Below are 55,075 nucleotides of genomic sequence, written 5' to 3' on the forward strand. Positions count from 1 at the left end.
TCGCCGTTTTGCGGCCGGATGGGGCGTTGATGAGGGCCACGCCGGCAATCGCGGCCAGGAGCCCGGTTGCGACCGGCAGCGTCAGGGTCTCGCCCAGAAACGCAATCCCGAGAACAACGCCAATTCCCGCGCGCAGGTAGCTCTGGCTCGCCACGCCAAGCGAGCCGAGCGTATGCACCAGCCGGAAATAGACAAGCAACGCCGCTCCCGTGCAGAGGATCGACAAAGCGGCCGTCGCGGCCAGGGCAGCAGCGCCGGGGCGCAGCGTCAGCGGCTCTTCGACGATGAATGCCAAAGGCACCAGAACGACGCTGGCCCAGATCATGGTTCCGAGCGCGGTCTCCAGCGCGCCGACCTTGGAAAACCTCTTGCCGTAGATTGCTGCGCCCGCATAGAGCATCGCACCGGCCAGGCAGGCCAATTGGCCCGCCACCGCGCTGCCCAGGCCCGAGAGCGCATCCACGCCGACGATCAGTACGACGCCGGCAAGGCCGATGATGGCGCCGGCGAGCTTCCGCCCGCCAAGCGTTTCGTGGCGGGTGATCAGGGCGGTGAACAGGAAGACGAAGATCGGGGAGGTCGAGTTCAGGACGCTGGCAAGCCCGGCGCCGACGAACTGCTGTCCCCAGGCAAGCACCGTCCAGGCCCCGATGCTGTTGAAGGTCGCCTGAACCCCCAACATCACCCATGTCCTCGCATCGCGCGGCATCCGGCCGCCACGCCCCAGCAAAACCAGGTAAAGAAACAGAGCCGCGCCGCTGACCCGCAACGCGATCAGGGTGATCGGTGGAATGTCGGTCACCGCGACCTTGATGAAGAGGTAGGACGATCCCCAGAGAAGCGCCAGAAGGCCGAGCAGCAGGTACTCAACAGTCATCGATCCCCGCGAGGTCATCTTGCGCGGACCTTCCGCTGTCTAGAGCTGCCGCGAATAAGCCACACCATCATCTGTCGTATCTCCTTGTGTTCCGGAGCACGACTAGCCGATTGATCGCGTCAAATGCTTCGACGACGACCGAACCATCAAAGGAAGTCCGGATATCGCGCACATCATCGCGACGACCGGCGATCCCGCCCGTGCCGACATCCCGACGGCGCGGATGGCGGGAAAGACTCTGACCGCGACCGAGAGCCAGCTTGCAAGCAAAGACTTCAGGGGCAGCGGGTTACAGAAAGTCGAGCACCATCCGGTTGAACTTGTCGGCATGTTCCCATTGAACCCAGTGGCCGCATCGATTGAAGACGTGCAGTTCGGAATTCTCTATGCCCGCCACCAGCCTGATGCCGGTGTCCATTGGCACGAAGCGGTCGTTGCGACCCCACACGATCAGCGTTTCGGCGGTGATTTCGTGCAGCCGGTGGTCGACATTGGGGAACTGGCGCGGATTGATCGCCAGGCTCTTGACGAAATTTTCCAGATGGTCGCGGCGCGCCAGGATGTTCTTCAACCGCGTCTCGAACAGCTCTTCGATGAGATCGCTCGGATCGAAGACGAAAACCTCCATCATCTTCTTCAGGTTCTCGATCGTGGGATTGCGGTAGAGCGCGCCGATCAGCTTGATGCCTTCGGCGGGCTGCGGCGTGAACAGGCTGGTGCCGCCGGTGCCCCCACCCATCAGGATCAGCTTGCCGACCTTTTCGGGATGAGCGAGCGCAAAGGCAACCGCGCTGTGGCCGCCCATGGAATTTCCGATGATGTGGATCTTTTCGAGCGCCAGTTCTTCGACAAGGCCGTTCAGCATCCGCGCGTTCAGGTCGGAGCGGGAGCCGGTGGAGATCACCGTATCGCTTTCGCCCCAGCCGGGGCAATCCATCAGCACGACGCGATAGCCTGCGTCGGTCAGGGGTTGGATATTGCGATTGAAATTCGCCCAGCCCGTTGCCCCGGGACCGGAACCGTGCAGCATCACCACGGTCTCGCCGCCTTTCCCGGGATCGCAGTCGTTGTAATGAATTTTCAACGTGCCGTCGCCATCGGCGATCTGCGCAAAACGGCTGGTCTCTTCCGCCGTAAATATATGAGCCATGAACACTCCTCCGAATTCCGTGATGGCGGTTCCTTCGCGGCGAACTTAACGACCTCGTCGCGGCGCACGCAAACGGCCCGCCGATGCTGTGCACATTGTGCACGTCGCCGATTTGAAGATTGTCCCGCTCGTTTCGTCTCTGTTAGCCAGTGAAAAGCGAACGGCGCGGTCCCAATGCCGCGAGGAGCGGCGCTCGCCAGACGTTTTCATATCAAAGGCCAGTGCCGCGCATGTCGCGGCCGGGACGCAATGTCCGGGAAGCCGCAGGCGGTTTCCCGGCCGGAAGAGTGTTGCCATTTTCAGGGAGGCTTTCCATGGCATTTTCAGACCAGTTTGACCCCGGGCCGCAGATCGCCCAATGCGGTACCGTCAATCTCGGCACCAGGGATATCGAAAAGTCGCTGTTCTTCTTCCGCGATACGCTGGGCATGGAGGAGGTCGAGCGCAAGGGCAATGTGTCCTATTTGCGCTGCTATCAGGAACTCGGTCATCATTCCCTGGTTCTGACCGAACAGGAAGAGGCCGTCGTCAATGCCTTTTCATTCCGCGTCAAGCGCCCGCAGGATGTCGCGCTGTTCCATGAGGAACTGACCCGGCAGGGCATCGAGGTCCTTGAAGTGCCCGCCGGCGCCGAAGCCGGACGCGGCGAAGCGATCCGCTTCCTTCTGCCCGGCGGCGGACATCCGTTCGAGCTCTATTACGACATGGAAAAGCCGCTGGCGCCGGAAAGCATGCGCTCGCGCCTGCCGTCCAACAGCTCGAAACGGCGTGGTCTTGGCGTGCGCCGGATCGATCATTTCAACATCCAGACCTCGCCGGACACCATCAATCAGGCCGAAAGCTGGGTGCGCGATACGCTCGGCTTCAAGCGCCGCGAATTCGCCCATCTGCCGAACCGGCCGGGAACCGTGCTCGCCTCCTGGATGTCGGTGACGCCGCAGGTGCACGATCTGGCGATTGTCGCCAACGGTCTGAACAAGACGGCCCAGCTTCATCACATCGCCTTCAACCTGCAGGATTTTTCCGACGTCTTGACCGCGGCCGACACGCTGCGCGATCTCGACGTTTCCTATGGCGTCGGACCGGGCAAGCACGGCATCGGGCAGGCGATGTATCTCTATATCCACGATCCGGGGTCCGACCACCGCGTCGAGCTTTACGCCGGCGGCTATCTGATTTTCGATCCAGACTGGAAGGCGATCGAATGGGAGCAGCAAGCGTTTCCCGACGGCATGACCTGGTACGGTGATCCCATCGACACATCGACGGGCAGCCGCGGCCGCGACACCACCGGCTGCGCCGGGCTTTATCGCAATGAGCTCGTCCCCGCCCCGGCCAAATAATCTTCGACCTTGCGCGCCGCTTCCCGAAGCGGCGCGAGATATTTCTCGCATGCCTGCGACAGGCTCATGGCCGATCGCAGCATCACGACATTGATGCAGCCGGCCACCTTGTCGCCATGCATGACCGGAACCGCGAGCGCCATGATCTTCTGCTCGCGAGTCCAGTCGCCATTGGCAAATGCGTAGCCGTTTTTCCGGTGGTCATCGAGCTGCGCCTCGAAGGCGCTCCGCGCCGATGGCTCCGCCAGAAGCGATCCAGGCTGCTGCGCAAGTTCGGCAAGCAGCGTTTCGCGTTCCTCATCCGGACAGAAGGCAAGATAGGCGCGCCCGAGCGCCGTTGTGGTCAGTGGCAGGCGGCGGCGCACCGTGACCTTGTGAAACGAAAGCGGGCTGAAACGGTGCGTGGTCTCGCGCACCTGCATGGAAAGCCCGTCCAGCGTTGCCAGATCCGAGGGCCAGACCACCTTTACCAGCAGTTCGCCGAGCACGGCGGAGGCTGCCTCCGAAATCCACTCGTCTTCATTGTAGCCGTCGCTCAGGCCGTAGACGCCGGGTGTCAGCCTGTAGCTGTCGTCGGAGGACGACCGGCGCACCAACCCTTCGTTCTGGAGGGTTTCCAGAAGCCGGCGCACCGTCGTGCGGTGCAGCCCTGTCGCCGTGCTCAGTTCCCCCACGGTGGCCCACCCGCCCTCGGCCTGATTGAGAGACCGCAACAAAGCGAGGCCGCGCGAAAGCCCCTGGACAGGCTTGTATGGCGTGTGGCTTGCGTCTCCCATTTGAGCTCCCGTCATGTGCACTATGTGCACGAATCTTTCATGATCGTTGTTAACTTTGCAAGCCTGCTGATAGCTGATCCCGGTTGCCGGGGTGCGGAGGAGAACGTCTCCCGGACGACAATGCCGAGGAGCCAGATCATGACATTTCCCGTCAGTTCACATCAAGATGCCGCTGCGGCGGCCGAGACCGGGCGCGCGACCCCGATGAAGGCGCGGGTTCTGATAGCGGGCGCGGGCCCCGTCGGCCTGACGCTCGCCAATTATCTTGGCGGCTATGGTGTCGAGACGATCGTGATCGAGGCGCTGCCGGAGCTGATCGACTATCCGCGCGCCATCGGCATTGACGATGAGGCGATGCGCACGATGCAGGGCATCGGGCTTGCCGACAGGATCGAGCCGCACACCACGCCCTTGCACTGGATGCGGTTCCTGACCGCGAAGGGGCGTTGCTGGGCCTCTCTCGAGCCGAAAACCGACGAGTTCGGCTGGTCGCGTCGCAACGCCTTCATCCAGCCGCAGGCCGACCGGATTCTCTATGAGGGCCTTTCCCGCTACAGCCACGTGAAGGTCTTGTTTGCCACCGCATTCAAAAGCCTGAAGCAGGACGCCGAAGGCGTGGTCGCGACGGTGGAAGGCCCGGATGGTCCCTTCACCATTAGCGCGGACTATATGGTCGGCGCTGATGGCGGCCGCAGCCCGGTCCGCGAGGCATTGGGCCTTGCCTTCGAAGGTAAAACCGCCGCCAATCAATGGATGGTCGTCGATGTCGAGAACGATCCCGTCGGTACGCCCAATGTCTACCTGGTTTGCGATCCGAAGCGGCCTTACGTCTCCGCCGCATTGCCGCACGGCGTGCGCCGTTTCGAATTCATGGTGATGAAGGATGAGGACGAAGCCCATTTCGAGCGTCCCGACGTCATGCGCGCCCTGCTTGCCAAGGTTCTGGAAAAGCCGGAAGAGGCAAAGCTGATCCGCCGCCGCATCTACAATCACAATGCCAGGCTTGCCAATCGCTTCCGCGTGGGGCGGGTCATGCTCGCCGGCGACGCCGCCCATATCATGCCGGTCTGGCAGGGGCAGGGCTATAACAGCGGCATTCGCGACGCCGCCAATCTCGGCTGGAAGCTGGCCATGGTGGTGAATGGTCGTCTGGGCCCGGACATTCTCGATACCTATGAGAGCGAGCGGCGCAGCCACGCCAAGGCGATGATCGACCTCTCGGTCATGGTCGGCAAGGTGTTCAATCCGCCGTATGCGTTTCTCGGCACGGTGCGCGATGGCGTCACCCGGTTCCTGAACCTGTTTCCTGCCGTCAAGCGCTACATCGTCGAGATGCGCTTCAAGCCGATGCCGCGTTTTACCGAAGGCGCGCTGGTTCCAAGTCGCGTCAAAAGCAAGGAAAGCCCGGTCGGTCGCCTGTTCATCCAGCCGCGCGTGCGCACCATTGCGGGTGAGGTCAGGCGAATGGACGACCTGATCGGTCCTAATTTCGCAATCCTTTCCTGGGGCAACAATCCGCTGCAATATATGGATGCCGACCAGATCGCGATGTGGCAGGCGCTCGGCGCGGTCTTCATCTGCGTCAAGCCCGACGTGCAGCTCGGGGTCAGGCCTGATGAGGCGCTCGGCTTCGGCACCGACGCGATGAACGGCGTCGTCGAGATCGGCGATCGGCAGGGCCGGCTGAAGGAATGGTTCGGCAATTGGCCGGAATCGGTCGTTTTCCTGCGACCGGACCGGGTGGTGGCGGCAACCGCCACGCCTCTGACCGTGACTGAAGTGTCGCGCTCGCTGGCGCGCGCCATGTCCTATCCTGGCAGACCGCAGCCGATGACCCTGGCGAGGGAGGTGTGATCATGGTCGATCCCGCACTGGTCAGCCAGCTTGCAGAGGCGCTTGTTGCCGCCGAGGAAACGGCAAAGCCCATTGCCCCTATTCGCGATACCATGCCCGACGATGGCGGTGAAACCGCCTATGCGGTCCAGCGCGCCAATGTCGAGCATTGGGTGTCGTCCGGTCGCCGGATCGTCGGTCGCAAGATCGGGCTGACGGCCAAGGCCGTGCAGGCGCAGCTCGGCGTCGATCAGCCGGACTTCGGCACGCTTTTCGCCGACATGATCTATGGCGATGACGAGGAGATACCGTTTGCGCGGGTAATGCAGCCGAAGGCCGAGGCGGAAATCGCGCTGGTGCTGAAGGCCGACCTACCGGCGGCCGATACGACGCTGGTCGAGTTGATCCGCGCCGTCGATTTCGCCCTTCCCGCGATCGAGGTCGTCGGCAGCCGGATTGCGGACTGGAACATCCGCTTCAACGACACGGTTGCCGACAATGCATCGTCCGGGCTCGTGGTTCTGGGCGGGGTTCCGGTGCCGCTTGCCGGCCTTGATCTCAAAACCCTGTCAATGGCCATGACCCGGAACGGCGAAATGGTTTCGACCGGTTCCGGCGCGGCCTGCCTCGGCCATCCGCTCAACGCGGCGCTGTGGCTGGCGCGCAAAATGGCTGCCTTTGGAACACCGCTTCTGGCCGGCGATCTCATCATGACCGGCGCGCTCGGGCCCATGGCCCCGGTTTCCCCCGGAGACCAGTTCGAGGCCGACATTGAAGGCCTTGGGTCGGTTCGCGCCGCTTTCGGCAACAATCTGGACTGAACAGCAAGCCGGACCGGGTTTTCATGGAGGAGGCCCGGCTGCCGCCATCATTTTTTGAGGAGGAAGACCAAAATGATCAAACGCAGATATTTTCTCGGTGCGGCCCTGGCTGCAACCGCGCTGACGGCAGGGTTTCCAGCCTTGGCAGCGGACGATACCGTCAAGGTTGGCGTGGTTTTGTCGCTGTCCGGGCCGTTCAGCATTTACGGCACCCAGATGCAAAACGGCATCGACCTGTTCATGAAGCAGTATGGCGATGAGGTTGCGGGCAAGAAGATAGAACTGATCATCAAGGATGACGGCGGTATCGCCCCCGATCGCGCCCGCCGCGCCGTTCAGGATCTTCTCGTGCGCGATCGCGTCGACGTTCTGGCAGGCTTCACCTTTACGGCGTCAGCCATGGCCTCCGCGCCGCTTGCTGAGAAAACCAAAACGGCAATGATCGTGATGAACGCATCATCGTCGCATATCACCGATGCCAACCCCTATATGATCCGCGTCGGCCAGACCCTGCCGCAGATCACCGAGCCGGCCGGCCGCTTTGCCGCCGAACAGGGCTATGAAAACGTCTATACGCTGGTGGCCGACATCACCGCCGGTCACGATGCGGAAACGGCCTTCATTCGCGGGTTGACGACCAATGGCGGCACTGTTGCGGGAAGCCTGCGGGTTCCGGCGCAGAACCCCGATTTCGCGCCGTTCATCCAGCGCATCAAGGACGCCAAGCCGGATGCGGTGTTCGTCTGGCTGCCGCCGGGCGAGGCGACGATCAACTTCATCAAGGAGTTTGACCAGCGCGGCCTCAAGGAAGCGGGCATTACCATGCTGGGCACGGGCGATCTCACCGACGAACTGACCATCCGCCAGACCGGCGATGCCGGGCTCGGCGTGGTGACCACCGGCCATTATGCGATGGCGCATGAATCCGACCTCAATCGGGAATTCGTGGAAGCCTATCTTGCCGCCTATCCCGATGATCCGTGGCCGAATTTCCTCTCGGTTTCCGCCTATGACGGCATGGCCGCGCTTTACTATGCGCTGGAAAAGACCGGCGGCGATGCCTCGGGTCCGGCCATTGCCGAGGCGCTGAAGGGCGCGACCCTAGAAAGCCCGCGCGGGCCGATCGCCATCGACCCGGAAAACCGCGACATCGTTCAGACCATCTATGTCCGCAAGGTCGAGGCGGTCGACGGAAATCTCGCCAATGTCGAGTTTTTCGAATTTCCCGAAAGCCGGGACATGACGCCCTGAGGCCAGGGACGGGGCGGCCCTGCCGCCCGCCCCCCTTTTCCGGAGCTTTGAATGGCAGGTAATATTGTCGGCATTCTCTTCGACGGACTGGCCTATGGCAGCTTGCTGTTTCTGGTCGGCGTCGGGCTTTCCATCACCATGGGACTGATGAATTTCATCAATCTGGCCCATGGGTCGTTCGCCATGATCGGCGGTTACGCAAGCGTCTATCTGGCCAACAGGGCGGGTATTCCCTTTCTCGCCACCCTGCCGCTCGCCTTTGTGGCTGCGGGGCTCTGCGGTATCATCGCCGAGCGGCTTCTGTTTCAACGGCTCTACAAGGCGCCGCATCTCGACCAGATGCTGTTTACCGTCGGTTTCGTGTTCTCCTCGATTGCAGCCGCGCATTATTTCTTCGGCGCGTCGCAGCAGTTCGTTGCAATGCCGGACATGCTGCAGGGGCAGGTCCGGTTCATGGGCGTGGATTTCGGTAAGTACCGGCTGCTTCTGATCGCCTTTGTTGCCGCCGTCACGCTGGCGCTCCACCTGATGCTGTCGAAGACCCGCTTCGGCGCGGAAATCCGCGCCGCCGTCGACAATCAGGATGCGGCGGCGGGCCTCGGCATCAATGTCAATCTGGTGTTCGCGCTGTGCTTCGCGCTGGGTACCGGCCTTGCCGGTCTCGGCGGCGCGCTGGGCGTGGAAGTGCTTGGGCTCGATCCGACCTTCCCGCTGAAATACATGGTCTATTTCCTGCTGGTCGTGGTTGTCGGCGGCGCAGGCTCGATCAAGGGGCCGTTGACCGCCGCATTGCTGCTTGGTGTTTTCGATGTCGCGGGCAAGTATTTCGTGCCGGAAATCGGCGCCTTCATCATCTATGTCATGATGATCGTGCTGCTGATCGCGTTTCCCTCCGGTCTTGGGGGTAAGCGCGCATGACAATCCGTTTTCAGGCCGTCCAAAAGCTGGCATCGCCGCGTCCGCGCCTTGCCGAAATTGTCTTCTGGCTGCTGCCGGCCGCCCTCTATTTCCTGCTGCCTTTCGACCGGGCGCTCGTTCTGTCACTGATGACCTATGCCATCGCGGTCCTGGGCCTCGATCTGGTGCTCGGCTATGCCGGCATCGTGTCGCTCGGCCATGCCGCCTTTTTCGGCATCGGGGCCTATACGGCTGGGCTCCTGTCCGTTCATGGCTGGCGCGAGCCCTTGAGCGGGCTTCTGATCGCTGGTGCCCTGACGCTCGCGATCGGTTATCTGACGAGCTTTCTCGTCGTGCGCGGCAAGGATCTGACCCGGTTGATGGTGACGCTCGGCATTTGTCTCGTCGCCTATGAAATCGCCAATCGCATGAGCGGGGTGACCGGCGGCGTGGACGGGCTTTCCGGCATCGAGATGGCGCCGCTTCTCGGTGTCTTCGAGTTCGATTTCTTCGGCAACACCGCCTATTGGTATGCCTATGCGGTTCTCGTGATCGTTTTCGTCGCGCTGAAGTTTTTCGCTTCCTCGCCGCTCGGCCTGTCGCTGCGCGCCATCCGCGAGGGCGTTAACCGGATGCCCGCCCTTGGCGCGTCGGTCAACAACCGGTTGCAGGTCGCCTTCACCCTTTCGGCAGGCATTGCCGGCATTGCCGGCGGCCTCATGGCGCAGACGACGCAATTCGTCGGCGTCGATTCCCTTTCGGTGACCCGTTCGGCCGAATTTCTGGTGATGCTTGTCCTTGGCGGCACGGGCAGGCTTTACGGCGCGGTGATCGGCACGGCCGTGTTCGTGGTCGCCCATGATTTCCTCAATGATGTCGATCCCGTCTACTGGGAGTTCTGGATGGGCGTTCTGCTGATGGCGGTGGTCTTTTTCCTGCGCGGCGGGCTGACCGGCGGCGCCAGCGATCTGGCGCGCTTCATCGCATTGAAAGGCCTTCCGATCTCGCGCAAGAGGGAGCCGGCGGAATGAAACACGATACCAGTTTCCTTTCGAAAAGCGCGGGCTTTGCGCTGGCAACCGAAGGCCTGTCGAAAAGCTGGGGCGGTTTTCAGGCCAACAGCGATATCAGCTTCGCTCTGCCCACCGGCGCGCGTCATGCGCTGATCGGGCCGAATGGCGCGGGAAAGACTACCTTCATCAACATGCTGACCGGCGTGTTGGAGCCAACCGCCGGCAAGGTGTTCATCGGCGGCGAGGATGTGACGCATACCTCGCAGGAGGAGCGCGTGCGCAAGGGCATGGCCCGCACGTTTCAGATCAACACGCTGTTTCCCAAGCTCACGGTTCTCGAAAGCGTGCTGCTGGCTATCCTTGAGCGCAAGGGGCTTGCGCGGCATTGGTTCCGCCCGCTGCAAAGCCATACGGTTGAAATCGAGGAGGCGCTCGATCTGATCCAGGATCTCGGGCTTGAAAACCAGGCCGGCAGCACGGTTGAGACGCTGGCCTATGGCAAGCAGCGCCTGGTCGAGATTGCGCTGGCGCTGGCGTCGCGTCCGCATATTCTTCTGCTCGATGAGCCGGCGGCCGGCATTCCGGCGGGCGAAAGCACCGAGGTTTTCAACGTCATTGCCAGACTGCCCGCCGATGTCAGCATTCTGTTCATCGAGCACGACATGGAACTGGTACGCCGCTTTGCCGAGCGCATCACTGTTCTGGTGTCGGGCAGGGTGCTGACCGAAGGAACCCCGGACGAGATCATGAGCGACCGGCGCGTGCGCGAAGTCTATCTCGGGGAGGGCGGCCATGACTGAACTTCTGACCCTTGAGGGCGTTTGCGCCGGCTATGGCGAGGCCAGCGTGCTCGACAATGTCTCGTTTTCCATGGCAGGCGGCGACAGTATCGCGCTTTTAGGACGTAACGGCGTCGGCAAGTCGACGCTGATGCGCACGCTGATGGGGCTGACGCGCCATCAGGCGGGTGTGATCCGTTTCAACGGCGACGATATCACCGCGCTTGCCACGCATAAACGCGCCCATGCCGGTCTCGGCTGGGTGCCGCAGGAGCGGGCGATGTTTCCCTCGCTCACCGTCGAGGAACACCTGACGACGGTGGCGCGACCGGGGCCGTGGGATCTCGGCGCGGTCTATGAGGTGTTTCCGCGCCTCAAGGAACGCCGCGCCAATATGGGCAACCAGCTTTCCGGCGGCGAACAGCAGATGCTGGCGATCGCCCGCGCGCTGATGACCAATCCGCGCCTGCTGCTGCTGGATGAGCCGATGGAAGGCCTTGCGCCGATCATCATTCAAGAACTGGCCGATGTCGTGCGGGGGTTGATCCGCGAGCGGGGGCTCTCGGTGATCGTCGTCGAACAGCATGCGCGTCTGGCGCTGTCGATGACGGCGCGCGCCATCGTGCTCGATCGCGGGCGGATCGTCCATCAGTCGACAAGCGCGGAACTCCTCGATGATGACGAAAAGCTGAGCCGCCTCGTGGCGGTCGCCGCCTGAGCGACGGGTGAAGGATTGACGGAAAAGGACAGGTCATGACGGAAAAGATCAAATGCGCGATTATCGGGTCCGGGAATATCGGCTCGGATCTGATGATCAAGGTGATGCGAACCTCCGATGTGATTGAAATGGGCGCCATGGTCGGCATCGATCCGCAGTCCGACGGTCTGGCACGGGCAAAGCGGCTTGGTGTGGCGACCACCCATGAAGGCATTGAAGGTCTTCTGAAAATGCCGGAATACAGGGATATTCAGGTCGTTTTCGACGCGACCTCGGCGCGCGCCCACGTTTCCAACAACGCGATCCTGCAAAAGGATGGCAAGAAGGTCATCGACCTGACGCCGGCCGCGATCGGCCCGTTCACCATTCCGGCGATCAATGGCGATGCCAATATCGACGAGCCCAACGTCAATATGGTCACCTGCGGCGGTCAGGCGACGATCCCGATGGTTCATGCCGTGTCGCGGGTTTCGGCCCGCACCGTCTATGGCGAGATCGTTGCCTCGATCGCCTCGAAATCCGCCGGTCCGGGCACCCGTGCGAATATCGACGAGTTCACCGAAACCACGTCGAAAGCGATCGAGCTTCTGGGCGGGGCCGAACGCGGCAAGGCAATCATCATTCTCAATCCCGCCGAACCGCCGCTGATCATGCGCGATACCGTTTTCGTGCTGTCGCAGGGGGCGTCGCGGGACGATATCGAGCGTTCGGTTGCCGAGATGGCCGAGACGGTCCGTGGTTATGTGCCCGGATACCGGCTGAAGCAGCGCGTCCAGTTCGAGGAAATCGGCGACACCCAGCCGGTGCGGATACCGGGTATCGGCCTCGCCACGGGTTTGAAGACAACGATCTTTCTGGAGGTGGAAGGGGCGGCCCACTATCTGCCCGCCTATGCCGGAAACCTCGACATCATGACGTCCGCGGCGCTCAGAACCGCCAATCACTGGGCCGCGAAAAACATCAGGGAAAGGGCTGCGTGATGAGCCGAGCCAACAAGGACAAACTCTATATTCAGGATGTGACGCTGCGTGACGGCATGCATGCGATGCGCCATCAATACAGCCTCGATGATGTCCGCGACATCGCCCGCGCGCTGGACCGGGCCGGGGTTGATGCGATCGAGATCACCCATGGCGATGGTCTCGCGGGCTCGACCTTCAATTACGGCTTTGGCCGTCATGATGATGTCGATTGGATCGCGGCGGTTGCCGAGGTATGCGAGAATGCCGCCGTCACCGTCCTGCTGCTGCCCGGCATCGGAACCGTGCATGAGCTCGAACAGGCCCATCAGGCGGGCGCGCGCTCGGTGCGGATCGCGACCCATTGCACCGAGGCGGATGTCTCGCGCCAGCATATCGAGGCGGCGCGCGCGCTCGGCATGGATACGGTGGGTTTTCTGATGATGGCGCATATGGCGGAGCCTGCAAAGCTTGCTGAGCAGGCAAGGCTGATGGAAAGCTATGGCGCGGAATGTGTCTACGTGACCGATTCCGCCGGTGCGCTGCTGCCGGACCAGTATCGCGACCGCGTTACGGCGCTGCGTGACGCGCTGAAGCCTGAAACCGAGGTCGGCGTCCACACCCATCACAATCTGGCGCTGGGCATCGCCAACGCCGTTGCCGGCATCGAGGCGGGCGCCGTTCGCGTCGATGCCTCGCTTGCGGGTATGGGCGCGGGAGCGGGCAATGCACCGCTTGAAGTGCTGATTGCCGTCCTCAACCGGATGGAGATCGACACGGGCTGCGACCTGTTCGCGCTGATGGATGCCGCCGACGATCTGGTGCGCCCGTTGCAGGAACGGCCGGTGCGCGTCGACCGCGAAAGCCTGTCACTCGGCTATGCCGGTGTCTATTCCAGCTTCCTGCGGCACGCCGAAAACGCCTCAAAGACCTACGGCGTCGATGCACGCGACATCCTGATCGAACTCGGAGAGCGCCGGATGATTGGCGGCCAGGAAGACATGATCGTCGATGTCGCGCTCGACATGCTTGAAACGCGCCGGATACGCTCGGCCTGACGACCATTGCAAGAAATACGCCCGCTTTATCCTCCTTCGTCCATCTCGACGGAAGGCATGAATGCGTTTGTCTTCAAGCGATTAAGGCTGGTGCCGAGATGTTCACGGTTGCGGGTATTTCGCGCAACCGGTTCGCGCTCCGCGCGGGGAGGGAGCGCATAAACCTCACGCGCATATATGCTTGGGACAATCGAGAGCCCGGCGGCTTCAGGTCTTTTCCGTTTCCCGGAATCCGTGCGCTTGGACATAACGCCTCGATATAAACGACCCGAAACCTCAAAGCCGAAAAATTGGGCGATCAATTTTCGGAGCTGGGACGCCTGACCCTGCTGTTCGCCTCTGTTTTCGTTTATTTTCGACAGTCGAATTGACAATACTGAGGCCTGCACGCAATATTGGTCAGCCAATTTTCATTTTTGGGTGGCCAATATGAAGCAACGCAGGTACCAGGAAGTCGCAGAAGACATTGAGGCGATCGTGCGGGACATGGGCCTGCGCGCTGGAAGCAGAATTCCCACAGAGCGAAAACTGGCCGACCAGCTTTCCGTAACCCGCGCCGTTGTGCGCGAGGCGCTCATCAAGCTGGAGATCGAGCGAAAGGTGGAGGTGCGCCAGGGTGCCGGGGTGTTCCTGCTCGAGCCGGCCCACTATCAATCAACTGCGGAGGAGGGGCTCGATGTCGGGCCTTTCGAACTGCTCCAGGCCCGTCAGGTGATTGAAAGCGAGGTTGCTCGGTTCGCGGCAACGCGGGTAAGCAAGAAAGATATTCAAGGTCTGCGCGAGGCCATCGAAATGGATCGCCGCAGCATGGATGAGGGCGGGCTGGATTATCCCGGCGACGAACTGTTTCATCACCGGATTGCCGAGGCCACGCAGAACAGCGCGCTGATCGATGCCGTCTACCGCTTGTGGGAGAAGCGCAAGATCAGCCCGATGTGGCACACGCTGCACAAGCGGGTGCGCGACAGCGATCATCGCCTGCAATGGATCCAGGATCACGAAGCCATCGTGGCGGCCATGGTTCGCCGAAATCCAGATGAGGCCCACGCCGCCATGTCGCGGCATCTGGCCAATGTCTACAATCGGCTGCTCGGCCTTTCTGACCACGACGATCCGCTTTTCGACGGCTACATGTTTCCGCCCTCGGAGGACGGGACGACACCGGTCGCCGCCAGGCAGGACGACGACTGACGTCCCCAAAGCCTGAAAACCAGTTTATTCCCCACGGATCGAGCATTTATCCATGATCAATACGAGATATGAAAGCCGGCTGGCGATGTTGCGTGACGCCATGGCCCGCTCGGAGCTGGACCTCGTCGCTCTCGGCCCCTCAAGCCATATGCGCTGGTTGACCGGAGTGGACCCGCACGGCGACGAGCGCCCGGTGCTTGTGCTGGTCAGCGCCGAGGGCGCGGCGTTCCTGATGCCGGAAATGAATGCAGAGGCCGCGCGAAAAGGCACCGACCTGCCTTTCTTCGTCTGGTCGGATGGCGATGGCCCGTCCGATGCCCTCGATGCCGCCCTTTCAAGCCTCGTCAAACGCCGTTCGGATGTTTCCATCGCGGTTGACGAGACCATGCGCACTGATTTTTCCTATTTGCTTACGGGCCTGTTCGACAATCCCCGCATCACCTTCACCGAAAGCACGGTCGGCGCGCTTCGCCAGCGTAAGGATCCGGAAGAACGCGCCGCGCTCAGCAAGAGCGCGAAGATCAACGACGCCGCCATTATGGCCGGGTTTGATGCGCTGCGGGAAGGCGTAACCGAAGCGGAGATCGTTGACACGATCTACGATGAAATGAAGAAGCAGGGTGCGCGTCCCGGCTTCTGTCAGGTTGCGTTCGGCGCCAATGCCGCCATGCCGCATCACCACAGCGGCAACACCCCGCTTGAGGTCAACACGCCCGTGCTGATCGATGCCGGCTGCTGGTGGGAAAACTATCCTTCCGACATGACACGAACCGGCGTTTTCGGCCAGCCCTCGGCGGAGTTTCTCGCGGCCTTCGATGCGGTCGAGGCCGCTGTCCAGGCGGCCATCACAACCTTCCGCCCCGGGATCACTGGGCGCGAAATGGACCATGCCGCGCGCGTTTCGCTAACCGAAGCGGGCCATGGCAACGCCTTTCTCCATCGTCTTGGACACGGGCTTGGGCTCGACATTCATGAACCGCCCTATCTGGCCTCGTCGTCATCGGACACGCTGCAGGAAGGCAGCGTGTTCTCAATCGAACCGGGGGTCTACTACCCGGGTCGGTTCGGTATTCGCCTCGAGGACATCGTGCATGTCCACAACGGCGAACTCGAAATTCTTTCCTCGCTGAGCCGCTCGCTGATCAGGCGGGGCTAGGCGCAAAAAAAGACAAGCAGATTAGAAGCTTGCCCATGACTGGAAGACAAAACTCACAGAGACTGGAAGGTTATAAAGGGACCAAAATGATCAAAAAGAAAACACTCGCCGTGCTGTTCGCCGCGGCTATGGCCACGGCTGCCGCGCCCGCGTTCGCCAAGGAGTTGACGTGGTCGTATTCCGCTGATGTGACGACGCTCGACCCTCACGCACTCGACCAGACATTCAACCTGGGTTTCCTGGGGAATATTTACGAGGGTCTCGTGCAACGTGGCCCGGATATGCAGCTCGAACCTGCGCTCGCGACCTCGTGGGAGCTTGTCGAGCCCACCCGCTGGCGTTTCAAACTGCGCGATGACGTCTATTTCCACGAAGGTCAGCATTTCACCGCCGACGACGTCGTGTTCTCACTGGAGCGTTCGCTGGCCGAAGGCTCGCGCATCAAGAGCTCCAAAATGGCAGTGGTCGTCGGCGCCGAAAAGGTCGATGATTATACCGTCGACGTTTTGATGAGCCGGCCTGATCCGATCCTGATCAACAACTGGAGCAACTGGCTGATCATTTCCCACGAATGGGCCGAGGAACATGGCATCAAGGCCGAAGCCACCGCCGAGGAAATGGCAAAAGCCTATTCCAATACGCATGCCAATGGCACTGGTCCTTTCCGCATCGTCGAGCGTCAGCCCGACAACCGCACTGTGGCGGAACCATTCGACAAATGGTGGGGCAAGGCCGATCACAATCTGACACGCGTGACCTTCCGCCCGATCGAATCGGACGCAACGCGCACGGCCGCATTGCTTTCGGGCGAGCTCGATCTTGCCATTCCGGTGCCGGTGCAGGACCAAAAGCGCATCGAACAGGCGCCCGGCGTTGAACTGCTGACCGGCCCGGAGCTGCGCGTCGTGTTTCTCGGCATGGACGTCAGCCCCGAGCCGCTGCCGGGCAGCAAGCTCGACACCAATCCGCTCTCCAACCGCGACGTCCGCGAAGCGGTCTACCGTGCCATCAATGAGGACGCGATCGCGCGGGTCGTGATGCGCGGTCAGGCGACGCCGACAGCCTCCATGATCCCGCAGGAATTCCACGGTTTCATGAAGGATCTCGAGCGCTATCCCTATGATCCGGAAGCAGCCGAGGCGCTGCTCGACGAGGCGGGCTATGCCGATGGCTTTTCCACAACGATGGAATGCCCGAACAACCGTTATGTCAACGATGAGGCGATCTGCACCGCCATTGTCGGCATGCTTGAGAAGGTCGGCATCGAGGTGGATCTCGCTTCCATGCCGATCGGTCCGCTTCTGACCAGCCTGTCGGATACCGGCAAGCGTCGCGGAATGTGGTTTCTCGGGCTGTCGCCGGGCAATATCGACGCCAACGGCCTGATGCAGGAACTTGTTCACACGCGAACGGGCGCGTGGGGCACCTGGAACGCGGGCAACCTGTCAGATCCGGAACTCGATGCAATGATCGAGGCCGCGATCACCGAGACCGATCCGGAAGCCCGCGACCAGCTACTCTATGATGCGCAGCGCCGCCTGAATGACAAGGTCTACTTCGTGCCGCTGCACCAGCAGAACCTGTCCTGGGGCGTGGCCGACGACGTGACGGTCGTCCAGCGTCCGGATGACGTGTTCGTCTGGAAGTGGGCGCACGTCGACTGATATCCCGGCCCGGAGCGGAGAGGCTTCGCTCCGGGCATTTTCCGCCGCAAAAAGGTAGTCCCCCAATGATGCAATATCTGCTCAAGCGCGTGCTTCAGGCGGTCTTCGTCGTTCTGTGCGTTGCCTTTATTGCTTTCCTGATGTTCAATTTCATTGGTGACCCCGTTGCCAATATGGCTGGTCCCGAAACCTCGCTCGCCGAGCGCGCGCAGATGCGCGCAAGCCTTGGCCTCGACCGGCCCTTGCCGGTTCGCTACATCGATTTTCTCGCCAAGTTTTTCCAGGGCGATTTCGGGGTGTCATACCGCCTGAACATGCCCGTTTCCACAATGCTGGCCGAGCGCCTGCCGGCGACCGTCGAGCTAGCGGCCTGCGGTATCCTACTCGCCATATTTGTCGGCATCCCGCTTGGCATCTACACCGCGATCCGCGGAAAGAGCTGGATCGCCCAGGGTCTGCTGATGGGCTCGCTCGTCGGCGTTTCGCTTCCCACCTTCCTCATCGGCATGTTCCTGATCCTGATTTTCTCGGTCGAACTCGGCTGGCTGCCCTCCTTCGGGCGCGGAGAGACCGTGGCGATCGGCTGGTGGCACACGGGCTTCCTGACCCGTAGCGGGCTGGCTTCCTTCATACTGCCCTCGATCACACTCGCTTTCTTCCAGGCAACACTCATTGTCCGCCTTGTGCGCGCCGAAATGCAGGAAGTGCTTGAGACTGATTATATTCGTTTTGCCCGCGCGCGGGGCTTGCGCCAGAAAACCATCTGGTTCCGCGAGGCGCTCAAGAATACGTTGATCCCGGTTATGACCATTATCGGTCTGCAGATGGGCGCTGTCGTCGCTTTCTCGATCATCACCGAGACCGTTTTCCAGTGGCCCGGTATCGGCCTGATGTTCATTCAGGCGGTCAACTACGCCGATGTGCCCGTTCTGGCGACCTATCTCGTGCTCGTCTCTATCTTCTTTGTCACGCTGAATCTCTGTGTCGACCTTCTCTATTACCGCGTCGATCCGAGGCTTCGCGCTCCCGGAGCCGCCAAATGACCGTACAAAACCAGGACATCGACCATCGTAGCGCCCTGTCACGTTTTCTCGACAGCGATCTCGTCCATGCCTTCGCACATTCTCCGCGCGCCGTGGTGTCGGCCCTTGTCTTCGCGATCATCCTGATCGCGGCAGTGGGCGCACCTCTTCTGGCGCCTCACAATCCCTTTCTGCCGCCTGATCTGATGAACGGGCTGATGCCGCCGGCCTGGACGCCCGGGGGGAGTTGGGAGTTTCCCCTCGGCACCGACGATCAGGGGCGCGACGTGCTTTCGCTGATCATGTACGGAACCCGGATGTCCCTCCTTGTCGGCTTCGCCGCCGTGATTCTCGCCATCGCGATCGGCCTGTTCCTGGGGCTGTTGGCCGGCTATGTCAGCGGCTGGATCGAATCTGTCGTCATGCGCTTCGCCGACATTCAGTTGAGCTTCCCCGCCATTCTGGTCGCTCTCTTGATCAGCGGCGTCGTCTCAGCCACTTTCGAACGCGATACGCAGAACCTTCTGGCCCTGCCTGTGCTGGTTTTCTCGATCGGGCTGTCCGACTGGGTGCAATACGCCCGCACCGCGCGCGGTTCGACTCTGGTCGAAAGGAACCGGGAATATGTGAAGGCGGCGCGCATCATGCATGTGGCCGCGCCCACCATTCTGTTCCGCCACATCCTTCCCAATATTCTCGGTCCGATCATCGTGATCGCGACGCTCGGCCTGGCCAGCGCGATTATCGCCGAGGCCACCCTGTCTTTCCTCGGCGTCGGCATGCCGCCCACCCAACCCTCACTCGGCACGCTGATCAGGACAGGCAATGATTACCTGTTCTCCGGCGAGTGGTGGATGACGGTGTTCCCGGCGTTGGCGCTGGTGCTACTGGCGTTGTCGGTCAATGTTTTCGGCGACTGGCTTCGCGAGGCCCTCAACCCAAGGATCGCCAAATGACCGTCAGCAATCTCCTCGAGATCGATCACCTGAACGCGGCCTTCGACACGCGCCGCGGGGAGTTGCAGGTTCTTTCGGATATTCATCTCGACATCGGCCAAGGCGAGATCGTCGCGCTCGTGGGTGAATCCGGCGCCGGGAAATCCTTGACCGGTTCGGCGATCAACGGATTATTGCCCGCCCGCTGCCGCGTTACCGGCGGAGAAATCCGCTTTGAAGGCAAGCGCATCGATACGCTTTCCGAGCGTGAGATGCAGCGTCTCAGAGGCGCCGAGATCGGTACGATCTTTCAGGATCCGCTGACCAGCCTCAATCCGCTCTACACCGTCGCGCAGCAACTCATACGGACCATTCGGACGCATGAGGCGATTTCCAGAGAGGCTGCGGAGGCGCGCGCCCTGACGCTGCTTGAGGAGGTCGGTATTCCCGCGCCGGCGGACCGTTTGCACCAGTACCCGCACGAGTTCTCCGGCGGCATGCGGCAGCGCGTGGTGATCGCGCTGGCGATCGCGCTGCGTCCCAAGCTGATCATCGCAGACGAGCCGACCACGGCGCTCGACGTGTCAATCCAGGCGCAGATCCTCGAACTGCTGCGCGGCCTCAGCCGGGATCACGGCACCTCCATTATTCTCGTAACGCACGATATGGGCGTGGTCGCGGAGACGGCGGATCGTGTCGCGGTTCTCTATGCGGGGCGTATTGTCGAGGTCGGAAAGGTTGAAGATGTGTTGATGGAGCCGCGCCATCCCTATACGCGCGGCCTTCTCGCTTCCATCCCCTCCATCGTAAAAAAGGAACCCAGGCTGCCGCAGATCGCCGGAAGCATGCCTTCGCTGACCGCAATCCCATCGGGCTGTGCCTACCGAACGCGCTGCAATCACGCCACCGAACGCTGTGCGCTCGAACGGCCTGCCTTGAGGCGACTGGACGGGCGCGACGTGGCCTGCCACTACGCCGAGGAGTTGATCTGATGGCCGACCCCACCAACGCGCCGAACGACGCTCTGGAAGCACACGCGCTCTCCAAGACCTATCATTTGCCGCCGCCGCCAGGCCGCTCAGGGTCACTGACCGTGAAGGCGGTTCGCGACGTCAGCCTGACGCTGAAACCCGGTCGAACAATGGCGCTGGTGGGCGAAAGCGGTTGCGGAAAATCGACCATCGCGAAAATGCTGTCCGGGCTGGAGCCTCCCACCGAGGGCGAGATCACGCTTGACGGCAAGGACCTGGCCAAACCTTCGGCGCGGCTTTCCGCCTGGCGCAAGGGCCGCCGCATCCAGATGATCTTCCAGGACCCCTATGCCAGCCTCAATCCGCGCTGGACGGTGGCCAAGATTCTCCAGGAGGCGCTTAAGGCATCGGGAACCGTGTCGCGGCGGGACATGCGTGAGGCCACGCTCGCGGCGCTTTCGGCGGTCGGCTTGCCCGGCAATGCCGCGGCCAAGTTCCCGCACGAGTTCTCCGGCGGGCAGCGGCAGCGCATCTCGATCGCCCGCGCGCTCGCGTGCGAGCCGCAGTTTCTCATATGCGACGAGCCGACTTCGGCTCTGGACGTGTCCGTCCAGGCGCAGATTCTCAACGTGCTCAAGGATGTGCAGGCTGAGCGTGGCCTTGCTTTCCTTCTTATCACGCATGACCTTTCGGTCGTGCATCACATGGCCGACCATGTTGGCGTGATGTATCTCGGGCAGTTGGTGGAAGACCGCGAAGCCGGCGACCTCTTCGCTGCTCCCGCCCATCCTTACACGCGAATGCTGCTCGACACGATTCCACGTGCCGACAGACCCGGACGCCGGCCCGCCGTGATGAGCGGCGAAGTGCCGAACCCGATTTCACCACCGACCGGGTGCCCGTTTAATCCCCGATGTTCGTTTGCGAACGACCGCTGTCGCGCCGAACGACCGGTTCCAACACCGGTCTCCGGCGGCCATGTCGCATGTCACGCCATCGAAGAAGGACGTCTTGCATGACCAAAGTTCCCGATCGTTTCACTTTCGCCGAACAGCGCCCGGAAAAATTCGCCTCGCAAGCACTGCATCAACGGCTGATCGCCGCGGCGCCGCGAAAGCTCGCCTTCACGGGCGAGGCAACCTATCAGGACTGGTCGCGACAGTTGCGCGCAAAGCTGATCGAACTCCTTCGCATGCCCGAGCGGCCGGTGGGCGCGCCGCGTGTCGAGATGCTGGGCGAGCGCAACGACATGGGCGATCACTTCACGCAGGACCTTGTATTCGAGAGCGAGCCCGGCGTCGAAGTCCCCTGCCGTCTGCTGTTGCCGAAAAACACGCGCGGTCCCTTGCCGGTCATGATCTGCCTGCAGGGGCATACCACCGGCATGCACATCTCGATTGGAGAAGTGGTGCACGATCGCGACGTTGAAGATCTCGGTGGCGATCGTGATTTTGCGCTTCAGGCAGTGCGGCGAGGCTATGCGGCCATTGCCATGGAGCAGCGCGCCTTCGGCTTGCGCTCCGACGGACGCGCCGATTGCTGCCGCAGGACCCTGGAACTGGAGGTCAACGACGACAATCACACCTGTAAGCACACGGCGATGACCGCGCTGCTGCTTGGTCGCACGATCCTCGGCGAGCGGGTGTTCGACATCATCCGCGCCTGCGATGCCATCGCGGAAATCGACGGGGTCGATGCCGATGCCATCAACGTGATGGGAAATTCCGGCGGCGGTACCGTCGCGTGGTATGCCGCCGCCGTCGAGTCGCGGATCAAGGGCGCGATTGTGGCCTCGTGCTTCTGCACGGTCGGAAAGAGCATCGGCGCAATCGATCACTGCACCGACAACTACCTGCCGGGCATGCTCGAATGGTTCGACTTCGCCGATATAGCCGGCGCCATCGAGACGGCGCGGATCGCGGTCGTGATGGGACGGCACGATCCGCTGTTCCCGCATCAGGGCGTCGACGAGGCTTTCGCGCAAGCGCGGTCAATCTTCGCGGCGCAGGGACGGCCTGACGATATTGTGTTTGCGCAGGGCGAAGAAGGTCACCGCTTTTACGAGGACATCGGCTGGTCGGCATTCGAGAGGGTGATGTCGCAACCCGCCGCCTAGAGCAATTCCAGGTGAAGTGGATGCCGGTTCACCGTCCGGAGTTGCGTAAAAATAGAGAGCCAGAGCTGTTCCGCGTTTCCGTTAAACACGCAGTCGCTCCGGTCCCGACAATCCAAAATATCTGAACTTTATACGCGCAGCGACGGCTCCCAGGTCGCGGCGCTCAGGAGAAAATTGTGTCCCACGTAGAATCCCACTTCGCTCGCCTTCACGGCATTCATGACATCAGGGTCGAAACCGGTGTTGCGGCCCAGCCCGGCGACGGCGAGGTTCGTCTTCGTATGGCCAGGGGCGGGATATGCGGATCGGATCTTCACTACTACGACCATGGCGGGGTGGGTACGATCCGCGTCCGCGAACCGATCATCCTTGGTCACGAAGCCTCGGGCTATGTCGAAGCAGCGGGCCGGGGCGCGGATCTTGCCGTCGGTACGCTGGTTGCGATCAATCCCAGTCAGCCCTGCGGCCGCTGCGACCGTTGCGCTGCCGGATTGCCGCGGCACTGCCGGAACATGCGCTTTCGCGGCAGCGCCATGTATATGCCCCATGAGCAGGGCCTCTATCGCAGCCGGTTGACCGTGCCGGCATCGCAATGCGTTGCCTTCCCGGAGGGCGCGGACCCTGGCGCGGCCGCGTGCACGGAACCGCTTGCCGTTTGCCTTCACGCCCTATCGCGGGTTCCGGGCAATCTTGGCGGAAAGCGGGTCTTGGTGACCGGAGCAGGTCCTATTGGCCTTTTGACGGCGGCAGCAGCCAAAGCAAAGGGGGCCGGCTTCGTTGCGATCACGGATGTGCAGGACAAGCCGCTTGCGATTGCCACAAAAATGGGTGTCGACCAGACATTTTGCGTCGGAACGGACGCGAACTGGAGGGCGTCGCTGGGCGAAATGGATGTGGCGTTCGAATGCTCGGCTGCCGCAAGTGCAATCGAGGATGCGGTCGAGGCGCTCAAACCATGCGGCACTCTCGTAGAGGTCGGGGTTGCCGGCAACACCTCGCTTCCGCTTGGGCGGTTGGTCGCCAAGGAGATCACAATGATCGGGACCCATCGCTTCGACCAGGAATTTCAGGAAGCTGTCAGGATGATCGCCGATCAGACGATCGACGTCGCGCCGATGATCACCGGCGTCTGGCCGCTGTCCCAGGTTCGGGAAGCGCTTGATGCGGCGCTTGATCGGGCACAAAACTCGAAGGTTCAGATCAACCTTCAGGAGGTCAATTGATGGTCAGGCCCGCAGGCGCATCGCCTTCGGAATCGTAGTTGCATAGTGTCACCCCCCGCGGTCCATAAGCGCGACCGCCAGCTCGAGACGTTGTCGACCGCGGCAACCGCCGGCCAGGCGTTACTTTTGGCGCTGGATCGATGGCGGTTTCCGGCCTATCTTGGTCCCATGAGCTACCCCGCCGATGAGAGTGGTCCGCGTGTTCATCGCTGGACCTATACCGCCGAGGCAGACGAAGTGGCGCTCGTTCTGCCTGATGGATGCATCGATATACTTGTCTCCTGGAGCGACAGGATCGGACATGCGCTGATTGGCGTCACCGATTTGGACTTCGCGCCAAGGCAAGTGAAGCTTCCGGCCGGAACGTCTTTGATCGGCTATCGGTTGCGGCCCGGGGCCACCATCCGTCTCGACGACGTCCAGTTCGGACGCGACGACCTCTGCGGTCTGGAAGCAGAGATCGACGACAGGGTCAGCTACGACCAGGAAGCTTCCGAGATCATTGATATTCTCGGCCTTCCCGACAGCAGCGTGGAGTGGGCGGCCAGGCAGCAGGGGGTGTCGGAGCGAAGCCTGCAACGTCATTTCAGGAAACTCTCCCTGCCGTCTCCGGCCTTCTGGCGACAGCTGGGACGAGCCAGGCGGGCGGTGCAGGCCTTGCCATGTCGCGCTCCGATCGCAGAGATTGCGCTCGAATATGGCTACAGCGATCAGGCGCATATGACGCGGGAGTTCGTCCGGTGGTTTGGATGGACTCCCGCGCAGCTTCGCCAACAATCAGGCGCGATGAACGATCTGGCGCAGCCCGGCCTGGGCAACTGGTGAAAGCGTGTCGCCCTGAAGCCTGAACGCCTGACTTAGAAAGGCGTCGCACCGTTTTTCCGCAATGTCCGACAATCGGTTGATTTTTATGTGACGGCGATGTTTGCCGCTGCCTTCCAGAATTCGGTCCGGATCGTTCAATCGCGCGCCATGGGTGAATTCCAGCGAAACGTGGTTTGTATGGGTAAAGATGCCGCAGAACTGCGATTTGGTCTGCCCAGGGACGCTCTCGAAGACGAGGCCGCCATATTTTTCGACGCCTGCAGCACCGGGCTCGACCTTCAGGATCGCGGCTTTCAGCCGCTCGATGATTTCGTCCATCATCCTGTCACCCCGGCAGTTGCACTGCGGAGCAAATCTCGATCAGGTAGCCGTTCGGATCAGCCACATATGAGGTCGTCTGCCCCCATGGCTCGTCCCGCACGTCCTGAACGAGCGTGGCGCCGGCATCGACTGCCCTTTTCAAGGCGCTCGCGACGTCATCCGTTTCGAAGGCGATCTCGAATGTGGGGGCATCCGGCCTTGGTGAAGCCGGGTTCTTGTCGAGCTGGCGCATCAGCGCTTTCGAGGAAAAGGCGAGCTTGGTCTCGCCGGTCGCCAGTTCGCCGTAGTCGCCGCTTTCGTGGAGAAAGGCGCGTTCAAAGCCGAACGCCTTCTCGAAGAAGTCCACGGATGCCGGGACGTCATCCACGTACAAGATTGTGTAGCGAAATATCATTTCAGGAGCCTCAGACTGGGTTGGTTCACATTCGCTGTAATCCCATCGGCATGACACGTCTTGAAGAAATCCGACACTACGCAATCATGCGAACGCCGTCATCGACGAACTCTTTTGCCGTCCAAATGCCAACGCGCTCCCTGCAGGCCAACCGGACCACAGCATTCGGAGTCGCCGTGACCGATGCCAGGCAACCGGTGGTTTCGTTTGAGGAAGGTCTGCGCGAATTGCGGGCGCTTCGGTGACCGCCCGTGATCGGAAGTCGACGGGCGCTTTCGTTATTGCGGGGACCGTTCCGGCATGAGTTGATCGAGGGTCACCTCGGCAAACTGCGCCAGAAACAGCGATTCCGCCTGTTCCATCGTGTCTGAAAGCGCCGCGTTGACGCGTTCCTGAACCTTGCAATCGGGATGCGCGTTGCGGTTTCCGATGGCAAACAAAGTGGGCCGGCCAAGGGCCTCGTAAACGGCGAGCAGCGTGATCTGGTGGAGCGGCCGCGCAAGTTGCCAGCCGCCGCCGTGGCCCTTTCCGGATTTGACATGGCCGGCCTCGCGCAGGCCCGCCATCGTCCGGCGAAACACGGCCGGGTTGGTGCCCATGCTTTTTGCCAGCGCCGCCGAGGTCAACGGCTTGTCGACCTGGCCCATATGCAGCAGCACGTGCAGCACATCCGACAGGCGGGTATCCTTGTTCATCCTGCATTTGCTCCACGGTTCTTATGTATCAGTTGTTGATGCATGAAATCGGACCTGATATGTAGCTCCAACTGATACATATCATGAGGCCGCGATGTCCAGCACAGACAGTTCCTTTTCAGCCGGTTCGCCTGCGGCCAGAGAGCCAACGGCAGCCGCAAAGGCCTTCTCCGACCCGGGCGCGGTATCATCCTATGTCAGCGATACGCCCAGAAAGGTGCCCGGTCTCGCCGATCTGCACCGCATGACCACACTTCTGCTCGACGAGCACGCGCCGGAGGCCGCCCATATTCTCGTGGTTGGCGCTGGCGGCGGCCTGGAACTGAAGGCGATGGCGGAAGCGCGGCCCGGCTGGCGGTTTGACGGCGTCGATCCCTCGGCAGCGATGCTGGATATCGCCCGGCAAGTGACCGCGCCCCATGCCGGGCGGATCGCGCTTCTCGAAGGGACCGTCGATCAAACCGGGGCCGGCCCTTACGATGGCGCGACATGCCTGCTCACCCTGCATTTCCTCGACAGGGACGCGCGCCTGCACACGCTGCAGGAAATCCGTCGCCGCCTAAAGCCGGGCGGCGTGATCGTGGTCGCGCACCACGCCGCACCTGACGGGAATGCCGGTCTCTGGCTGGAGCGTTCCGCCGCCTTCGCCAATCGCGCCGATGCCGATCGCGTTGGCGCGGCCGCATCGGCAAAGGCGATGCGCGCGCAGTTGCCGCTCCTTGCGCCAGACGAGGAAGAAGCGCTGTTGCGGGAAGCCGGGTTTTCGGCGCCGGCCTTGTTCTATGCCGCCTTCTCGTTTCGCGGCTGGGTCGCAATCGCCGGCTGACGGTCGCCGCGATCCCACGAAAGCCGGTGCGGCGTCGATCAAACGCTGCGATTTCGCCGCTACGCCGCCGTCTCCGGAATGCGGGCAATCACCTTGATTTCCACGTCGAAACCGGCAAGCCAGTTGACGCCGACAGCGGTCCAGTTCGGGTAGGGCGCTTCGGGAAACACCTCGTTCTTCACCTCCATGAAGTCCGCGAACTGGCGTTCGGGGTCGGTGTGAAAGCTGGTCACGTCGACGATGTCCTCAAGCCCGCACCCGGCAGACGCCAGGACCGCCTTCAGGTTGGTGAAAGCCTGCCGCGCCTGTTGCCGGTAATCCGGCTCCGGGCTGCCATCGGCTCGGCTGCCGACCTGGCCGGATACGAAAAGCAGGTCGCCCGACCGGATGGCCGCGGAATAGCCGTGCGCCTCGTAAAGGGCGTGCCGGTTTGCGGGGAAGACGGGTTCTGGCTTGGTCATTGTCTGGCTCCATTGGCTGGCGTGTTTCGGCCTTCTCAGTCTGCGCGTGAAATGATATACGCAGCGTATGTCAAATAATACACATACGCTGCGTATGTCAATGGGTATGCGCCAGCGTTGGAAGACGGAGCACGATATGGCCTCGATGACCCGATCTGAGATGATGGAAAAAACCCGCGCCAAGCTGATTGCCGCGGCGCGGCGGGCCTTTGCGGAAAAAGGCTTCGCCGCCGCGTCCATGGACGATCTGACGGCGGCCGCAGGACTGACCCGCGGTGCACTCTACCATAATTTCGGCGACAAGAAGGGTTTGCTGGCGGCCGTGGTCGCCCAGGTCGACGGCGAGATCGCGGCGAGGGCCCGGGAGGCGAGCCGGCATGTGGAGGGCGTGTGGGAGGCGCTTCTGGCCGAGGGCGTGACCTATATCGAACTGTCGCTCGAACCCGAGGTGCAGCGCATTGTCCTGCTGGACGGGCCCGCCTTTCTCGGCGACCCGTCGCACTGGCCAAGCCAGAGTGCCTGCCTTGAGGAGACCAAACTGGCGCTTGCCGAGCTGATTGACGCCGGCATCGTCAAAAATGTGGATGTCGAGGCGGCCGCGCGATTGCTGAACGGAGCGGCGCTCAATGCTGCGCTCTGGGTGTCGGCCAGCGACAGGCCGGAGGAAACCCTTGTCGGGGCCATCGAGGCTTTCACCGCACTGGCGTCGGGACTTCTTGCCGACTGAGCTCGGCTCTTTTCGGGCCGGAACAGGGCCGTCCGCGCGGGCCGCATTGCCGCGACCCCGCGCTTTGCTTGCCTATCACTCAGCTATGGCGGATTTCCGTGCCGAGGACCTTGAGGCATTCCCGCATGAAGGCGGCCAGCCCGGTCCAGCCCTTGGCCGATACCATCGTGCCATCGACATAGGCCTCTTTCGGCTCGACGTCGATATAGGTGCCGCCGACCGCCGCGACCTCCGGGGCGCAGGCGCCGAGACCGGCGACCTTGCGGCCCTTGAGCACGCCGGGCACGGCCATCAGGATCTGCACGCCGTGGCAGATCGTGAAGATCGGCTTGCCGGCATCGTGGAAATGCCGGACCATCGCCTGGATGCGCGGATCGGTCCGGATATATTCCGGTCCGCGGCCGCCCGCGGCATAGACCGCGTCATAGCTGTCGAGCTCGGCCTCGGCCTCGGAGAAGGTCTTGTTGATCTCGGCGAAATGGCCGGGCTTTTCGGTATAGGTCTGGTCGCCCTCGAAATCGTGGAGCGATGTCTTGATCAGGTCGCCTTCGCTCTTGTCCGGGCAGACGACGTGAACCGTGTGGCCGACGGCCTCCATGCCCTGTTGATAGACGTAGATTTCATATTCTTCCGTGAATTCGCCGGTGAGCATGAGGATTTTCTTGCCGCTCATCTCGATCTCCTGATTATGGGATTGATCCGTCCGGCCGCCGCAAGACGGCCGGACAGGGTGTTTCGGTTCAGAACGGGGAGTCGGGGAAGTAGAACTGGTCCGCGTTCTCGGGCGTGATCAGCGGGGCGTCCAGCTTGAACGATCCGCGCATCGGCGCCTGGCCCGCGAACTGCGCCGCGGTCATGTACATGGCCGAGGCGATCATCGACGGCGGGTAGGGCGTGGAGATGGGGGTGCGCTCGTCGCCCGCCTGCACCATCTCGATCACCTGTTTCATGCCGTTGCCGCCAAGCGCGTACTGGACGTCTTCCCGTCCGGCCTGATCGACGGCCTCGATCACGCCGAGCAGCATGTCATCATCATTGGCCCAGACCGCATCGATATTCGGATAGCGCGCCAGATAGTCCTGCATCAGGGTGAACGCTTCGTCCTGGTTCCAGTTGGCATACTGCATATCGAGGATTTCGATGTCGGTCTGGTCGATGACATCCTTGAAGCCCTTGATGCGTTCGTCATCGATCACGGTGGGGATGCCGCGCAGCACGACAATCTCGCCTTCGCCGCCGAGTTTGTCGACCAGCCACTTTGCCGTGTTCGCGCCAACGGCGATGTTGTCGCCGGCGACATAAAGGTCCTGGATCGACGGGTCGGAAAGACCCCGGTCGACCACGGTGATGAAGGTGCCATTCGAGGCGACCTGCTCCACCGGCCCGGTCAGTTCCTCCGACGTGAAGGGCAGGATGACAAGCGCGTCGAGCTCGTTCGTCGCCGACAGGTCCTCGAGCGAAGACACCTGCGCGGTCGCCGACGAAGCTGTCGAGACGATGATGTCGATGTTCGGGAATGCGGCCTCGATCTGCTTTTCCGCCTGCTCGGCGTGGTAGACGACGCCGCCCGTCCAGCCATGCGTGGCCGCCGGCACGGAGACCGCGATGGTGAATTCCTTGTCCTGGGCAATAGCTGCTTGCCCGAACAGCGTTCCCGCCATCACTGTGGCTGACAGGAGCGCCAGCCTTCCAGTCTTGATTGTCATAGTTTCCTCCTCCTCAGTTAAGATATGAGCCTCGCCGTTTCAGCGAGAGCTGGTGAAGCGGTGAGCCAGCATGGCGATGATGATGATCGCCCCCTGGACCGCGGCCACGAGGTATTCCGACACCATGTCCGAAAGAACCATGACGTTGGCGATAACCTCGAGAATGAGCGCGCCGGCAACGGTGCCCCAGATATGGGCCTTGCCGCCGCGCAGAAGCGTGCCGCCGATAACGACGGCGGTGATGACCTGTAGCTCCCAGAGCTGACCGGTGGTCGGCGTGGCGGCGCCAAGGCGCGGGACGTAGCAGATCGCGGCAACGGCGACGCAGAAGCCCTGTATGACGAAGGCCATGGTCCTGATCCGGCCGACATGAACGCCGGAAAACCGCGCGACGTCGGAGTTCGAGCCGACGGCGGTGACGCGGCGGCCGTATTTCGTCCGGTAGAGGATGAACGCGCCGAGCAGGGCGATCACGATGGTGATCAGCACCGGATAGGGAATGCCGAGGAAATCGCCGAAATAGACGGGCCGGTAGGCACTCCTGAGGCTGCGATCGATGGACAGCGAGCCGCCGTCGGTCATGTAGGTGATGAAGGCCCGGAAAATCCCCATCGTGCCGAGGGTGACGATGAAGGGCTCGATCCGCCCCACGGTGATGATCAGCCCGTTCAGCAGGCCGCAGAGCGAACCCACGACCAGTGCGACGAGCGCGCCCGCCGGGATCGCCCAGGGGCCAAGGTAAGGGACGAGCGCATTCATCGCCATGATCATGATGCCGACGACGAAGGCCAGCATCGAGCCAACGGACAGATCCAGCCCTCCGGTCGCGATCACGAAGGTTGCGCCGACGCCGATAATGGCGATGAAGGCGCTGCGCGTGATGACGTTCAGGATATTGTTCGTCGCCATGAAGTTGGAATTGATCATCGTGCCCAGCAGCACGATCAATGCCAGGGCGATGAACGGAGCGAGATCGCTCCAGCGGATCTTGAAGCCTTCTCTTTCCGGAAGCGTTGTTATGTCTGCGCTGCTCATGCGCGGTTCCTCCCCTCGGTATCATGTCTGCTGCTTGCGGCGGCATAGACGACGTTCTGCTCGGTGATGTCCGCGCCCGTCAGCTCGGCAACGAAACGTCCTCCACGCATCACCAGCACCCGGTCGGACAGGCCGACGAGTTCGGGCAGTTCGGACGAGATGACGATGCAGGCCTTGCCCGCCCGGACGAGTTCGTCGATGAAGCGGTAGATCTGGCTCTTGTTGCCGATGTCGATCCCCCGCGTCGGCTCGTCTATGATGACGATCGAGGGTTCGGCGAGCATCACCTTGGCCAGCAGCAGCTTCTGCTGGTTGCCGCCCGAAAGCTGCCCGGCCTCCACCGAGAGCGTGCGAACCCGGATGTCGTAGTCCTGAACCGCAGACTGCACGGCACCCGCTTCCTTCCTGCGGTTGAGGCGCAAGCCGGGAAGGATCATGTCGAGCGCCTGGAGCGTGAGGTTCGGCCCCAGTCCCTCGTTGAGGAGGAGGCCTTTGCCCTTGCGGTCCTCGGTCAGGTAGACGACGCCCGCGGCCATCATCGAGCCGACATCTGGCTTTGCAACGGGCGTGCCGCTGACCGAGATCGCGCGCGCCTGGGCCGGTCGAAGCCCCATCAGCCCCTCGATCAGTTCCGTGCGGCCGGCCCCGATCATGCCGCCAATGCCAAGAACTTCTCCCGGCCGGACGCTGAAGGAGCCGGAGAACCGGCCGTGGTCGACGGAGAGCTCCTCGACGCTCAAAATCGGTTCCGCGGTCGCCGGTTCCCGTTTCGGCGGGTAGAGCATCGAGAGCTCCCGCCCGACCATCAATTCGGCCATCTGGCGCTGGTCGAGGTCCTGCGCGGGCCAGGTGCCGATCATCTTGCCGTCACGCAGCACGGTGACGCGGTCGGCCACCGCCTCGACCTCTTCCAGCCGGTGGGAGATATAGAGCACGGCGACGCCATGGGCGCGCAGGTTCCGGACGATCTCCAGAAGCGCGTCGACTTCGTCATTGGCCAGCATCGCCGTCGGCTCATCCAGGATCACGACCTTGCGATCGTCGAGCAGGGCACGGGCGATCTGGACAAGCTGGCGCTGCGCGAGCGGCAGATCGCCCACAAGCGTGGTGGGGCGCGCCGTGGAGCCGACGCGCGCCAGCACCTCGGCCGTGCGGCGGTTCATCATGCGGTCGTCCACGGCAAACCCGCGCGACAGTTCGCGCCCAAGAAAAAGGTTCTCGGCGACGGTGAGATCGGGCGCGAGCAGGATTTCCTGATGCACCAGGACCACGCCGGCATCCTCGGCCTGAACGGCGTTGGCGAAGGCGACCGGCTTTCCCGCCATCGACATCGCGCCGCCGGTCGGCGTGGCGTGACCCGAAAGAAGCTTCATCAGGGTCGACTTGCCGGCGCCGTTCTCGCCGATGATCGCGTGCACCTCGCCCGCATCTATATCCAGCGTCACATCGCTCAAGACCGTAATCGGGCCATAGGCCTTGGAAAGGTCCTCGGCGCGCAGCACAGGCGTTTCCCGCGCCGGGCCGTCAACGGCGGTATCAGTCACGGCGAAGCTCATTCGAAAGCCGCCGCGAGCCGGTCCCGCGACCGCTCGATGTGATCGTGCATTGCGTGGTAGGCCGCATCCGCATCGCCGGCGCGGAACGCGGCGAGAAGGCGTTCGTGCTCCTCCAGCGCTTCCTGGGTCACGCGGCTGTGGAACATCAGGCGGAAGATGTGCAGATGAATGTGTCTGTCGGTCAGCGCCTGGCGGGCGAACTCGTTGTCCGCGACCTTCAGGATCTCGTCGTGAAAATGCGCATCCGCCCGGGCAAAGCGGGAATAGCGGCTGTTGCGGCTCACGGGCTGCTCGCCCTTCTCCATGTCGGCCGCGGCGTTTTCCAGACGCTCGAGTTTTTCAGGGGTCAGCCTGAGGCAGGCCTGCCGGGCGCTCTCCGGCTCGAGCATCAGCCGGAACCTGTAGAGATCGTCGAACTCTTTCGGGGTCAGCTGGGGCGCGGCGGAGTAGCCGATCAGGTGGGCCTTGCGCACCAGTCCCTCGCGCTCCAGCCGGGTTAGGGCGTCGCGCACCGGGGTCTGGGAGACATTCAGCTCCCGCGCCAGCTGGTCGATCGGGATTCGCGCTCCCGGCAGGATCTCCAGCGACATGATGCGTTGGTAAATCTGTTCGTGAACGCTTTCGGAAATGCTCAGGGGCCGTGCGAACCCGGCTTTCTGGTCGTGATCCGTCGCTGCCGCCATCTGAACCTCCCCGTCCTGCATTCTTGACATGGTTCGTTTTATCCCCGATATGATATCCAATGTCAAATACAATATCATATACGATTTGATACGGGAGGGTGGGCATTTGTTGGTTTCGGCCGATTATCTGCGCGCGATTGCGGAGAAGGCGCTTCTTGCGCAGAAGGTCGAGCCCGCCAATGCCCGGCTCCAGGCAGACCTTCTGATTGAAGCGGAACTGCGGGGCCTGCCGTCTCATGGCCTTCAGAGGTTGCCCCGGCTGGTTGCGCGTCTGCGCGCCGGCCTTGCCGATCCAGCTGCAGACGGCAAGGCGCGCAGAACCGGTGCCGGCGCTTTCACCATCGATGGAGAGCGTGGGCTCGGTCCGGTTGTCATGATGCGCGCCATGGAGCGTCTTGCGGCGGTGACGCCCGAGCAGGGCATCGCGCTGGCATCGATCCGCAACGCAAATCACATCGGGATGCTCGCCTATTATGTGGAGGCGGCGGCCAGGCGGGGATTGATCGGCATCGTGATGACCACCAGCGAAGCGCTGGTGCATCCCTATGGCGGCACGGAAGCAATGCTGGGAACCAATCCGATCGCCATCGGCATCCCCACCGGCGCCGAGCCCTTTATCCTCGACATTGCAACCAGCCGCGTCTCGATGGGGAAAATCCATCACCACGCCCTGACCGGCGCGCCGATCCCGGATGACTGGGCCGTCGATGCGGACGGCCGCCGCACCACCGATCCCGAAGCGGCGCGGACCGGCGCGATCGCGCCCTTCGGCGACGCCAAGGGATACGGTCTCGGTCTCGCCGTGGAACTGCTGGTCGCATCGTTGGCGGGCTCGGCCTTCGCGCCCGAGGTCGGCGGCACGCTGGACGCCACCAGACAAGCGAACAAGGGCGACATCATCATTCTGATCGACCCCGCGGTCGGCGAGGGCCATCCATCCGGGCTGGCCGCTTACCTTAATCGCCTGCGCGCCTCGCGGCCGGCAGACCCTTCGAGGTCGGTCGCTATTCCAGGTGACGGCATGCGCGCCCGCAGGATGAGGGCGCTCGCCGAGGGCATCGACCTGCCCGATCCGCTGCATCAAGAAATCCGGGCCCTCTCGGAAGGCTGAGGAAAAATCAAAGGAGACAGGATGACCCTATTCGGCACGATCAGAGCCCCGAGAGAATTGATCTTCGGCTCGGGCCAGCGTCACGCGCTCGGGGCGGTCGCTGCAAAACTCGGGCAGCGCGCCCTGGTGGTGACAGACGAGCGGCTGGCCGGCGATGGCGATTTCAACCGCATGGTGGCGCAACTGGAGGCTGCCGGCCTCGCCGTGCAGGTCGATGGTTCGGCGCTTCCGGACGTGCCCGTCGAAGCCGCGGCGTCAAGCGCCGCGGCGGCCCGGGACTTCGCGCCCGATCTCGTGATCGGCGTCGGCGGAGGGTCCTGCCTCGACATGGCCAAATGTGTGGCCGTGCTGTTGACCCATGGCGGCAGGCCGCAGGATTATTACGGCGAGTTCAAGGTGCCCGGTCCGGTGATGCCGCTGATCGCCATTCCGACCACGGCGGGCACAGGCTCCGAGGCGACGCCGGTCGCGGTGCTCTCGGATTCCGAACGGCAGCTCAAGGTCGGGATCTCCTCGCCCTATATCATCCCGACCGTCTCGATCTGCGATCCGGACCTGACGCTGACCTGCCCGCCCGCGCTGACCGCCATTGCCGGCGCCGACGCATTGACCCATGCCATCGAGGCCTTCACGGCGCTTCGCCGCGATCCTGTGCCGGGACTGGCGCAGGAACGGGTCTTCGTCGGCAAAAATGCGACCTCCGATCATTTCGCGCTGACGGCCATCGGCCTGCTCTGGAACGGCCTCGAAAAGGCTTGCGTTGAGGGAAGCGATGTTACGGCCCGCGCCAATGTGATGCTGGGCGCGACGACAGCCGGCCTTGCCTTCGGCGTTGCCGGAACGGCCGCAGCCCATGCGATCCAGTACCCGGTCGGCGCGCTCACCCACACGGCGCACGGTGCTGGCGTCGCCTGCATGATGCCTTATGTGATGGCGTGGAACGCCCCCGCGATCGGGCCTGAACTCGACCAGATCGCAGCGACTATCGGTCTGCAGGGCAGGGCGGAGGTCATCCTGGCCATCGCCGCGCTGTTCGATCGTATCGGCATTCCCCGCACGCTCAGCGATCTCGGCCTTGGCGAAGACCGGCTCGACTGGGTGGCCGAACAATCCTGCGGCATCGCCCGGCTGATCCAGAACAATCCGCGCCCACTGCCGCTTTCAGATATGCGGCGGCTGGTCGGCGCGGCCTATCACGGCGAACTGACCGCACTTTCAACGCATTGAGGGAGAAATCCAATGACGCAAGACACCGCCTTTTCCGGCTATGCCGATCCCGCCCTTCACGCCAGGGGCCTGTTCATCGGCGGGAACTGGGCGCCCGGCGCCGGAGCTATTCCGGTGCATGACCCCTCGACGGGAAACAGGATTGCCGATGTCGCCGATGCCGGCGTCGATCACGCCTTGCGAGCCGTGGATGCCGCCGAGGCTGCCGCCGAAGGCTGGCGCAACACGCCGTCCCGCCAGCGCTCGGAAATCCTGCGCCGCTGGTTCGAACTGATGCGCGCGCATGCAGAAGAACTCGCCCTGCTGATTTCGCTCGAGAATGGCAAGGCGCTGCCGGACGCGCGCGGGGAGGTGGCCTATGCCGCCGAGTTCTTCCGCTGGTATGCCGAAGAGGCGACGCGGGTCGGCGGCGAATTCCGCCACACGCCATCCGGCGCGCACAATATCCTCGTAGATCACGAGCCGATCGGCATTGCCGTTCTCATCACGCCGTGGAATTTCCCGGCCGCGATGGCGACGCGCAAGATCGGCCCGGCGCTGGCCGCCGGCTGCACGGTGATCCTGAAGCCCGCCTCCGAAACGCCGCTGACCGCCTATGCCATGGCCCGGCTCGGCGAGGAGGCCGGCGTCCCGCCCGGCGTGGTGAACGTGCTGACCACCTTGAAGCCCGGCCCCGTGACAGCGGCCATGCTCGCCGACAAACGGGTCCGCAAACTGTCGTTCACCGGCTCCACCGGCGTCGGGCGCACGCTTCTGGCCGAAGCGGCGAAAACGGTGGTGAGCTGCTCGATGGAGCTCGGCGGCAACGCCCCCTTCCTGGTGTTCGACGATGCCGATATCGAGGCCGCGCTCGACGGCGCGATGGTCGCCAAGATGCGCAATGGCGGCGAGGCCTGCACCGCCGCCAACCGCTTCTACGTGCAATCCGGCATTCACGACGCTTTCGTGGAAGGGTTGACCAAGAGGATGGCGGCGCTGAAACTGGGCCGGGGTTACGATCCGGATGTCCAGTGCGGCCCGATGATCACCACCAAGGCGGTGGAAAAGATCGACCGTCTGGTGTCGGAGGCGAAAGCCCGCGGCGCCAGGGCGACGACCGGCGGGGAGCCGTTGGGCGAAAGCGGATACTATTATCCGCCGACGGTGCTGGTGGACGTGCCGACCGACGCGGCGCTGGCGCAGGAGGAGATTTTCGGTCCCGTCGCCGCCGTCTACCGCTTCGAGACCGAGGAGGAGGCCGTGCGTCTCGCAAACGATACTGAATACGGGCTCGCGGCCTATGTCTATTCGGGCGACGTCATGCGGGCGATGCGTGTCGGGCGCGGGATCGATACCGGGATGGTCGGCATCAATCGCGGTCTGATGTCGGACCCGGCTGCGCCGTTCGGCGGCACCAAGCAGAGCGGTCTCGGGCGCGAAGGCGGCGTTACCGGCATCCTGGAGTTCATGGAGCCCAAATATTTCGCCGTCGAGTTTTGAGAGGGGGAAGACGACCATGGCGGAGCGCGATCTCTATCGCAACCGGGATTTCATCCCCGACTTCGACGCGATCATGGCCGAGACGGAGGCGCGCAGCCGCGCCTTCGCCGATCGCTCGCGCGTCGAGCGGAATGTGCGTTACGGGGAAACACCCCGGCAAAGCTTCGACCTCGTCTTTCCGCCGGAGCCCGCTCCCGGTGCGCCCCTTCACATGTTCATTCACGGCGGCTACTGGCGTGCGGGCAGCAAGGAGACGCATACGCTTGTCGCAGCACCCGTGATCGCGGCAGGCGGGATCGCGGCGCTGGTCGGTTATGATCTGATGCCGGAAACCCGGCTGGCCGAAATCGTGGCTGAGGTGCGCGCGGCGGCCCGCCGCCTCGTGGACCTTGCGCCGGAGATCGGCGCGGACCCGGAGCGCTTCACCGTCAGCGGCCATTCCGCCGGCGCCCATCTGGCGTCGCTGCTTGCCTGCAGGGCCCCCGGAGACAATCTCTCGCCGGACGTGCCGAAGCTGCGTGGCATGCTTCTGGTCAGCGGCATTTACGATCTTTCCGACATTCCCGGCTCCTTTCTGAAGGACGAGGCCGGAATGCGCCCGGACGAAGCGCAGGCATGGTCGCCGCTCGCCGCCCGGCACATGCCGGGCCCGCTGCGGATCATCACGCGCGGGGAACATGAGACCGCGCCCTTCCAGGACCAGGCATTCGCCCTTGATGCCCTGCTCGCCCGCGACGCGCAGCAGGCGGAGCTCAGGACGGAACCCGGTGCCAATCACCTCTCGGTCGTCTTCGACCTTGCCGACCCTGAGGCACCCCTCGGCCAAAGGCTGTCCGCATTGGTGGCGTCATCCTGAAGCGTCCCGCCGCGACGACATTTGCCCTCACGAGGCGAATGCGTAGCTGAGTTGCACGAGGTCGTCCTCGCGCGGAAGAAACCCGTTCGAAATGCTCATGCTATGGCGGGATCGCGACCCTTCGAGGCTCTTCGCCTATCGTGTGGCGTGCCGACGTTCCAGCCAGGCGATGCCGAAGTCGACGATGTCGCGTGCCGGGAACAGAAAACAGTCGGCATTGCCGACCTTGCCGTAGGGCGGCCTGTGCGTCGCGACATAGTCCGTGGCGATGCGTTCCACGGCGTCGGCCTGCCCTTCGATGGCATAACAATCGAGAATGCCGTTGCTGTCCCAGTCTTCCGCCTTGTACCAATGTTTCAGGCCGTCCGCGCCGAGCAACGGCATCTCGTAGGTGACGCGGCGCTTGTCCGGAATGTCGGCCACCGCCTCGGCATAGTGCAAGGCCGTCACCGCATCGAGCGGCGCGCCAAGAAGAAGAACCTTGCCGTTGTGGGCAATGAAACGCTCGATCGGGGAGCGGGGCCCGAACGCGTCTCCCAGGGCATGCGGCGCAATGAGGGTTGCGGCAAGCGGGCCGACGGCCACCATGGAGGCGTCGGGATGTGCGCTTCGCCTGGCGCCGGGCTGGCCGGTGAGCAGGGCGTTGAACATTCCGAAGCCGGGATAGACGCTGGCGGTGGCGGGGTTGAAGGCGGGCCAGTTGGAACGCTCGTCATCGGCAAGCGTTGCGCCATTCAGCGTTTCCTCATAGGGCGAGCGATCCCACGAGGCGTAGCCCATCAGCGTCCCGCCGGGCCCGACCGCCGACAGCAGGCAATGCAGCAACGCGTCCGCGCCGCCTTCCACGGGACCGACCGATCGGAGCGATGCATGCACCATGAGCAGGTCTCCCGGCCGCACGCCGAGATCGGTAAATTGCCGTGTGATTTCGGCGGCTGTCGCAGGTCGTGAAGGCGGTTGCGTCAAGATGACCCCCGAATGTGAAGAAAGCGGAAAGAGCCCACCTACAAGCGCTCCAATGCCGTCCGATCTTGTTGCCAAATGTGGTCGGAGCATGGCGCACGAGGCGCTCCATGGCTTCCGGTGAAAATCGTGCGCGATCGCGTGGCCTGTCAGGATGATGCTGGTGATCGGTCGTGTTGTCAAAGACCGGGTTGATGCAAGGTACGCTGTGAATCCATGTTTGTCGGCGTGGTTTTGGCGGCGCCACGGTGCCGCTCTCGGGATACCACCTCCAGGACTCGGGCCTCGATATTCTCGGCTTGAGCATCGGCTCGGCTCCGCTACGCGATTATCTGGCATCTGCCGGCGAACTGATGGCTGCCGCGCAGCATGCCGGTTGGACGCCGCCCTGCAGGTCATGCCTCTCGCCGACGTCGCCAGCCCTCAGGGTCGCGCGGCGGTGCGCTTCCAGCATGCGATCAACAACACGTTCCTCACCGAGGAGGAGGACTGTACCGGGCCGCGCTGCTTTGCCTCGTCCCTCGATGTCCTCGACGTCAATCACAAGGCCGGCAACTGGTTGATGCTGCTGGAATGGAAATGTCGATTCCAAATAAGAAATAAATTTGTCTAGATGTGAGCTTAAGAGGTTGTCGCGGTTGAGACAGAGCCGGCTGATCGGTTCCTTCTGAGCAGGCAGGTCGGGCCATTATCTGCCGGAAACGTTGGGGCTGGCGGATCGTGGCTCTCGGTCAACGGATGCCCGAAGGGTCCGCAAGCGTTGGGACCTTTATCGGGCGCGGTCAGCGGCGCGCCCGCAGCTCGCTCAGGCCTTCCTCGAACGAGATCACCGGTCGATAGCCGAGTTCGCGTTCTGCCTTTCGGGTGTCGAGCGTGATCTCCACAGCGCTCGTCGCATAGTCCTGAAAACTGATCGGTCCTTTCAACCTGCCGCCGCTCAGGCGGTGCATGCCATCGCCGAGCCGGGCGATCATGCGGAGCGCACCGCGCGGTACGCTCCGGCTGCCGGCGTCCAGTCCCTGGCTTTCGAGCAGGCCGCTGACGGTTTCGCGAAACGGGCGGGCCGGGCCGTCGGTGACGTGATAGATCGCGCCGCGTCCGCCATGGGCGAAGGCCAGATCCACGGCATGGCAGAGATTGGCGATATGCAGGCTGGACGAGCGGTAGCCGCCGTCGGAAATCCAGGCGAACCTGCCGCTCTTCACGGCTTCGACCAGCACCGGAAGCGCCGTCGTGTCATCGCGGCCCCAGACCATGCGCGGGCGCAGGATGACCACATGCTGCCCCTGGGCCGCGGCGCGCAGCGCGATCCTCTCCGCCTCGGCCTTGCCCGCCGCATAGGCACCGGCGGGACGATCCGGATAGGGTGTCGTTTCATCGACATTGCGCAACGGACGGCTGTCCTGCAGGACGGAATCGGTACTGATATGGACGACCTTATCGATGCCGGCCTCCGCGGCGGCCTCCAGGACGCGCCGCGTACCGGCCGGATTGACAGAGGCGGCCGCGGAGCCGGCACCATGATCGACATTGGCCGCGGCATGAATCAGCCCGTCGGCGCCAGACAAGAGCGGCGCGAGATCGGCAGTCAGCATGTCGCCCAGAACCGGGCGAGCGCCCCAGGAGGCAAGGCGCTCGGCAGCCTCCGGATTGCGGACAAGCCCCGTGACCTTATCGCCTTTCGCGATGAAGTGGCGCAGCAGGTTGCGGCCGACATAGCCCGCAGCGCCGGTGATGAAGATGTGTCGCTCAGCCATTGCCATTTCCGATGCCATCTTTGCCGAAATCGGCGAGGGTTTCGATATCACTCAGGATTTCCGCGCGCTCGGCCTCGTTCCAATCATGAAGTTCGAGGTGCTGCTGGTATTTCAGCCCCTCAAGCGCCAGCCAGGCGAGCCGGGCAGCGCGGGGATTGCTCGCCTCGGCCAGAATGTGCCGGGAGAGTGTCTTCTGGTTGCGGTGGAATTCGGCACGCAGTTCGGCGTCCTGCATCAGGGCGGAGACGAGGCTCAGCACCGCCGGGTTGCCGTCAGGCACCGGCGGGCTGCGCCGGGCGGCCTCGATGCGGCCCTTCAGAGGTGCATCGGGTTTGCCCTCAAACGGCGCCGCGCAGGCTTTGTTGAACGCGTTGTCCGCCTGGATCGTGCGATTCACCAGAGCCGCAATGAGGTCGCGCTTGCTGGCATGCTCGTAAAGCACGGTCGCCTTCGAGACGCCCGCCTCCTTCGCTACCGCGTCGACGGTCAGCACGCCATCGCGTGCAACGACCCGCTCGACCGCATCCAGTATCTTGCTTTGATCGTGTTTTCTTGGCCGCGCCATCCATCACCTGTTTATTTCCGACCGGATGGAAATAAACAGGTGATGGCGGGATGTCAACAAGCTGGCAGAGCCGAACAACGCCGAAGACGGCCCGATACCCCGAACCGAAGGTTTGTCGATGCGCGTGGTGAAAACGGCAAAAAGACCAACAAATGTGCAATCCCGGCTATTGACTGAATTTTAATCCATGCTTAGGCTTCAGGTTAGATATAGGCCCTCTGGCCAACGGCAACCGCGCCCCGTTGAACGTCCTTCAAGGACGCGACGGGGTTTTTTGTTTTTCGACTGGGGAATCGCAGGCACGTGTCCAGATCAGGCCCTGTTTATCCTGTTGCGCTGCTGTTTTCGGCCGGGGGCACTTATGCCTCACTCGGACGGGAAGCGGTTGCCGGCGCGCTTGCGGCTATCGCCGAGATCAACGCGAACGAAAGCCTGCCCGTTCGTCTCGCGCCTTCGATCGCCGATCCGCAGGGCCAGCATTACGCGCATCTGGCGGAGGTCGCTCTCGGCGAAGGCGCCCGGCATATCGTCGGAACCATAACATCGTCCGGCCGCAAGGAAGTCATTCCGGTGGTGGAGAGACAGGGCGGTCTGTTATGGTACGCCTTCCCATACGAGGGTTACGAGGCCAGCGACAGCACGCTCTATTTCGGCACGTGCCCCAATCAGCACCTCCTGCCGTTGTTCGATTATGTGATGCCGCGCTATGGTAGCCGGCCCTTCGTCATCGGCTCCAACTATATCTGGGGCTGGGAAGTGGCGCGCATCGCCCGCGAGCTTGCGGAAGCGCGCGGCGGCTCCCTTGCCGGCGAACGCTATCTTCCGCTCGGCTACACGTCCTGCGACCATCTGATCGCGGAAATCCGCGAGCGCCGTCCGGACTTCATCCTGTCAAACCTGGTTGGCGAAAGCCTTCATGCCTTTCTACGCGCCTTTCATGCGCTTGCGCTCGAGGATGAACGGTTCGCGCCGGAGCGCTGTCCCGTCGTCTCGTGCAACGTGACCGAGGCGGACATCGAGGTGCTTGGCGCGACCGCCTGCGGACACATCACCACGTCGAGTTATTTCGACGGGCTCGACACCCCTGAAAATCGGGCGTTCAAGGCCCGGATTGCCGAGCGCCAGGGCCATCGCAAGGCGATCTCGTCATGTTTCGCTTCGGTCTACTCCGCCGTTTCGGTGCTCGGTCATGCCATTGCCGAGGCTGGCACGGACGATCCGCGGATCGTGCGCCAGGTCGTGACTTCGCGCCGGTTCGATACGCCGATCGGGGCGCTCTCGGTCGATCCCGCGACACAGCACGCAGCGCTTTCGTGCCATATGGCGGAGGTCGGGCAAGACGGACGGTTCCGCCTGTTCGACCGCAGCATCGGGCCGATCGTGGCCGACCCCTATCTTTCCGGTGATCCCGCTCGCGAAGCCTTCCGGCCGATGCCGCGAGCCGAAGGCGCCGCCGGCTTGAAGGTGGTCAGATGAAGACGTTCAAGCGACCAGACCTCGCCGGCAGAAAAGCCCTCATTCTCCACCCGCCGCACGCAACCGCCGATGCGCTGGCGCGGCAACTGGCGCTTTTGAGGATCTCCGCGCGGGTGGTCTGGCCGCAACTCGATCTGGCGGATGCCGAGGCCGACTTCGTGTTTTTCGATGTCGATGGCGGCCATGAAGGCCAGTTTCCCTGGGAGCCGGGTCGTGCCCCCATGCCCACCATCGCGCTGATCGGTTCTGAAGCGCCCGGCCGGATCGAATGGGCGATCGAACAGGGCGCCGATGCCCATCTGTTGAAGCCGATCGGCTCCACAGGCGTCTACAGCGCGCTGCTTGTCGCAAGCCACGCCTTCGAGACAATGCGTCGGCAGACGGATGACATTCGCGCGCTCGAGGGCCGGCTGCGCCAGCGCCCGTCCGTCGTCCAGGCCGTCCTCCTGTTGATGGAAGAGGGCGCGCGCGATCAGGAGGCGGCGATGAAGACCCTGCGCGCCATTGCCATGACCTGGCGGATGACGATCGAGGAAGCGGCGGAAGCCATCTGCAACAATGAGGGCCGCACCAAACGCGGCGCGTGAAAGACAAGGAGAAAGACGTGTCAGTGACGGAAGGCTTTGCACCCTATGGCGAATATCGGACCTGGTACCGGATCACCGGCGACCTGAAATCCGGCAAGCCGCCGCTGATCGTGGTCCATGGCGGTCCTGGCTGCACGCATGATTATGTCGACAGCTACAAGGATGTCGCCGAAAGCGGGCGCGCCGTCGTTCACTACGATCAGGTCGGCAACGGCAAGTCCACGCATCTGCCGGAAAAGGGCGCCGATTTCTGGACCGTCGACTTCTTCAAGAAGGAATTGCATAATCTGATCGATCATCTTGGCATTCGCGATGGCTATTGCGTGCTCGGCCAGTCGTGGGGCGGCATGCTGGGCGCGGAATTCGCAATCGATTGCCCCGCAGGCCTCAAGGCGCTGGTGATCGCAAACTCCCCGGCCGCCATGGAGACCTGGATTTCCGAAGCCAACCGGCTGCGCAAGGCGCTTCCAGGCGGTGTTCACGAGACGCTGCTGAAGCACGAACAGGCCGGCACGACCGACAGCGCCGAGTACAAGGCCGCCACCGACGTGTTCAACCAGAACCATGTCTGCCGGATCGTGCCGATGCCGCCGGAGGTCCAGCACACATTCGATCAGATCGACGCCGACCCCACGGTCTATCACACCATGAACGGGCCGAACGAATTCCATGTTGTCGGCACGATGAAGAACTGGTCGGTGGTCGGCAAGCTCTCAGCCATCGAAGCCCCGACCTATCTGATCTCCGGCCGTTTCGACGAGGCGACCCAGGCCTGCGTCACACCCTTCCTCGATGAAATCCCGGATGTCCGCTGGACCGTGTTCGGCGCTTCGTCCCACATGCCGCATGTCGAGGAGCGGGACGCCTGCATGGCGGCGGTTTGCGCCTATCTCGATGAAAAGGCCCCCTGAGCGGCGCGCGATCAACCCTGAACCAGAAAGCAAAAGAGGAACAGCAGTGATGAAGACAATCAGGCATTTGAAGACAGCAGGCGCCGCGCTCGCCGTCGGCCTTCTTGCGCAGACGGCGCTTGGCGGCCTTGCCCAGGCACAGGATCGCGACGCGCTTCTGAAAGAGCACAGCGGCGGCACCATGATGCTGGGCGCGGTATCGGCGGCCGGCACCATCGACCCGCATGTCAACTACACCGCCGAGTTCTGGCAGGTGTTCCAGATCCTCTATGATGGTCTGGTGAAGTTCAAGCAGGCCTCGCGCGCGGAAGGCTACGAGATCGTTCCCGATCTGGCCGAGGCGATCCCGGAACCGCAGGATGATGGCAAGACCTACGTGTTCAAGCTGCGTGACGGCATCAAGTTCGCCGATGGCACGGATGTGACGGCGGAAGATGTCGTTGCCTCGTTCCAGCGCATTTTCAAGATCAACGGCCCGACCTCCGGCTCGTTCTACAACAACATCGTCGGCGCCGACAAATGCCTCGCCGAGGCGGCAAGCTGCACGCTGGAAGGCGGTGTTGTCGCTGACGAAGAAGCCGGCACCGTGACCTTCCATCTGGTCGCGCCGGATTCGGAATTCTTTGACAAGCTCGCCGTTCCCCACGCGGCAATCCTGCCCGCCGAAACGGCGGCGACGGATGCCGGCACCAGCTATATTCCGGGCACCGGTCCCTACATGATCGAGAGCTACGACCCGAACGACAAGATGGTGATGAAGCGCAATCCGGAATTTTCCGAATGGAGCGTCGATGCCCAGCCGCAGGGTTACCCGGACGAGATCGTCTACCGCTTCGGCATGAACGAGGAATCGATGATCAACGCGATCCAGAACGGCCAGCTCGACTGGATGTTCGATCCGCCGCCGGCAGACCGGCTGAACGAACTCGGCACGCAGTATGCCGACCAGGTTCACGTCAATCCGCTGGCCGCCTTCTGGTACGCGCCGATGAACACCAACCTTGCGCCGTTCGACAACGTCAAGGTGCGCCAGGCCGTCAACTACGCCATCGACCGTAATGCGCTGGTCAACATCTATGGCGGTCCCGTTCTCGCGCAGCCGACCTGCCAGATCCTGCCGCCGGAGTTCCCCGGCTTCGAGGAAAGCTGCCTTTATACCAAGAACCCGGGCACGACATGGACGGCGCCCGATATGGAAAAGGCCAAGCAGCTTGTCGAGGAATCCGGCACAGCCGGGCAGAAGGTGACGGTGGTTGCCGAAGACACCGCGACGTCGCGGGCGGTCGGCACCTATCTGCAGAGCGTTCTGGCTGAACTCGGCTATGATGCCACGATGCAGGCGATCTCGCCGAACATCCAGTTCACCTATATCCAGAACACCGACAACAATGTGCAGATCTCGGTCTCGCAGTGGTTCATGGACTATCCGCAGGCTTCGAACTTCCTGAACGTTCTCCTGTCCTGCGCTTCGTTCAACGAGGGCTCGGACGCCTCGATCAACATTGCGGGCTATTGCAATGAAGAGATCGACGCCAGGATGGCTGAGGCCATGCAGACGGCCGTGACCGATCCGGAAAGCGCCAACAAGATGTGGGCCGAGATCGACAAGGCATTTATGGAACAGGCCCCGGTTGCGCCGCTGTTCACGCCGAAGAATGTCGATTTCACCTCCAAGCGCGTCGGCAATTTCATCTTCTCCAACCAGTTCCGCTGGCTCATCGACCAGTCCTGGGTGCAGTAGCAAGGACGGCTCTGCCGCGCCCGGTCCGCTCGCCTCAAGGTGGGCGACCGGCGGCGGCAGGGCTTCGAAGACATCACAGACAGGGCGTTTGCGCCCTGTTGCCGGCCAGACGAGATCCACGCCCATGACAGACGCAGCGTTACCAGTGAACCCGGCAGAGCCTAAGCCACGCGTCGGGCAAAGCCCGATGCGCCGGGCATGGCTCATCCTGTCGCGCGACAAGGCCGCTATCGGCGCCTTTGTGGTGTTGATGGTGATCGTGCTGGCCTGTCTCGCCGCGCCGCTCTATGCGAAATATGTCGCAAAGTCCGATCCGTTCCGTTCCAATCTCTCGGGTTCGATCGAGATTGACGGCAAGGCCGAGAAGATCATGCAGGCCTCGACCTCCGGCCTTGGCCTTGGCGTTACTCCCATCGGCCCCACCTGGCATGGTCAATACATGCTCGGCGCCGACAATCAGGGCCGTGATGTCGCAGCGCGCCTGCTTTACGGCGGGCGTAATTCTCTTCTGATTTCATCGGCGGCAACGCTCATCTGTCTGGTGCTGGCGGCGGCCATCGGCATTTCAGCCGGCTTCTTCGGCGGCTGGGTCGATATGGTCCTGTCGCGGATACTGGAAGTGCTGTGGGCGTTTCCGGTCTATCTCCTGGCCATCTCGCTTTCGATCGTGCTGCTGTCGCAGACGATCGTTCTCGGCCCGATCGAGATCAGTTCGGGAAGCCTCGCGCTGCCGATCGTGATCATCGGCATCATCTACGTTCCCTATATTGCAAGACCGATCCGCGGGCGGGTTCTGTCTCTGCGCGAAAGCGAGTTCGTGCTTGCCGCCCGCGGCCTCGGCATTCCGCGCTGGCGCATCCTCGTCAAGGATATCCTGCCGAATGTGACGACCACGCTGATCGTTTATATCCCGATCATGATGGCCCTCAACATCGTCACGGAATCGGCGCTCTCCTTCCTGTCCATCGGCGTCCAGCCGCCGGACGCGAGCTGGGGCACGATCATTCAGGATGGGCAGGGCCTGCTCTACACCCGGCCGATGGTGGCGCTTGCGCCCGGCATCGCGATCGTGCTGACCGTGCTGGCGCTGAATGTTCTCGGCGACAGCGTGCGTGATGCGCTCGATCCCAGAACCAAGATGCGCTGAGGGCCGATCCGATGTTTTTTGCCATCCTCCAGCGCCTCGGCCAGATGATCTTCGTGATGTTCGGCATCTCGACGCTTGTGTTCCTGATCTTCTTTGCAACGCCCGGCTCCGATCCCGCCGCGCGCATTGCAGGACGCAATGCCGCCCAGGAAACGGTTCAGGCGATCCGCAAGGATTTCGGCTTCGACAAGCCGCTGCCCGTTCAATATGTGGTCATGATGAAGAAGCTGTTCGTCACGCGCGACCTGACCTCATTCGTCAATCGCGGGCTCGAAGTCGTGCCACAGGTCATGCGGGCCGCTCCAATCACGCTGTCGCTGGTGTTCGGCGCGGCGGTGCTATGGGTGTTCGGGTCGATCGCGGTCGGGGTTCTGGCGGCGATGTATCGCGACACGGTGATCGACAAGGGGCTGATGATCCTCGCGCTGATCGGTGTGTCGATGCCGGTGTTCTGGCTTGGCGAATTGATGAACCTGGTTTCCCAGAGCCGCTTTCATGACACATGGCTTTTCTCCTGGGTGCCGGGCCTTGGCTACAAGCCGTTCTTCGATGGCCCCTGGATGTGGTTCAAGACGCTGGTGATCCCGTGGTTTACGCTGGCCGCCCTTTACATCGGCATTTATGGCCGTGTTCTGAGGGCCAATCTGGTGGAGGCCTATCAGGAAGACTATGTCCGCACCGCCCGCGCCAAGGGCCTGTCGCCCGGCCGCGTCATGCTGCGCCATGCGCTCAGGATGTCGATGATCCCGTTCGTCACCATGTTCGGCCTCGATTTCGGCGTTCTCGTCGGCGGCGCCGCGCTGTTGACGGAGGTCGTGTTCGGTCTGAATGGCGTCGGCCGCCTGACCTATCAGGCCATGCTCAACCTCGACCTGCCGATGATCCTCGCGACCGTGATGTACGCCTCGTTCTTTGTCGTGGTCACCAATGCCATTGTCGACATCATCTATGTCGTCATTGATCCACGGGTAAGGGGGCACTGATGGAAAAAGCCGCAAACGCACCGCTGCTCGATGTGCAGGGCCTGTCGGTATCCTTCGCCACCGACCGGGGACGGGTAAAGGCAATCGATGACGTGTCGTTCCGTGTTGAGAAGGGAGAAATCCTGTCGATCGTTGGTGAATCCGGATCGGGTAAATCGGTGACCTTGCTGTCGCTGCTCGGCCTCAACGATCCGAAAACCACCTTCGTCGAGGGCTCCGTCGCGTTTCAGGGCAAGCGCCTGCTTGAGCTACCGGACCGGGCGCTGCGCCGGTTGCGCGGCAAGGAAATCGGTCTGATCTCGCAGGATCCGATGACGGCGCTGACGCCGGTCTATACGATCGGCTGGCAGATTGCCGAACAGATCCGCACCCATGAGAATGTGTCGAAGAAGGCCGCGCGTCTGCGCGCGGCCGAACTCCTCGCATCCGTCGGCCTGCCCAATCCGAACGAGGCCGTCGACCGCTATCCGCATCAGCTTTCCGGCGGCATGCGCCAGCGCGCCGTCATCGCCATGGCGCTGTCCTGCAGCCCCTCGCTTCTGGTGGCCGACGAGCCGACGACGGCGCTGGACGTGACCGTGCAGGCGCAGGTTCTGGATCTACTTTTGAAGCTGCGCGACGAATTCGGCTCCGCGATCATCCTCATCACCCATGATATGGGCGTGGTCGCCGAAGTCGCGGACCGGGTTCATGTCATGTATGCCGGACGGATGGTGGAGAAGGGAACGACGGCGGAGGTCTTCGACCGGCCGATGCATCCCTATAGCTGGGGACTGATGGCTTCCATCCCGCCGCTCTACGGCGAAAAACAGTCACGCCTTCCCTCGATTCCCGGCATGCCGCCGACCCCGCAGCAGGCCCCGACCGGTTGCGGTTTCGCGCCGCGCTGTCGGTTTGCAAGGCCGGAATGCGAGGCCCGTCCGCCGACCCGCCGTGACGGAGACCATACCGCGCTCTGCGTGCTTGATGGCGCCGAACGCGAGACGGCGCGACGGATGGTTTTGGAGCATGAGGTGGTCGCATGAACGAGTTGAAAAGGCGCGAGACGACACGGGCGAACACGCCGCTGATCGCAACCCGCGACCTTGCCAAGCACTTTACGGTCGGCAAAACCATGCGGCCCGGTTCGGGCCGGACGCTTTACGCCGTGGACGATATCACGCTTGAAGTCCATCAGGGCGAAACGCTCGGGCTTGTGGGAGAGTCCGGATCCGGAAAATCCACCCTTGGCCGCTGTCTGACTCGGCTTTACGACCCGACCTCCGGGACGCTGGAATTTGACGGCAGCGACATCACCCGCACCGGCGAGCGCGGCCTGCTGCCGGTGCGCAGGCGCATGCAGATGATCTTTCAGGACCCGTCGGCCTCGCTCAACCCGAAACGGCGCGTGCGCGATATCGTGGGTGAGGCGGTCAGGGTTCACGGCATCCGCAAGAGCAATGCGGTCGATCACTGGCTCGAGGAGCTGATGGATATCGTCGGCCTCAGCGCGGAATATCTCGACCGCTATCCGCATGAATTTTCCGGCGGACAGCGCCAGCGTATCGGCATTGCCCGTGCGCTGGCGGTCGAGCCGGAGCTGATCGTTGCCGACGAGCCTGTCTCCGCGTTGGATGTTTCCGTTCAGGCCCAGATCGTCAACCTGTTTTCGGACCTGCGCGAACGGCTGAACCTCACCTACATCTTCATCGCGCATGATCTGGCCGTGGTCCGCCAGGTATCGTCACGCGTCGCGGTCATGTATCTCGGCTCGCTGGTCGAAATCGGAAAAACCGATGCGCTCTATCGCGCGCCCCGGCATCCCTATACCCAGGCATTGCTGTCCGCCGTGCCGCAGGCGGAAAACCGCGGGAAACGTCAGCGTATCCTGCTGGAAGGCGAAATTCCAAGCCCGCTCGACCCGCCGAAGGGCTGCAAGTTCAGCACCCGCTGTCCTTTTGCCGCCGATCGCTGCCGCTCCGAGCGTCCAAAACTGCAGGATTTCGGCGACGGCCATCAGGTAGCCTGCCATTATCCCCTCGACGCTGCCGCAGATTAGGGCCCGTCAGGTCGGCATCGTCTTGCCGCGGTAGCCCGGCGCTTTGAGACCATGCTCGATCAGGTCCAGCAATTGACTTCCGGCTGTTCCGATGTCGAACCGAGGGTCAGCCAGCCAGCTTTCTATGATGCCGCAGATTCCTGCGGCAATAAGCAGAGCCACAGATTCCGGTGCGACATCGCCTCGGATTTCCCCTGCGTCGATCCCGCAAGCGGGTTTCGAACTCGGATCGTGAGAGCCTGTGAATAGGCCGCCGCTTGATGCGGCGGGCGGGCGATTGCCCCGTTTTTAGCGGCGGTGGATAGGCAGCGCCATCAGCGCCTGCTGCCCGCACACGCCGCTGCGTTCATCGCGAACCGAGACATGGCGGCGGGGAGTGGGGCAACAGAGTTGATCGTTCGGATCGCCGGTTGCTCGGCTATGGCGCCTGAAAGCTTCGTCAGGCGGCGGACTGGTTATGGCTGCCGCCGTCGCGCACGACGCCCTTCAGGCTGCGGCCGGTATGGCTGAGGCTGCTGCGGGCGGCATCCGCTAGCGAGACGATACCGCACATGCGCTTGTTGTCGTCCAGCACGACGAGGCGGCGCACCTGGATATCGCCCATATTGGCGAGAACGTCATCCACCTCATCCGTGTCGCGGCAATATTTGACGTCGGTGCTCATCACCTCGCTCACCTTGCTGCGCCCGTCGAGGCCGGTGGCAACGCCGCGCGTGACGATGTCGCGGTCCGTCACCATGCCGACCAGCCGGTCGTTCTCGCCGACCGGGAGGAAACCGATATCTTCGTTCGTCATCCGCCTGGCGACGTCGACAATGATGTCGTCGGGTTTCGCAAGGGCGACGTCGCGTGTCATGATTTCTGAAATTCGCATCGTTCTCTCCTTGGCGTTTTCTCCTTGGAGCCCGCCCAACTGCAAGCCGCGCGGAATGTTCCAGCGGAATGTCGGCGACGGGTTTGCGAACAATTTCGCTCCTTCGCTGTTAGGCGCGGACCGGGCCCAGGCCCGCAACAAAAGGAGATTGTTTCATGAGAACGAAGATCTTTACCCTGACCGTCGCAGTGGCGGCGCTGGCCTCCAACATCGCAGTGGCCGCGGATGGAGACCGCGTTCAGGGCAGCCTTGCCGGAGACAACATCAGCGGAACGGTGACCATGCTGGAGACCGCCTCCGGGGTCGTGCTCGTCGAGATCGATGCGGAAGGCCTCCCGGAAGGCGAGCATGGCTTTCACGTGCATGAAGTCGGTCAGTGCGATGGCGACAACGGTTTCAAGAGCGCTGGAGGTCATCTCGCACGCGGGCTCGATCACGGTATCATGAGCCAGAACGGTCCCCATCCCGGCGACATGCCGAACCTGCATGTGGGATCCGACGGCATCGCCAGGGCCGACGTCTTCGTCCGCGGCTTCACGCTCGGGCGGACCGGCAATCAGCGCATCCTTGATGATGATGGATCGGCGGTGATCATTCACGCAGGTCCCGACGATTACAGCACGCAGCCCTCGGGCGACGCGGGCGATCGCATTGCCTGCGCCGTTCTTGAGCCGGTGGAGTGAGACTGAGGCAGCGGCCGGACCAGACCGCGGTCCGGCCGCATGTCGCGGCGGTCACCGGCCGACAGGAGTGCCCACAGGGCACAACTGAATGCCGGCACGGGTAAAGGGCGCGCTCCAATCGCCGCCAATGCGGCAGAACGCTGCTGAGAGCGCCTCGTTCCGTCAGCGCTCTCCCTTCTCCGCCTGTTTTTCGACGATCTCAAGCGATGAACGGGCTTCCTGAAGCAGCGGCTCGAGATCCTGTCCGCGTTCGCTGGCCTCGGTTCGGCTTTCCAGTTCCGTTATGATGTCCTTCAGGCGCTTGAGGCGGTCCTCAACGGGGTCGCCGCCATAGGTTTGCGCGGTGATCTGGCGCGAGGTGATGTCCTCGGCGAGGCTTTCCACATCGGCTTCTCCGCCAACCGGTGAATGCAGAGGGTCTTGCTGTTGATTATTGCGACTGTCGGCCATGGGGATGTCCTCTCGAACTGTTTCAATCGATCGTGTGACCAAACGTCTGAAACGGCTTTTTGTTCGCGGCTCAAACCTGCGTCGGTCTCGCCCGACTGGCGCCCTTCAGGTTTAAATCGAGAGTTCCAGGCACAAAAAAACGCCGCGCGGCTTGCACGGCGTTCGTCCGATATCACCGGTAAACGACCCTTATTAAGGTTTGCTTTCCCGTTCATTCAGCGCCTGCTGCAGCTTCATGGCAAGCTCGAGCAACCGGTCGGGTATCGGCTCCTGCTTGATCTGGGAGAGGAGCTCAGAGGTCTTGCTATCCAGAAACGCGTCGGAATGGTCTGCCGAGACGAGGTCCTTGTCATTGTCTTTCGTCATCTTATCGCCTTACTTTTCCCGGGCATGTTCTTTGGTTGTCGTGTGACACTACGCTTCCGGAGCACCGGTGGATTTAAACTGTTTCGCACGATCGGTTGGCAGAAGCAAATCTGCACGCGCGGGATTGTCCCTTCGTTTTCCGCCCGGCGGAACCCCTCGGATGGCGATGTCATCGGGCATAAGTCCGGGCGGCTGGTCATATATCCGTCAGCGCTCGGATGCTCTGGTCGCATGTGACGCCCGTTCACATTTCCGTGGGCACCAGTGTCTCTTCGGTCTGTCCCGTCATGGACGCCCAACCCGCTCCGCCTACGCTTGTTCCAGCAAAATTGACCGGAACAAAATCCGCCCGAACCGGTTTGGCGTTGGTTGGAAAACACGAGGACACACCATGACCGATAAACCATCCGGCGCCCCTCCGGGCACGAGCGATGAGCGGCCGCGCTGGGAAGGCCCCGAAGAAAGCCGGCCGAGCGCGTACAAGCCCGCCAAGGACGACCCCGGCAAGGATCGCGATGCCATGCGGGAAAATCTCGATCATCCCCGCAAGCGCGACCTTTCCGATGCCATGAAAACAAGACGTGACGATAGAGACCGGCCCTCCGAAGGTCCGGCTGAAGACAAATAAAGGAGGAGACCACGATGGGACATTTCGCAAGGTGGGTTGCGCCGGTATATCTCGGCTTCGGCGAAGACGGCCCGCTTGCCGTCAAAGGACCGTCCCAGGCCCGCAACCTGCTCGCGGAAAACTGGCCGCACCGGCGCGGGCGGCACTACCAAGCGGCCGTGAACTGCTGCGACCGCGCCGTCGCACAGCCGGGATGGCTGGAAATGTCGAGAGAGGCCTTCATCGCCGCCGCGCTGGAGGCCGGGCTTTTCAGCGGTCATTCCGGGCATGCCCGCAATTTCGTGCCGGGCGCGACCGATCCCGGACCGGGTCACCGCCCGATGCTGTAGATTGCTTGTTCTGGCGCGGCGGGTGAACGACCAGCTCTTTGCCCGACGCTCCGGAAATTCTTGCGGCCGACCGGCAAAGACAGTCGCTCCGGCACGCGACGCCTCTCACCGTCTTCGCACATTCTCAACGATAAAGCCGCTTGCGGGACCGGTCGGCACTGTCCCCAGCGGAACATCCAGTTCCTGCTCCGGCACATCGAAGGCCATATGGTATGTCAGCAGCCGCACGGCCTCGGCAATCAGCGCGACCGTCGCTTTCTCGCCGGGGCAGCGGTGCGACTGCGCCGTTTCGCCTCCGCCCTGCGGAACAAAGCGTTTCCTGTCCTTCTGCCAGGAAAGGTCCCGCTCGGGACGGAACGCGTCCGGTTCCGTGAACCAGCGCGGATCGTGGCAGGTTCCGTAGAGATCGAACAACAGCCACTGACCTTTCTGCAGGCGGTAACCATAGCACGCGGCGTCACGCGTCAGTATGCCGCCGACGAAGGGGAAGAATGGCGCATAGCGGCGCACCTCCTCGGTAAACTGGACGAGGCCCTCTCGACTGCCATCGGCGAAACGCTCGCGCCAGGCGGGCTTTTGGTGCAGCATCAGCGCGGCAAAGGTAATATAGCGGCCAACCGCCACGATCGGCCTCAACAGGTTCAGCACTTCGACCGCCGCAACGGAGGCAGGAAGCGGACGGCCGTCGGCATCGCGATAGCCGGTGATCTCCGCGATCGGCGCGCCTTCGCGGACCTTGCGGCCGCCGGAACGGACCGCCCTTATCTCTGCCTGCAAGCGCCTTTCCATCCGGCGGCGGCGCAGAAGGGCGGTGACCGTTGCCGGACGGAAGCGGCCTGCGTTTTCCACCATGCCCGCAAGCACGGGTGCATCACGCTCGACCGATTGCTGGTTCGCCGGCAGACCGGCCCATGACAGGGCCGCTTCGGCGAGCGTTGTTTCGGCGGCGGCGGCGAGCGATATCCGCCCTCGCCTTTCCCATGCCGCAAGCCTGCGCAGCCAGGCGTCCTCGAAACGGGTCACCAGATCGTCGACGTTCGATGGATGACTGACCAGCATGCGCACGAACATCGCCTTGCGATGGCGGTGCGCCTCTCCGTCGAGTTGCTGGACGCTGTGCTTGTCCTGCAGCAGGCGCAGCGTCGTGCCGGGCATCGCGCCGCGCCGGGTCACCGTATCGCCGGTATAGAACAGTTCGACGGCTTCGGGACCGGAAACACAGACGACATCGCGCAGCATCAGCCGCGTGCGCCAGATCGGCGGAGTGCGCGTCGCAAGACGGCGCGGCAGGAAGAGATAGCCCTCGCGCAGCAGCGCAAGGGTCGTGTCTTCAAAGACGGTCGGCTTTTCAAGCGTGTTCATTCCAGCTTGCCCCATCGCGGATCCCATTCGGCGTCTTCCTCGAGCTTCACCATGATCGGTCCGCCGGTGTCGTTCCGGTTCTCGGCGAGCCGGATCGCCTCTGGCATCGACATCTCCTCGGTCGGATAAAAGGGCGTGTCCTCATTGTCGAAATCGATGGTATCGACAAAGCCGATGGCACGGTCGCCGCGCTGGACGACCCTGAGAAGAACAGTATCGGGCGTCGCGGCTTCCTTTGAATAGTAACGGAAGGTCAGGGTCATCTGTTTCCTTTCTCTCAACGGACGTGCCGCAGAACCGGGCTGGCCGAATGTTGTTCCAGGAATTTTGCAGGGCGGATAATGGCAGAACATGGTCGGAGGCGGGTGAGATGGTTTGGCGGCGCTTGCCGCCGTTTCACTCCGAGGGCCGTTTTTTCTCCGTGCGACTATCGCCGGTTTGGACGAAAAAGAGAGGAACCGCGGCCCCGCCGGCTTCGTTATGTTCAAAGGGACCAAATCAAGACGGAGCCCATGATGAATCAACAAGAGGTGAGACTGAGGAGCCGGCAACGTCAGGAG

General features: G+C 62.8%; 59 protein-coding genes (2 of these 59 only partly in view). 39 read left to right on the plus strand and 20 right to left on the minus strand.

From position 1 onward, the window contains the following. On the minus strand, positions 1-877 hold the 5' portion of the coding sequence (locus K7H91_RS02010; RefSeq protein WP_230718512.1) for a DMT family transporter. 14 nt of this gene lie to the left of the window's left edge; only the first 877 of its 891 coding nucleotides appear in the window; the start codon lies at positions 875-877; its stop codon lies off the left edge, out of view. Positions 878-1,166: 289 nt separating this feature from the next. After that, a complete protein-coding gene (locus K7H91_RS02015) occupies positions 1,167-2,027 on the minus strand; it encodes an alpha/beta fold hydrolase (protein WP_230718513.1) in 861 nt (286 codons plus the stop codon). 314 nt (positions 2,028-2,341) lie between these two features. On the opposite strand from K7H91_RS02015, the gene K7H91_RS02020 reads away from it, so the two are divergent. Next, positions 2,342-3,370 carry a VOC family protein gene (locus K7H91_RS02020; RefSeq protein ID WP_230718514.1) on the plus strand — a complete coding sequence of 343 codons (1,029 nt, stop codon included), beginning with the start codon at positions 2,342-2,344 and terminating at the stop codon, positions 3,368-3,370. Here K7H91_RS02020 and K7H91_RS02025 read toward each other — a convergent pair. Further along, positions 3,334-4,146 (minus strand): DNA-binding transcriptional regulator, encoded by an 813-nt coding sequence (locus K7H91_RS02025; RefSeq protein WP_230718515.1) that lies wholly within the window; start codon positions 4,144-4,146, stop codon positions 3,334-3,336. The genes K7H91_RS02020 and K7H91_RS02025 overlap by 37 nt on opposite strands. Positions 4,147-4,284: 138 nt before the next feature. Between K7H91_RS02025 and K7H91_RS02030 the strand changes: the two genes are divergently transcribed. The 19 genes from K7H91_RS02030 to K7H91_RS02120 all read left to right on the plus strand — a co-directional run bounded on the left by K7H91_RS02030 (position 4,285) and on the right by K7H91_RS02120 (position 24,578). Then, positions 4,285-6,000, plus strand: coding sequence for a bifunctional 3-(3-hydroxy-phenyl)propionate/3-hydroxycinnamic acid hydroxylase (locus tag K7H91_RS02030; RefSeq protein WP_230718516.1), 1,716 nt, complete (start codon positions 4,285-4,287; stop codon positions 5,998-6,000). A 2-nt stretch (positions 6,001-6,002) separates the two neighbouring features. Further along, positions 6,003-6,800: a 2-keto-4-pentenoate hydratase gene (gene mhpD, locus K7H91_RS02035; protein WP_230718517.1), complete on the plus strand. Its 798-nt coding sequence runs from the start codon at positions 6,003-6,005 to the stop codon at positions 6,798-6,800. Positions 6,801-6,872: 72 nt separating this feature from the next. Continuing rightward, positions 6,873-8,051: an ABC transporter substrate-binding protein gene (locus tag K7H91_RS02040; protein ID WP_230718518.1), complete on the plus strand. Its 1,179-nt coding sequence runs from the start codon at positions 6,873-6,875 to the stop codon at positions 8,049-8,051. A gap of 51 nt (positions 8,052-8,102) precedes the next feature. Further along, positions 8,103-8,969, plus strand: coding sequence for a branched-chain amino acid ABC transporter permease (locus tag K7H91_RS02045; RefSeq protein ID WP_230718519.1), 867 nt, complete (start codon positions 8,103-8,105; stop codon positions 8,967-8,969). Then, a complete protein-coding gene (locus K7H91_RS02050) occupies positions 8,966-9,979 on the plus strand; it encodes a branched-chain amino acid ABC transporter permease (RefSeq protein ID WP_230718520.1) in 1,014 nt (337 codons plus the stop codon). Before K7H91_RS02045 ends, K7H91_RS02050 begins: the two co-directional genes overlap by 4 nt. After that, entirely contained in the window at positions 9,976-10,761 is a 786-nt protein-coding gene (locus K7H91_RS02055) for an ABC transporter ATP-binding protein (protein WP_230718521.1), read from the plus strand. The genes K7H91_RS02050 and K7H91_RS02055 overlap by 4 nt, the downstream gene beginning before the upstream one ends. Then, complete coding sequence (locus tag K7H91_RS02060) at positions 10,754-11,458, plus strand: ABC transporter ATP-binding protein (RefSeq protein WP_230718522.1); 705 nt, start codon at positions 10,754-10,756, stop codon at positions 11,456-11,458. The genes K7H91_RS02055 and K7H91_RS02060 overlap by 8 nt, the downstream gene beginning before the upstream one ends. A gap of 35 nt (positions 11,459-11,493) precedes the next feature. Continuing rightward, positions 11,494-12,438 (plus strand): acetaldehyde dehydrogenase (acetylating), encoded by a 945-nt coding sequence (locus K7H91_RS02065; RefSeq protein WP_230718523.1) that lies wholly within the window; start codon positions 11,494-11,496, stop codon positions 12,436-12,438. Further along, positions 12,438-13,475, plus strand: coding sequence for a 4-hydroxy-2-oxovalerate aldolase (gene dmpG, locus K7H91_RS02070; RefSeq protein WP_230718524.1), 1,038 nt, complete (start codon positions 12,438-12,440; stop codon positions 13,473-13,475). Before K7H91_RS02065 ends, dmpG begins: the two co-directional genes overlap by 1 nt. Before the next feature lie 429 nt (positions 13,476-13,904). After that, the gene (locus tag K7H91_RS02075) at positions 13,905-14,666 is read left to right on the plus strand and encodes an FCD domain-containing protein (protein WP_230718765.1); all 762 of its coding nucleotides are present in this window, start codon (positions 13,905-13,907) and stop codon (positions 14,664-14,666) included. Positions 14,667-14,718: 52 nt separating this feature from the next. After that, on the plus strand, positions 14,719-15,822 hold the full coding sequence (locus tag K7H91_RS02080; protein WP_230718525.1) for a M24 family metallopeptidase: 1,104 nt from the start codon (positions 14,719-14,721) through the stop codon (positions 15,820-15,822). Between the two features lie 86 nt (positions 15,823-15,908). Next, complete coding sequence (locus K7H91_RS02085) at positions 15,909-17,486, plus strand: ABC transporter substrate-binding protein (protein ID WP_230718526.1); 1,578 nt, start codon at positions 15,909-15,911, stop codon at positions 17,484-17,486. A 65-nt stretch (positions 17,487-17,551) separates the two neighbouring features. Further along, positions 17,552-18,529 carry an ABC transporter permease gene (locus K7H91_RS02090; protein ID WP_230718527.1) on the plus strand — a complete coding sequence of 326 codons (978 nt, stop codon included), beginning with the start codon at positions 17,552-17,554 and terminating at the stop codon, positions 18,527-18,529. Next, positions 18,526-19,464: an ABC transporter permease gene (locus K7H91_RS02095; protein WP_230718528.1), complete on the plus strand. Its 939-nt coding sequence runs from the start codon at positions 18,526-18,528 to the stop codon at positions 19,462-19,464. The genes K7H91_RS02090 and K7H91_RS02095 overlap by 4 nt, the downstream gene beginning before the upstream one ends. After that, entirely contained in the window at positions 19,461-20,435 is a 975-nt protein-coding gene (locus K7H91_RS02100) for an ABC transporter ATP-binding protein (protein ID WP_230718529.1), read from the plus strand. The genes K7H91_RS02095 and K7H91_RS02100 overlap by 4 nt, the downstream gene beginning before the upstream one ends. After that, on the plus strand, positions 20,435-21,433 hold the full coding sequence (locus tag K7H91_RS02105; protein ID WP_230718530.1) for an ABC transporter ATP-binding protein: 999 nt from the start codon (positions 20,435-20,437) through the stop codon (positions 21,431-21,433). Before K7H91_RS02100 ends, K7H91_RS02105 begins: the two co-directional genes overlap by 1 nt. Beyond that, entirely contained in the window at positions 21,430-22,530 is a 1,101-nt protein-coding gene (locus tag K7H91_RS02110) for an alpha/beta hydrolase family protein (protein WP_230718531.1), read from the plus strand. The genes K7H91_RS02105 and K7H91_RS02110 overlap by 4 nt, the downstream gene beginning before the upstream one ends. A gap of 176 nt (positions 22,531-22,706) precedes the next feature. Continuing rightward, complete coding sequence (locus K7H91_RS02115) at positions 22,707-23,753, plus strand: L-idonate 5-dehydrogenase (protein WP_230718532.1); 1,047 nt, start codon at positions 22,707-22,709, stop codon at positions 23,751-23,753. A 126-nt stretch (positions 23,754-23,879) separates the two neighbouring features. Next, a complete protein-coding gene (locus K7H91_RS02120) occupies positions 23,880-24,578 on the plus strand; it encodes an AraC family transcriptional regulator (protein WP_230718533.1) in 699 nt (232 codons plus the stop codon). Here K7H91_RS02120 and K7H91_RS02125 read toward each other — a convergent pair. The 3 genes from K7H91_RS02125 to K7H91_RS02135 form a co-directional block, all read right to left on the minus strand. Continuing rightward, positions 24,531-24,899 (minus strand): DUF1801 domain-containing protein, encoded by a 369-nt coding sequence (locus K7H91_RS02125; RefSeq protein ID WP_230718534.1) that lies wholly within the window; start codon positions 24,897-24,899, stop codon positions 24,531-24,533. The two genes, K7H91_RS02120 and K7H91_RS02125, sit on opposite strands and share 48 nt — an antisense overlap. Before the next feature lie 4 nt (positions 24,900-24,903). Then, a complete protein-coding gene (locus K7H91_RS02130) occupies positions 24,904-25,293 on the minus strand; it encodes a VOC family protein (RefSeq protein ID WP_269065878.1) in 390 nt (129 codons plus the stop codon). A gap of 278 nt (positions 25,294-25,571) precedes the next feature. Beyond that, positions 25,572-25,988 carry an Rrf2 family transcriptional regulator gene (locus tag K7H91_RS02135; RefSeq protein ID WP_230718536.1) on the minus strand — a complete coding sequence of 139 codons (417 nt, stop codon included), beginning with the start codon at positions 25,986-25,988 and terminating at the stop codon, positions 25,572-25,574. A 94-nt stretch (positions 25,989-26,082) separates the two neighbouring features. On the opposite strand from K7H91_RS02135, the gene K7H91_RS02140 reads away from it, so the two are divergent. Further along, positions 26,083-26,814 carry a class I SAM-dependent methyltransferase gene (locus K7H91_RS02140; RefSeq protein ID WP_230718537.1) on the plus strand — a complete coding sequence of 244 codons (732 nt, stop codon included), beginning with the start codon at positions 26,083-26,085 and terminating at the stop codon, positions 26,812-26,814. Between the two features lie 59 nt (positions 26,815-26,873). Here the strand turns inward: K7H91_RS02140 and K7H91_RS02145 are convergent, their stop codons facing one another. Beyond that, a complete protein-coding gene (locus K7H91_RS02145; RefSeq protein ID WP_230718538.1) occupies positions 26,874-27,275 on the minus strand; it encodes a RidA family protein in 402 nt (133 codons plus the stop codon). Between the two features lie 136 nt (positions 27,276-27,411). Here K7H91_RS02145 and K7H91_RS02150 point away from each other — a divergent pair, with 136 nt between their 5' ends. Next, on the plus strand, positions 27,412-28,002 hold the full coding sequence (locus K7H91_RS02150; RefSeq protein WP_419197432.1) for a TetR/AcrR family transcriptional regulator: 591 nt from the start codon (positions 27,412-27,414) through the stop codon (positions 28,000-28,002). A 79-nt stretch (positions 28,003-28,081) separates the two neighbouring features. On the opposite strand, the gene K7H91_RS02155 is transcribed toward K7H91_RS02150, so the two are convergent. The 5 genes from K7H91_RS02155 to K7H91_RS02175 form a co-directional block, all read right to left on the minus strand. Beyond that, the gene (locus tag K7H91_RS02155) at positions 28,082-28,675 is read right to left on the minus strand and encodes a DJ-1/PfpI family protein (protein WP_230718539.1); all 594 of its coding nucleotides are present in this window, start codon (positions 28,673-28,675) and stop codon (positions 28,082-28,084) included. Between the two features lie 67 nt (positions 28,676-28,742). Next, positions 28,743-29,663, minus strand: coding sequence for a substrate-binding domain-containing protein (locus K7H91_RS02160; protein WP_230718767.1), 921 nt, complete (start codon positions 29,661-29,663; stop codon positions 28,743-28,745). Positions 29,664-29,747: 84 nt separating this feature from the next. Continuing rightward, positions 29,748-30,743: an ABC transporter permease gene (locus K7H91_RS02165; RefSeq protein WP_230718540.1), complete on the minus strand. Its 996-nt coding sequence runs from the start codon at positions 30,741-30,743 to the stop codon at positions 29,748-29,750. Further along, positions 30,740-32,299 (minus strand): sugar ABC transporter ATP-binding protein, encoded by a 1,560-nt coding sequence (locus K7H91_RS02170; protein ID WP_230718541.1) that lies wholly within the window; start codon positions 32,297-32,299, stop codon positions 30,740-30,742. Before K7H91_RS02170 ends, K7H91_RS02165 begins: the two co-directional genes overlap by 4 nt. Continuing rightward, entirely contained in the window at positions 32,296-32,982 is a 687-nt protein-coding gene (locus K7H91_RS02175) for a GntR family transcriptional regulator (protein WP_230718542.1), read from the minus strand. The genes K7H91_RS02170 and K7H91_RS02175 overlap by 4 nt, the downstream gene beginning before the upstream one ends. Before the next feature lie 106 nt (positions 32,983-33,088). On the opposite strand from K7H91_RS02175, the gene K7H91_RS02180 reads away from it, so the two are divergent. Genes K7H91_RS02180 through K7H91_RS02195 form a run of 4 tightly spaced genes read left to right on the plus strand, consistent with a single transcriptional unit; the run spans position 33,089 to position 37,655 of the window. After that, complete coding sequence (locus tag K7H91_RS02180; protein WP_419197433.1) at positions 33,089-34,093, plus strand: Ldh family oxidoreductase; 1,005 nt, start codon at positions 33,089-33,091, stop codon at positions 34,091-34,093. Positions 34,094-34,114: 21 nt separating this feature from the next. Beyond that, positions 34,115-35,320 (plus strand): iron-containing alcohol dehydrogenase, encoded by a 1,206-nt coding sequence (locus K7H91_RS02185; RefSeq protein ID WP_230718544.1) that lies wholly within the window; start codon positions 34,115-34,117, stop codon positions 35,318-35,320. A gap of 12 nt (positions 35,321-35,332) precedes the next feature. Then, positions 35,333-36,799, plus strand: a complete 1,467-nt coding sequence (locus tag K7H91_RS02190; RefSeq protein ID WP_230718545.1) for an NAD-dependent succinate-semialdehyde dehydrogenase — start codon at positions 35,333-35,335, stop codon at positions 36,797-36,799. A 16-nt stretch (positions 36,800-36,815) separates the two neighbouring features. Next, positions 36,816-37,655 carry an alpha/beta hydrolase gene (locus K7H91_RS02195; RefSeq protein ID WP_230718546.1) on the plus strand — a complete coding sequence of 280 codons (840 nt, stop codon included), beginning with the start codon at positions 36,816-36,818 and terminating at the stop codon, positions 37,653-37,655. Positions 37,656-37,790: 135 nt separating this feature from the next. On the opposite strand, the gene aac(3) is transcribed toward K7H91_RS02195, so the two are convergent. Then, positions 37,791-38,621, minus strand: a complete 831-nt coding sequence (gene aac(3) / locus K7H91_RS02200) for an aminoglycoside 3-N-acetyltransferase (RefSeq protein ID WP_269065879.1) — start codon at positions 38,619-38,621, stop codon at positions 37,791-37,793. A gap of 373 nt (positions 38,622-38,994) precedes the next feature. On the opposite strand from aac(3), the gene K7H91_RS02205 reads away from it, so the two are divergent. Then, positions 38,995-39,231 (plus strand): hypothetical protein, encoded by a 237-nt coding sequence (locus K7H91_RS02205; protein ID WP_230718547.1) that lies wholly within the window; start codon positions 38,995-38,997, stop codon positions 39,229-39,231. A 169-nt stretch (positions 39,232-39,400) separates the two neighbouring features. On the opposite strand, the gene K7H91_RS02210 is transcribed toward K7H91_RS02205, so the two are convergent. Continuing rightward, entirely contained in the window at positions 39,401-40,375 is a 975-nt protein-coding gene (locus K7H91_RS02210) for an NAD-dependent epimerase/dehydratase family protein (protein ID WP_230718548.1), read from the minus strand. After that, positions 40,368-40,940 (minus strand): TetR/AcrR family transcriptional regulator, encoded by a 573-nt coding sequence (locus tag K7H91_RS02215; RefSeq protein WP_230718549.1) that lies wholly within the window; start codon positions 40,938-40,940, stop codon positions 40,368-40,370. The genes K7H91_RS02210 and K7H91_RS02215 overlap by 8 nt, the downstream gene beginning before the upstream one ends. A gap of 303 nt (positions 40,941-41,243) precedes the next feature. Here K7H91_RS02215 and K7H91_RS02220 point away from each other — a divergent pair, with 303 nt between their 5' ends. The 8 genes from K7H91_RS02220 to K7H91_RS02255 all read left to right on the plus strand — a co-directional run bounded on the left by K7H91_RS02220 (position 41,244) and on the right by K7H91_RS02255 (position 49,823). Beyond that, a complete protein-coding gene (locus tag K7H91_RS02220) occupies positions 41,244-42,416 on the plus strand; it encodes a transporter substrate-binding protein (RefSeq protein WP_230718550.1) in 1,173 nt (390 codons plus the stop codon). Continuing rightward, on the plus strand, positions 42,413-43,003 hold the full coding sequence (locus K7H91_RS02225; RefSeq protein ID WP_230718551.1) for an ANTAR domain-containing response regulator: 591 nt from the start codon (positions 42,413-42,415) through the stop codon (positions 43,001-43,003). The genes K7H91_RS02220 and K7H91_RS02225 overlap by 4 nt, the downstream gene beginning before the upstream one ends. 17 nt (positions 43,004-43,020) lie before the next feature. Continuing rightward, on the plus strand, positions 43,021-43,914 hold the full coding sequence (locus tag K7H91_RS02230; protein WP_230718552.1) for a proline iminopeptidase-family hydrolase: 894 nt from the start codon (positions 43,021-43,023) through the stop codon (positions 43,912-43,914). 49 nt (positions 43,915-43,963) lie between these two features. Continuing rightward, on the plus strand, positions 43,964-45,655 hold the full coding sequence (locus K7H91_RS02235) for an ABC transporter substrate-binding protein (protein ID WP_230718553.1): 1,692 nt from the start codon (positions 43,964-43,966) through the stop codon (positions 45,653-45,655). Positions 45,656-45,842: 187 nt separating this feature from the next. After that, complete coding sequence (locus tag K7H91_RS02240; RefSeq protein ID WP_230718554.1) at positions 45,843-46,802, plus strand: ABC transporter permease; 960 nt, start codon at positions 45,843-45,845, stop codon at positions 46,800-46,802. Positions 46,803-46,813: 11 nt separating this feature from the next. Then, positions 46,814-47,785, plus strand: coding sequence for an ABC transporter permease (locus tag K7H91_RS02245; protein WP_230718555.1), 972 nt, complete (start codon positions 46,814-46,816; stop codon positions 47,783-47,785). Beyond that, complete coding sequence (locus K7H91_RS02250) at positions 47,785-48,810, plus strand: ABC transporter ATP-binding protein (RefSeq protein WP_230718556.1); 1,026 nt, start codon at positions 47,785-47,787, stop codon at positions 48,808-48,810. The genes K7H91_RS02245 and K7H91_RS02250 overlap by 1 nt, the downstream gene beginning before the upstream one ends. Beyond that, entirely contained in the window at positions 48,807-49,823 is a 1,017-nt protein-coding gene (locus K7H91_RS02255; protein WP_230718557.1) for an ABC transporter ATP-binding protein, read from the plus strand. Before K7H91_RS02250 ends, K7H91_RS02255 begins: the two co-directional genes overlap by 4 nt. A 439-nt stretch (positions 49,824-50,262) precedes the next feature. Here K7H91_RS02255 and K7H91_RS02260 read toward each other — a convergent pair whose 3' ends face one another. Next, positions 50,263-50,697 (minus strand): CBS domain-containing protein, encoded by a 435-nt coding sequence (locus K7H91_RS02260; RefSeq protein ID WP_230718558.1) that lies wholly within the window; start codon positions 50,695-50,697, stop codon positions 50,263-50,265. Between the two features lie 155 nt (positions 50,698-50,852). Between K7H91_RS02260 and K7H91_RS02265 the strand changes: the two genes are divergently transcribed. Further along, on the plus strand, positions 50,853-51,380 hold the full coding sequence (locus K7H91_RS02265) for a superoxide dismutase family protein (protein WP_230718559.1): 528 nt from the start codon (positions 50,853-50,855) through the stop codon (positions 51,378-51,380). A gap of 162 nt (positions 51,381-51,542) precedes the next feature. Here the strand turns inward: K7H91_RS02265 and K7H91_RS02270 are convergent, their stop codons facing one another. Next, complete coding sequence (locus K7H91_RS02270) at positions 51,543-51,830, minus strand: hypothetical protein (RefSeq protein ID WP_230718560.1); 288 nt, start codon at positions 51,828-51,830, stop codon at positions 51,543-51,545. A 192-nt stretch (positions 51,831-52,022) separates the two neighbouring features. Continuing rightward, positions 52,023-52,196: a hypothetical protein gene (locus K7H91_RS02275; protein WP_230718561.1), complete on the minus strand. Its 174-nt coding sequence runs from the start codon at positions 52,194-52,196 to the stop codon at positions 52,023-52,025. Positions 52,197-52,587: 391 nt separating this feature from the next. On the opposite strand from K7H91_RS02275, the gene K7H91_RS02280 reads away from it, so the two are divergent. Both K7H91_RS02280 and K7H91_RS02285 read left to right on the plus strand, forming a co-directional pair. Next, positions 52,588-52,824 carry a hypothetical protein gene (locus K7H91_RS02280; RefSeq protein ID WP_230718562.1) on the plus strand — a complete coding sequence of 79 codons (237 nt, stop codon included), beginning with the start codon at positions 52,588-52,590 and terminating at the stop codon, positions 52,822-52,824. Between the two features lie 14 nt (positions 52,825-52,838). Continuing rightward, positions 52,839-53,153 (plus strand): DUF982 domain-containing protein, encoded by a 315-nt coding sequence (locus K7H91_RS02285; RefSeq protein ID WP_230718563.1) that lies wholly within the window; start codon positions 52,839-52,841, stop codon positions 53,151-53,153. A gap of 105 nt (positions 53,154-53,258) precedes the next feature. Here K7H91_RS02285 and K7H91_RS02290 read toward each other — a convergent pair whose 3' ends face one another. Further along, positions 53,259-54,515: a cytochrome P450 gene (locus tag K7H91_RS02290; RefSeq protein WP_230718564.1), complete on the minus strand. Its 1,257-nt coding sequence runs from the start codon at positions 54,513-54,515 to the stop codon at positions 53,259-53,261. Continuing rightward, positions 54,512-54,778 carry a hypothetical protein gene (locus K7H91_RS02295; RefSeq protein WP_230718565.1) on the minus strand — a complete coding sequence of 89 codons (267 nt, stop codon included), beginning with the start codon at positions 54,776-54,778 and terminating at the stop codon, positions 54,512-54,514. Before K7H91_RS02295 ends, K7H91_RS02290 begins: the two co-directional genes overlap by 4 nt. 249 nt (positions 54,779-55,027) lie before the next feature. On the opposite strand from K7H91_RS02295, the gene K7H91_RS02300 reads away from it, so the two are divergent. Beyond that, a protein-coding gene (locus K7H91_RS02300; protein ID WP_419197434.1) for a sigma-70 family RNA polymerase sigma factor crosses the window boundary here: on the plus strand, positions 55,028-55,075 show its 5' portion. 462 nt of this gene lie beyond the right edge of the window; the window shows 48 of its 510 coding nt (coding positions 1-48); its start codon is at positions 55,028-55,030; the stop codon falls past the right edge of the window.

This window comes from Martelella mediterranea (assembly GCF_021021415.1).
GTDB lineage: Bacteria > Pseudomonadota > Alphaproteobacteria > Rhizobiales > Rhizobiaceae > Martelella > Martelella mediterranea_C.

Coding starts and splice junctions, on each gene's coding strand:
- K7H91_RS02015 (WP_230718513.1), bottom strand. CDS start 2,027: ATGGCTCATATATTTACGGCGGAAGAGACCAGCCGTTTTGCGCAGATC.
- K7H91_RS02020 (WP_230718514.1), top strand. CDS start 2,342: ATGGCATTTTCAGACCAGTTTGACCCCGGGCCGCAGATCGCCCAATGC.
- K7H91_RS02025 (WP_230718515.1), bottom strand. CDS start 4,146: ATGGGAGACGCAAGCCACACGCCATACAAGCCTGTCCAGGGGCTTTCG.
- K7H91_RS02030 (WP_230718516.1), top strand. CDS start 4,285: ATGACATTTCCCGTCAGTTCACATCAAGATGCCGCTGCGGCGGCCGAG.
- mhpD (WP_230718517.1), top strand. CDS start 6,003: ATGGTCGATCCCGCACTGGTCAGCCAGCTTGCAGAGGCGCTTGTTGCC.
- K7H91_RS02040 (WP_230718518.1), top strand. CDS start 6,873: ATGATCAAACGCAGATATTTTCTCGGTGCGGCCCTGGCTGCAACCGCG.
- K7H91_RS02045 (WP_230718519.1), top strand. CDS start 8,103: ATGGCAGGTAATATTGTCGGCATTCTCTTCGACGGACTGGCCTATGGC.
- K7H91_RS02050 (WP_230718520.1), top strand. CDS start 8,966: ATGACAATCCGTTTTCAGGCCGTCCAAAAGCTGGCATCGCCGCGTCCG.
- K7H91_RS02055 (WP_230718521.1), top strand. CDS start 9,976: ATGAAACACGATACCAGTTTCCTTTCGAAAAGCGCGGGCTTTGCGCTG.
- K7H91_RS02060 (WP_230718522.1), top strand. CDS start 10,754: ATGACTGAACTTCTGACCCTTGAGGGCGTTTGCGCCGGCTATGGCGAG.
- K7H91_RS02065 (WP_230718523.1), top strand. CDS start 11,494: ATGACGGAAAAGATCAAATGCGCGATTATCGGGTCCGGGAATATCGGC.
- dmpG (WP_230718524.1), top strand. CDS start 12,438: ATGAGCCGAGCCAACAAGGACAAACTCTATATTCAGGATGTGACGCTG.
- K7H91_RS02075 (WP_230718765.1), top strand. CDS start 13,905: ATGAAGCAACGCAGGTACCAGGAAGTCGCAGAAGACATTGAGGCGATC.
- K7H91_RS02080 (WP_230718525.1), top strand. CDS start 14,719: ATGATCAATACGAGATATGAAAGCCGGCTGGCGATGTTGCGTGACGCC.
- K7H91_RS02085 (WP_230718526.1), top strand. CDS start 15,909: ATGATCAAAAAGAAAACACTCGCCGTGCTGTTCGCCGCGGCTATGGCC.
- K7H91_RS02090 (WP_230718527.1), top strand. CDS start 17,552: ATGATGCAATATCTGCTCAAGCGCGTGCTTCAGGCGGTCTTCGTCGTT.
- K7H91_RS02095 (WP_230718528.1), top strand. CDS start 18,526: ATGACCGTACAAAACCAGGACATCGACCATCGTAGCGCCCTGTCACGT.
- K7H91_RS02100 (WP_230718529.1), top strand. CDS start 19,461: ATGACCGTCAGCAATCTCCTCGAGATCGATCACCTGAACGCGGCCTTC.
- K7H91_RS02105 (WP_230718530.1), top strand. CDS start 20,435: ATGGCCGACCCCACCAACGCGCCGAACGACGCTCTGGAAGCACACGCG.
- K7H91_RS02110 (WP_230718531.1), top strand. CDS start 21,430: ATGACCAAAGTTCCCGATCGTTTCACTTTCGCCGAACAGCGCCCGGAA.
- K7H91_RS02125 (WP_230718534.1), bottom strand. CDS start 24,899: ATGATGGACGAAATCATCGAGCGGCTGAAAGCCGCGATCCTGAAGGTC.
- K7H91_RS02130 (WP_269065878.1), bottom strand. CDS start 25,293: ATGATATTTCGCTACACAATCTTGTACGTGGATGACGTCCCGGCATCC.
- K7H91_RS02135 (WP_230718536.1), bottom strand. CDS start 25,988: ATGAACAAGGATACCCGCCTGTCGGATGTGCTGCACGTGCTGCTGCAT.
- K7H91_RS02140 (WP_230718537.1), top strand. CDS start 26,083: ATGTCCAGCACAGACAGTTCCTTTTCAGCCGGTTCGCCTGCGGCCAGA.
- K7H91_RS02145 (WP_230718538.1), bottom strand. CDS start 27,275: ATGACCAAGCCAGAACCCGTCTTCCCCGCAAACCGGCACGCCCTTTAC.
- K7H91_RS02150 (WP_419197432.1), top strand. CDS start 27,412: ATGGCCTCGATGACCCGATCTGAGATGATGGAAAAAACCCGCGCCAAG.
- K7H91_RS02155 (WP_230718539.1), bottom strand. CDS start 28,675: ATGAGCGGCAAGAAAATCCTCATGCTCACCGGCGAATTCACGGAAGAA.
- K7H91_RS02160 (WP_230718767.1), bottom strand. CDS start 29,663: ATGGCGGGAACGCTGTTCGGGCAAGCAGCTATTGCCCAGGACAAGGAA.
- K7H91_RS02165 (WP_230718540.1), bottom strand. CDS start 30,743: ATGAGCAGCGCAGACATAACAACGCTTCCGGAAAGAGAAGGCTTCAAG.
- K7H91_RS02170 (WP_230718541.1), bottom strand. CDS start 32,299: ATGAGCTTCGCCGTGACTGATACCGCCGTTGACGGCCCGGCGCGGGAA.
- K7H91_RS02175 (WP_230718542.1), bottom strand. CDS start 32,982: ATGGCGGCAGCGACGGATCACGACCAGAAAGCCGGGTTCGCACGGCCC.
- K7H91_RS02185 (WP_230718544.1), top strand. CDS start 34,115: ATGACCCTATTCGGCACGATCAGAGCCCCGAGAGAATTGATCTTCGGC.
- K7H91_RS02190 (WP_230718545.1), top strand. CDS start 35,333: ATGACGCAAGACACCGCCTTTTCCGGCTATGCCGATCCCGCCCTTCAC.
- K7H91_RS02195 (WP_230718546.1), top strand. CDS start 36,816: ATGGCGGAGCGCGATCTCTATCGCAACCGGGATTTCATCCCCGACTTC.
- K7H91_RS02210 (WP_230718548.1), bottom strand. CDS start 40,375: ATGGCTGAGCGACACATCTTCATCACCGGCGCTGCGGGCTATGTCGGC.
- K7H91_RS02215 (WP_230718549.1), bottom strand. CDS start 40,940: ATGGCGCGGCCAAGAAAACACGATCAAAGCAAGATACTGGATGCGGTC.
- K7H91_RS02225 (WP_230718551.1), top strand. CDS start 42,413: ATGAAGACGTTCAAGCGACCAGACCTCGCCGGCAGAAAAGCCCTCATT.
- K7H91_RS02235 (WP_230718553.1), top strand. CDS start 43,964: ATGAAGACAATCAGGCATTTGAAGACAGCAGGCGCCGCGCTCGCCGTC.
- K7H91_RS02240 (WP_230718554.1), top strand. CDS start 45,843: ATGCGCCGGGCATGGCTCATCCTGTCGCGCGACAAGGCCGCTATCGGC.
- K7H91_RS02245 (WP_230718555.1), top strand. CDS start 46,814: ATGTTTTTTGCCATCCTCCAGCGCCTCGGCCAGATGATCTTCGTGATG.
- K7H91_RS02250 (WP_230718556.1), top strand. CDS start 47,785: ATGGAAAAAGCCGCAAACGCACCGCTGCTCGATGTGCAGGGCCTGTCG.
- K7H91_RS02255 (WP_230718557.1), top strand. CDS start 48,807: ATGAACGAGTTGAAAAGGCGCGAGACGACACGGGCGAACACGCCGCTG.
- K7H91_RS02260 (WP_230718558.1), bottom strand. CDS start 50,697: ATGCGAATTTCAGAAATCATGACACGCGACGTCGCCCTTGCGAAACCC.
- K7H91_RS02265 (WP_230718559.1), top strand. CDS start 50,853: ATGAGAACGAAGATCTTTACCCTGACCGTCGCAGTGGCGGCGCTGGCC.
- K7H91_RS02270 (WP_230718560.1), bottom strand. CDS start 51,830: ATGGCCGACAGTCGCAATAATCAACAGCAAGACCCTCTGCATTCACCG.
- K7H91_RS02275 (WP_230718561.1), bottom strand. CDS start 52,196: ATGACGAAAGACAATGACAAGGACCTCGTCTCGGCAGACCATTCCGAC.
- K7H91_RS02280 (WP_230718562.1), top strand. CDS start 52,588: ATGACCGATAAACCATCCGGCGCCCCTCCGGGCACGAGCGATGAGCGG.
- K7H91_RS02285 (WP_230718563.1), top strand. CDS start 52,839: ATGGGACATTTCGCAAGGTGGGTTGCGCCGGTATATCTCGGCTTCGGC.
- K7H91_RS02290 (WP_230718564.1), bottom strand. CDS start 54,515: ATGAACACGCTTGAAAAGCCGACCGTCTTTGAAGACACGACCCTTGCG.
- K7H91_RS02295 (WP_230718565.1), bottom strand. CDS start 54,778: ATGACCCTGACCTTCCGTTACTATTCAAAGGAAGCCGCGACGCCCGAT.